Annotated in this window: 54 protein-coding genes and 1 CRISPR repeat array (2 of these 55 running past the window's edge); of the genes, 24 read left to right on the top strand and 30 right to left on the bottom strand. The window is 56.2% G+C overall.

All coding sequences use genetic code 11. The annotated features are described in order from the left end of the window. The 9 genes from ACT3TY_RS00830 to ACT3TY_RS00790 form a co-directional block, all read right to left on the bottom strand. Positions 1-346 carry the 5' portion of a YbaN family protein gene (locus ACT3TY_RS00830; protein WP_444627107.1) on the bottom strand. Its footprint begins 83 nt before the window's first position, so 346 of the gene's 429 nt are visible here — the first part of the coding sequence; its start codon is at positions 344-346; its stop codon lies beyond the left edge, outside the window. A gap of 142 nt (positions 347-488) precedes the next feature. Then, entirely contained in the window at positions 489-1,250 is a 762-nt protein-coding gene (locus ACT3TY_RS00825; RefSeq protein ID WP_444627106.1) for an ATP-binding cassette domain-containing protein, read from the bottom strand. After that, positions 1,244-2,278 (bottom strand): FecCD family ABC transporter permease, encoded by a 1,035-nt coding sequence (locus ACT3TY_RS00820; protein ID WP_444627105.1) that lies wholly within the window; start codon positions 2,276-2,278, stop codon positions 1,244-1,246. Before ACT3TY_RS00820 ends, ACT3TY_RS00825 begins: the two co-directional genes overlap by 7 nt. Continuing rightward, on the bottom strand, positions 2,278-3,147 hold the full coding sequence (locus ACT3TY_RS00815; RefSeq protein ID WP_444627104.1) for a heme/hemin ABC transporter substrate-binding protein: 870 nt from the start codon (positions 3,145-3,147) through the stop codon (positions 2,278-2,280). The genes ACT3TY_RS00820 and ACT3TY_RS00815 overlap by 1 nt, the downstream gene beginning before the upstream one ends. Next, positions 3,144-4,196, bottom strand: a complete 1,053-nt coding sequence (locus tag ACT3TY_RS00810) for a ChuX/HutX family heme-like substrate-binding protein (RefSeq protein ID WP_444627103.1) — start codon at positions 4,194-4,196, stop codon at positions 3,144-3,146. The genes ACT3TY_RS00815 and ACT3TY_RS00810 overlap by 4 nt, the downstream gene beginning before the upstream one ends. A gap of 32 nt (positions 4,197-4,228) precedes the next feature. Beyond that, on the bottom strand, positions 4,229-6,223 hold the full coding sequence (locus ACT3TY_RS00805) for a TonB-dependent receptor domain-containing protein (RefSeq protein ID WP_444627102.1): 1,995 nt from the start codon (positions 6,221-6,223) through the stop codon (positions 4,229-4,231). Between the two features lie 121 nt (positions 6,224-6,344). Beyond that, positions 6,345-6,500, bottom strand: a complete 156-nt coding sequence (gene hemP / locus ACT3TY_RS00800) for a hemin uptake protein HemP (protein WP_253927028.1) — start codon at positions 6,498-6,500, stop codon at positions 6,345-6,347. 304 nt (positions 6,501-6,804) lie between these two features. After that, entirely contained in the window at positions 6,805-7,296 is a 492-nt protein-coding gene (locus tag ACT3TY_RS00795; RefSeq protein WP_444627101.1) for a YciE/YciF ferroxidase family protein, read from the bottom strand. Between the two features lie 202 nt (positions 7,297-7,498). Then, positions 7,499-8,101 (bottom strand): LysE/ArgO family amino acid transporter, encoded by a 603-nt coding sequence (locus tag ACT3TY_RS00790; protein WP_441677344.1) that lies wholly within the window; start codon positions 8,099-8,101, stop codon positions 7,499-7,501. 118 nt (positions 8,102-8,219) lie between these two features. On the opposite strand from ACT3TY_RS00790, the gene ACT3TY_RS00785 reads away from it, so the two are divergent. The 4 genes from ACT3TY_RS00785 (at position 8,220) to ACT3TY_RS00770 (ending at position 12,983) form a co-directional block, all read left to right on the top strand. Next, positions 8,220-9,107: a LysR family transcriptional regulator ArgP gene (locus tag ACT3TY_RS00785; protein ID WP_441677345.1), complete on the top strand. Its 888-nt coding sequence runs from the start codon at positions 8,220-8,222 to the stop codon at positions 9,105-9,107. A 74-nt stretch (positions 9,108-9,181) separates the two neighbouring features. Continuing rightward, positions 9,182-10,273, top strand: a complete 1,092-nt coding sequence (locus ACT3TY_RS00780) for an ABC transporter ATP-binding protein (protein ID WP_444627100.1) — start codon at positions 9,182-9,184, stop codon at positions 10,271-10,273. Between the two features lie 29 nt (positions 10,274-10,302). Beyond that, positions 10,303-11,286 (top strand): ABC transporter substrate-binding protein, encoded by a 984-nt coding sequence (locus tag ACT3TY_RS00775; protein ID WP_444627099.1) that lies wholly within the window; start codon positions 10,303-10,305, stop codon positions 11,284-11,286. Continuing rightward, complete coding sequence (locus ACT3TY_RS00770) at positions 11,286-12,983, top strand: ABC transporter permease (RefSeq protein ID WP_444621586.1); 1,698 nt, start codon at positions 11,286-11,288, stop codon at positions 12,981-12,983. Before ACT3TY_RS00775 ends, ACT3TY_RS00770 begins: the two co-directional genes overlap by 1 nt. A gap of 8 nt (positions 12,984-12,991) precedes the next feature. Here ACT3TY_RS00770 and madM read toward each other — a convergent pair whose 3' ends face one another. The 10 genes from madM to ACT3TY_RS00720 all read right to left on the bottom strand — a co-directional run bounded on the left by madM (position 12,992) and on the right by ACT3TY_RS00720 (position 23,116). Then, a complete protein-coding gene (gene madM / locus ACT3TY_RS00765; RefSeq protein ID WP_172117866.1) occupies positions 12,992-13,753 on the bottom strand; it encodes a malonate transporter subunit MadM in 762 nt (253 codons plus the stop codon). Between the two features lie 15 nt (positions 13,754-13,768). Then, positions 13,769-14,239, bottom strand: coding sequence for a malonate transporter subunit MadL (gene madL, locus ACT3TY_RS00760; protein WP_087110906.1), 471 nt, complete (start codon positions 14,237-14,239; stop codon positions 13,769-13,771). Between the two features lie 88 nt (positions 14,240-14,327). Then, complete coding sequence (locus ACT3TY_RS00755) at positions 14,328-15,863, bottom strand: malonate--CoA ligase (RefSeq protein ID WP_444627098.1); 1,536 nt, start codon at positions 15,861-15,863, stop codon at positions 14,328-14,330. Between the two features lie 35 nt (positions 15,864-15,898). After that, positions 15,899-17,236, bottom strand: a complete 1,338-nt coding sequence (locus ACT3TY_RS00750) for a malonyl-CoA decarboxylase (protein ID WP_441677358.1) — start codon at positions 17,234-17,236, stop codon at positions 15,899-15,901. 317 nt (positions 17,237-17,553) lie between these two features. Next, positions 17,554-18,315, bottom strand: coding sequence for an SDR family NAD(P)-dependent oxidoreductase (locus ACT3TY_RS00745; protein ID WP_444627097.1), 762 nt, complete (start codon positions 18,313-18,315; stop codon positions 17,554-17,556). Between the two features lie 105 nt (positions 18,316-18,420). After that, positions 18,421-19,185: a M15 family metallopeptidase gene (locus tag ACT3TY_RS00740; RefSeq protein WP_441677362.1), complete on the bottom strand. Its 765-nt coding sequence runs from the start codon at positions 19,183-19,185 to the stop codon at positions 18,421-18,423. 4 nt (positions 19,186-19,189) lie between these two features. Beyond that, positions 19,190-20,467 (bottom strand): TRAP transporter large permease, encoded by a 1,278-nt coding sequence (locus ACT3TY_RS00735; RefSeq protein ID WP_441677364.1) that lies wholly within the window; start codon positions 20,465-20,467, stop codon positions 19,190-19,192. Further along, on the bottom strand, positions 20,464-20,955 hold the full coding sequence (locus ACT3TY_RS00730) for a TRAP transporter small permease (protein ID WP_444627096.1): 492 nt from the start codon (positions 20,953-20,955) through the stop codon (positions 20,464-20,466). The genes ACT3TY_RS00735 and ACT3TY_RS00730 overlap by 4 nt, the downstream gene beginning before the upstream one ends. 74 nt (positions 20,956-21,029) lie before the next feature. After that, on the bottom strand, positions 21,030-22,064 hold the full coding sequence (gene dctP, locus ACT3TY_RS00725; RefSeq protein WP_444627095.1) for a TRAP transporter substrate-binding protein DctP: 1,035 nt from the start codon (positions 22,062-22,064) through the stop codon (positions 21,030-21,032). 125 nt (positions 22,065-22,189) lie between these two features. Continuing rightward, complete coding sequence (locus ACT3TY_RS00720) at positions 22,190-23,116, bottom strand: LysR family transcriptional regulator (protein ID WP_444627094.1); 927 nt, start codon at positions 23,114-23,116, stop codon at positions 22,190-22,192. A 192-nt stretch (positions 23,117-23,308) separates the two neighbouring features. On the opposite strand from ACT3TY_RS00720, the gene ACT3TY_RS00715 reads away from it, so the two are divergent. Next, the gene (locus ACT3TY_RS00715; RefSeq protein WP_087110915.1) at positions 23,309-23,602 is read left to right on the top strand and encodes a hypothetical protein; all 294 of its coding nucleotides are present in this window, start codon (positions 23,309-23,311) and stop codon (positions 23,600-23,602) included. Positions 23,603-23,776: 174 nt separating this feature from the next. Continuing rightward, the gene (locus ACT3TY_RS00710; RefSeq protein ID WP_441677372.1) at positions 23,777-24,304 is read left to right on the top strand and encodes an HPP family protein; all 528 of its coding nucleotides are present in this window, start codon (positions 23,777-23,779) and stop codon (positions 24,302-24,304) included. 23 nt (positions 24,305-24,327) lie between these two features. On the opposite strand, the gene ACT3TY_RS00705 is transcribed toward ACT3TY_RS00710, so the two are convergent. Continuing rightward, a complete protein-coding gene (locus ACT3TY_RS00705; RefSeq protein WP_444627093.1) occupies positions 24,328-24,927 on the bottom strand; it encodes a gamma-glutamylcyclotransferase in 600 nt (199 codons plus the stop codon). Between the two features lie 64 nt (positions 24,928-24,991). Between ACT3TY_RS00705 and ACT3TY_RS00700 the strand changes: the two genes are divergently transcribed. Together ACT3TY_RS00700 and ACT3TY_RS00695 are read left to right on the top strand one after the other, a co-directional pair. Then, on the top strand, positions 24,992-25,855 hold the full coding sequence (locus tag ACT3TY_RS00700; protein ID WP_441677376.1) for a sirohydrochlorin chelatase: 864 nt from the start codon (positions 24,992-24,994) through the stop codon (positions 25,853-25,855). A gap of 83 nt (positions 25,856-25,938) precedes the next feature. Beyond that, entirely contained in the window at positions 25,939-27,528 is a 1,590-nt protein-coding gene (locus tag ACT3TY_RS00695; RefSeq protein WP_441677378.1) for an ABC-F family ATPase, read from the top strand. 44 nt (positions 27,529-27,572) lie between these two features. On the opposite strand, the gene ACT3TY_RS00690 is transcribed toward ACT3TY_RS00695, so the two are convergent. From ACT3TY_RS00690 to ACT3TY_RS00665, 6 genes are all read right to left on the bottom strand, one after another. Continuing rightward, a complete protein-coding gene (locus ACT3TY_RS00690; protein WP_441677380.1) occupies positions 27,573-28,178 on the bottom strand; it encodes a cell division protein ZipA C-terminal FtsZ-binding domain-containing protein in 606 nt (201 codons plus the stop codon). Positions 28,179-28,344: 166 nt separating this feature from the next. Next, the gene (locus ACT3TY_RS00685) at positions 28,345-29,463 is read right to left on the bottom strand and encodes an alkene reductase (RefSeq protein WP_444627092.1); all 1,119 of its coding nucleotides are present in this window, start codon (positions 29,461-29,463) and stop codon (positions 28,345-28,347) included. Between the two features lie 229 nt (positions 29,464-29,692). Next, the gene (locus ACT3TY_RS00680) at positions 29,693-30,064 is read right to left on the bottom strand and encodes a hypothetical protein (protein WP_172117878.1); all 372 of its coding nucleotides are present in this window, start codon (positions 30,062-30,064) and stop codon (positions 29,693-29,695) included. Between the two features lie 145 nt (positions 30,065-30,209). Then, positions 30,210-30,950, bottom strand: coding sequence for a TSUP family transporter (locus ACT3TY_RS00675; protein WP_444627091.1), 741 nt, complete (start codon positions 30,948-30,950; stop codon positions 30,210-30,212). A gap of 11 nt (positions 30,951-30,961) precedes the next feature. Continuing rightward, positions 30,962-31,642, bottom strand: coding sequence for a transglycosylase SLT domain-containing protein (locus tag ACT3TY_RS00670; protein WP_444627090.1), 681 nt, complete (start codon positions 31,640-31,642; stop codon positions 30,962-30,964). A 131-nt stretch (positions 31,643-31,773) separates the two neighbouring features. Then, positions 31,774-33,195 (bottom strand): aminotransferase-like domain-containing protein, encoded by a 1,422-nt coding sequence (locus ACT3TY_RS00665; RefSeq protein WP_441677388.1) that lies wholly within the window; start codon positions 33,193-33,195, stop codon positions 31,774-31,776. 236 nt (positions 33,196-33,431) lie between these two features. Between ACT3TY_RS00665 and ACT3TY_RS00660 the strand changes: the two genes are divergently transcribed. The 4 genes from ACT3TY_RS00660 (at position 33,432) to ACT3TY_RS00645 (ending at position 38,231) form a co-directional block, all read left to right on the top strand. Further along, on the top strand, positions 33,432-34,847 hold the full coding sequence (locus ACT3TY_RS00660; RefSeq protein WP_441677390.1) for an APC family permease: 1,416 nt from the start codon (positions 33,432-33,434) through the stop codon (positions 34,845-34,847). A 30-nt stretch (positions 34,848-34,877) separates the two neighbouring features. After that, positions 34,878-36,329, top strand: a complete 1,452-nt coding sequence (locus ACT3TY_RS00655; protein WP_444627089.1) for an NAD-dependent succinate-semialdehyde dehydrogenase — start codon at positions 34,878-34,880, stop codon at positions 36,327-36,329. A gap of 11 nt (positions 36,330-36,340) precedes the next feature. Continuing rightward, a complete protein-coding gene (gene gabT / locus ACT3TY_RS00650; RefSeq protein ID WP_444627088.1) occupies positions 36,341-37,612 on the top strand; it encodes a 4-aminobutyrate--2-oxoglutarate transaminase in 1,272 nt (423 codons plus the stop codon). A gap of 316 nt (positions 37,613-37,928) precedes the next feature. Beyond that, the gene (locus tag ACT3TY_RS00645) at positions 37,929-38,231 is read left to right on the top strand and encodes an antibiotic biosynthesis monooxygenase family protein (protein WP_172117880.1); all 303 of its coding nucleotides are present in this window, start codon (positions 37,929-37,931) and stop codon (positions 38,229-38,231) included. Positions 38,232-38,256: 25 nt separating this feature from the next. Here the strand turns inward: ACT3TY_RS00645 and ACT3TY_RS00640 are convergent, their stop codons facing one another. After that, entirely contained in the window at positions 38,257-39,183 is a 927-nt protein-coding gene (locus tag ACT3TY_RS00640; RefSeq protein WP_441677396.1) for a 1,4-dihydroxy-2-naphthoate polyprenyltransferase, read from the bottom strand. A 152-nt stretch (positions 39,184-39,335) separates the two neighbouring features. On the opposite strand from ACT3TY_RS00640, the gene ACT3TY_RS00635 reads away from it, so the two are divergent. From ACT3TY_RS00635 to menH, 4 genes are read left to right on the top strand one after another with little or no spacing between them, the layout of a single operon-like run. Then, positions 39,336-39,836 (top strand): DoxX family protein, encoded by a 501-nt coding sequence (locus tag ACT3TY_RS00635; RefSeq protein ID WP_172117882.1) that lies wholly within the window; start codon positions 39,336-39,338, stop codon positions 39,834-39,836. Between the two features lie 16 nt (positions 39,837-39,852). Then, complete coding sequence (locus ACT3TY_RS00630) at positions 39,853-41,247, top strand: isochorismate synthase (protein ID WP_444621569.1); 1,395 nt, start codon at positions 39,853-39,855, stop codon at positions 41,245-41,247. A 5-nt stretch (positions 41,248-41,252) separates the two neighbouring features. Further along, the gene (gene menD, locus ACT3TY_RS00625) at positions 41,253-42,995 is read left to right on the top strand and encodes a 2-succinyl-5-enolpyruvyl-6-hydroxy-3-cyclohexene-1-carboxylic-acid synthase (protein ID WP_444627087.1); all 1,743 of its coding nucleotides are present in this window, start codon (positions 41,253-41,255) and stop codon (positions 42,993-42,995) included. Next, positions 42,985-43,752 carry a 2-succinyl-6-hydroxy-2,4-cyclohexadiene-1-carboxylate synthase gene (menH, locus tag ACT3TY_RS00620; RefSeq protein ID WP_172117884.1) on the top strand — a complete coding sequence of 256 codons (768 nt, stop codon included), beginning with the start codon at positions 42,985-42,987 and terminating at the stop codon, positions 43,750-43,752. The genes menD and menH overlap by 11 nt, the downstream gene beginning before the upstream one ends. A 19-nt stretch (positions 43,753-43,771) precedes the next feature. Here the strand turns inward: menH and ACT3TY_RS00615 are convergent, their stop codons facing one another. Then, the gene (locus ACT3TY_RS00615) at positions 43,772-45,313 is read right to left on the bottom strand and encodes an anion permease (protein ID WP_444627086.1); all 1,542 of its coding nucleotides are present in this window, start codon (positions 45,311-45,313) and stop codon (positions 43,772-43,774) included. 276 nt (positions 45,314-45,589) lie between these two features. On the opposite strand from ACT3TY_RS00615, the gene frdA reads away from it, so the two are divergent. The 8 genes from frdA to ACT3TY_RS00575 all read left to right on the top strand — a co-directional run bounded on the left by frdA (position 45,590) and on the right by ACT3TY_RS00575 (position 53,548). Then, positions 45,590-47,377, top strand: a complete 1,788-nt coding sequence (gene frdA / locus ACT3TY_RS00610) for a fumarate reductase (quinol) flavoprotein subunit (protein WP_444627085.1) — start codon at positions 45,590-45,592, stop codon at positions 47,375-47,377. Next, positions 47,374-48,126, top strand: a complete 753-nt coding sequence (locus tag ACT3TY_RS00605; protein WP_193054216.1) for a succinate dehydrogenase/fumarate reductase iron-sulfur subunit — start codon at positions 47,374-47,376, stop codon at positions 48,124-48,126. Before frdA ends, ACT3TY_RS00605 begins: the two co-directional genes overlap by 4 nt. A 10-nt stretch (positions 48,127-48,136) precedes the next feature. After that, a complete protein-coding gene (locus tag ACT3TY_RS00600; RefSeq protein WP_441677410.1) occupies positions 48,137-48,538 on the top strand; it encodes a fumarate reductase subunit C in 402 nt (133 codons plus the stop codon). Further along, complete coding sequence (frdD, locus tag ACT3TY_RS00595; RefSeq protein WP_441677412.1) at positions 48,535-48,954, top strand: fumarate reductase subunit FrdD; 420 nt, start codon at positions 48,535-48,537, stop codon at positions 48,952-48,954. Before ACT3TY_RS00600 ends, frdD begins: the two co-directional genes overlap by 4 nt. A gap of 41 nt (positions 48,955-48,995) precedes the next feature. Further along, positions 48,996-49,856: a 1,4-dihydroxy-2-naphthoyl-CoA synthase gene (gene menB, locus ACT3TY_RS00590; RefSeq protein ID WP_444627084.1), complete on the top strand. Its 861-nt coding sequence runs from the start codon at positions 48,996-48,998 to the stop codon at positions 49,854-49,856. After that, the gene (menC, locus tag ACT3TY_RS00585; RefSeq protein WP_444627083.1) at positions 49,856-50,812 is read left to right on the top strand and encodes an o-succinylbenzoate synthase; all 957 of its coding nucleotides are present in this window, start codon (positions 49,856-49,858) and stop codon (positions 50,810-50,812) included. The genes menB and menC overlap by 1 nt, the downstream gene beginning before the upstream one ends. An 18-nt stretch (positions 50,813-50,830) precedes the next feature. Beyond that, the gene (gene menE, locus ACT3TY_RS00580) at positions 50,831-52,234 is read left to right on the top strand and encodes an o-succinylbenzoate--CoA ligase (RefSeq protein ID WP_444627142.1); all 1,404 of its coding nucleotides are present in this window, start codon (positions 50,831-50,833) and stop codon (positions 52,232-52,234) included. A gap of 93 nt (positions 52,235-52,327) precedes the next feature. After that, the gene (locus ACT3TY_RS00575; protein ID WP_444627082.1) at positions 52,328-53,548 is read left to right on the top strand and encodes an MFS transporter; all 1,221 of its coding nucleotides are present in this window, start codon (positions 52,328-52,330) and stop codon (positions 53,546-53,548) included. A 119-nt stretch (positions 53,549-53,667) separates the two neighbouring features. Here ACT3TY_RS00575 and ACT3TY_RS00570 read toward each other — a convergent pair whose 3' ends face one another. Next, positions 53,668-54,525: a PhzF family phenazine biosynthesis protein gene (locus ACT3TY_RS00570; protein WP_444627081.1), complete on the bottom strand. Its 858-nt coding sequence runs from the start codon at positions 54,523-54,525 to the stop codon at positions 53,668-53,670. A gap of 13 nt (positions 54,526-54,538) precedes the next feature. Beyond that, the gene (locus ACT3TY_RS00565; RefSeq protein WP_444621621.1) at positions 54,539-54,604 is read right to left on the bottom strand and encodes a hypothetical protein; all 66 of its coding nucleotides are present in this window, start codon (positions 54,602-54,604) and stop codon (positions 54,539-54,541) included. A 346-nt stretch (positions 54,605-54,950) separates the two neighbouring features. Next, a CRISPR array of direct repeats spans positions 54,951-56,303; the repeat unit is 29 nt; unit sequence CCGTTCCCCACAGGCGTGGGGATGAACCG; it runs 261 nt beyond the window's last position.

The raw sequence follows: 56,303 nt of genomic DNA, 5'->3' as shown, positions 1-56,303 counted from the left end.
AGCCACTGCCCAGGTGCAGCAAGATAAACAGGGCGCTGGCGCTGATCATGCCGACTGCAATGATTTTGGCGCGCCGCGGAATAGCGCGCTCGGTCTCCCAGTTTTTAATCAAAGGCCCAACATAACGCCGCGAACGGATCCACGCTTCAAAGCGTGGTGAGCCTTTGGAAGCGCAGTAAACGGCTCCCAGCATAAACTCGGTCGTGGGCAGCAAGGGCAGGAAGATACCGATAACACCAATCCCAAAACTCAGCGCAGCAAGGCCTACCCATAAGGCGCGTACTAGCGTTAGGGGTTCTTTTGATGGGCGCTTTGGCGGTGAGCTTACGGGTGGTTTCTCGTTCATTTATCCAGCTTCTCATGGATAACAGGGCTTGGCGATGCGCCAGGTCAGGCGATGACCCACTAATAGGCGGATACGCTAAGCATACTACGCCGTATTAAGAACGGGTTAACGCTCTTTAAGCGCGCATTAACGCATTAACACATTAACGCATTAGTGCCAGTAGCGGGGTAGAGGTCGTCTGGCTCGTGAGTGCCTGGAGTTCTGCCTCGTACACATCAGCAATGCTGGCGGGGACGAGAACGTCATGTGGTTTACCATGCGCTATACGCTGTCCCTTTTGCAGTAACCAAACGCAGTCGGCGTAAGTGCCGGCCAGGTTCAGGTCATGTAGGACGCATACGATGGCCATATGATGCCGTGTGGCCCAGGTGCGTAGTTGACGCATTAGCCGCTGCTGCTGGCCGATATCCAAAGCGCTGGTGGGTTCATCCAGCAGAAGCAGGCCGCCATCCTTGGCAGCGTCTGAGCGCCGCGAGAGCAGTTGGCAGGCGCCGCGGGCGATCATCACTCGCTGGCGCTCGCCGCCCGAAAGCGAGAGTACGCTGCGCTTGGCGAGCGGGACGAGGTCCAGGTCATCGAGCAGTTCGGCGATGAGTACCTTATCGGGGTTGCTCCCCAGAAACACCAATTCTTCCACTCGCCAATCGAACCCGACAGGCTCCTGCTGAGCGACAAGCGCACGTCGGCTGGCGAGCGCGGTGATCTCCCACTCATCAAGCAAGCGACCATCTAGCTGTACGGTGCCCTGTTCGCAGCGGCGATAGCCTGACAGCATGCTGAGCAGCGTGCTCTTGCCCGCACCATTAGGCCCTACAATCGCGAGCAGTTCGCCCGGGTGGATCCCGCCATCGATAGGCGCTAGTGCGGGAATCGAGGTGAACCCCGCTTGATGCAGAGTCAGCATGACGGGCTCCGGCGCATAAGCAGATACAGGAAGTAGGGCCCGCCCAAAAGGCTTGTTAGCAGCCCGACCGGGATCTCGGCAGGTGCACCTAGCGTACGTGCCAGGGTATCGGCGACCACTAACAGCAGCGCCCCGCCCAGCATTGAGGCAGGCAGGAGTAACCTGTGTCCGGGCCCTAGCCAAAGCCGTAGGCAGTGGGGAACCAGCAGGCCAAGAAAGCCAATGACACCGGTGAGCGCTACGCACAGCCCGACGCCAAGTGAGGTGGCCACGACAATGCGGCGTTTGAGGCGGTTGGCGTCCAGCCCCGCCGCATGGGCCGTGGTTTCGCCTAGCTGAAGCAGGTCAAGCTCGCTGGCACTGCGCATTAGCATCCACAGTGCCAGGCTAATCAGTACCAAGGCGATAGCGGTGGTTCGCCATAAGGCATGGGTTAGCGTGCCCATGCCCCACAGGCTCAGTTGGCGCAGCTGTTCATCGCTGGCGATAAACGCAAGGACGCCACCCGCAGCGCCGGCCAGAGTGTTAATCGCCAGGCCCGCTAGCAGCAGGGTCATAACGGCGGCACTCCCACCCTGACGTTTGGCCAAGCCAAACACGATGACACATACGCTCAGCGCGCCCAAAAAGCCAGCAGCAAACTGGCCGTAAAGGCTGTTGACGGCGCTATCCTGAAAAATAACGATCCATAGCGCCACAAATAGCCCGGCACCGCTGGCAAGGCCGAGCAGCGTTGGGTCGGCCAAGGGATTACGAAATAGCCCCTGCATGGCAGCGCCGCTGCCCGCAAGCATGGCGCCTACGACAGCCCCCAGCAGCAAGCGCGGTAAGCGCAGCTGCCACCAAACCTGTGTGCTGAGCGTATCGGCATTGCCGTTTAGCAGTGCCCATGGGGAGAGCCCTAATGCGCCCGACGCCGCGCCCCACGCCAAGGCAAGTAACAGCGCAAGCGTTAAGCCGATAAGGACTCGTGGAGCGCGCCCCATCGGTCGCATCGTACGCTGACGATAAGCCGTTAAGCTGACCATTACGGCGCAGCCAGTGCTGTGGGCGAGGCGTTGAGCAGCGCTTCAACATCCTGGCGTAAGGCTAACAGCAGGTCGGGCGCCCGTGGCCCAAAGCCCAGCAGTGCCTGATCATCGATAACGATTAACCGCTGCGCTTGGCCTGCCGGAGTAAGTGCCATACCGGGTAATTGCCACAAGGCTTCTGGGCCACCCATAGCCTCTAAACCGCGCGCTGACATAATGATCAGCTCAGGTGCCTCGCGCACCAACGCCTCGGCGCCAACGCTGTGGTAGCCCTCCATTGCTGTAAAGGCGTTTTCCAGCCCGACGGCTTCAAGCGCCGTATGCGCCGCGGTTTGGCTTCCGGCAGCGCGCGGCGTTAAGCCGCTATGCTGGAGAATAAACATCGCCCGGGTTGAAGGTAAGGGGGGCAAATCGGCCAGGTATTCAAGCTTGTCAGTCAAGGTTTGCGCTAAAGCGTTGGCTTGTTCACGCCGGTCAGTGTAGCTACCCACCGCGCGAACCTTTTCAGCAATGGCCGCTAGCGTAGCGGGTGCGCTAACCACATCCAGCGTAACGCCGACAGCGTTCAACTGTTCAAGCACTTCTTTAGGGCCGGCATGCTGATTGGCAAGGATGCGGTCAGGCTGAACCGACAGTACGCTTTCGGCCGAGAGCTGGCGCAAATAACCCACAGAGGGCAGCGCTGTCAGGGGCTCAGGATAAAGAACGGTATCGTCGCGGGCGACCAGATTGATGTCAGCCTTCAAGGCTGAAAGCGTTTCAGCAATATCGCCACCCAGCACAACCCAGCGTTCGCTGGCGCTCGTTTCCAGGCTGAAAAACAGCGCAAGCAAAACGCCGGAGAGCAGTCGAACAGGCTGCTTCATGCCACGGCCTCACGCTGATTAAGCTCATTCAATAGCTGCCGCCAGGCGCTGGATTCGGGATTGCCCTCTCGGCGCTCGGCGTATATTTGCAGGACTAATGCGCCTTGTGCGTCAAACGCTTCAATGCTGGTGACGCCTCCGTCACGATTGGGTTTAGACACTTGCCACACCTGATCAATGGCGGTGTCGTCCAAGTGCAGGGTAAAGCTATCGCCAAACAGATTCAGCCAACTCCGTGCGCGCTGGGGCGTGGGCAGCGTGCCCGTGCGGATTTGTACGCAGCCGGGGCTGGCGACAAACAGCATGAGCGGCAAGGCGTGTTGGCTTGCCTGATGAAACAGGTTTTCCAGTATGTTAGCCGGTAGCGCCCGGGTGTAGTGGCCCTCCATCAGCTGGTTGGCCTCAATACGCTCCAGGCGATGGCGCTGCAGCAGAGCGAAGAATTGATGCACGTCCTGCATCGCTCCCCATTCGCCCGCAAGGTCGGGGGCGTTGGGAAGCGGGCGTTTAAGGCGTGGTGCACTCTGAGTGAATGCCGGAGTGTCCTGGGTGCCGAGTGCTGCTAACGCGTCCCAGGCGCTGGGAAGCGGTGTTTCCAGCGCAAAGCATTTGTGCACGGCGCAGCCATGCTGGTTAAATATTTGCAGGCTCCAGCGCCACTCCTTTGAGCCATCTTGTGAAGGCATGGCATCGCGAATCAAGCACACCCAGTGCCAGTGGGAATACAGCAAGCGAAGATCCAAACCGCCGGGGTCGAGCAGTAGTCCCGTTTGGGCCCCGCCGCGCAATTCAGGATAGCCCCCGGTTTGTTCAAGGACGGCCAGGCGCGAGCGGGTCAGTGATTTTACGCGGCCAAGCGTGGGCAGATAGCTTGCGATCTCACTGGGTGGCAGGGGCAGTGTCCATACATCACGCCCCAGGCGAGCCGCCTGTAACTCGCCTTCGCTAATAGCCAGACGCTCGGCAATGTCGATGGCGGGCAGGCGCGGCTGGGCCGCCCGCGCAGCATCAAAGGCTTCCAGAATAGCGATCTGTTGGGATTGCGTCATGAGCTCACCTCCATCGGGTGCATGGTGTGGCATTACCACTGCCAGTTGAGGGTAGCGAACAGGCTGCGCCCATCGCCTAAGCTGCCATCGGGGCGGTACCACACTTTATCGCCCAAGTTGGCCAGGCGTAGCGAGGTATCAATGGCGGGGGTAAGGCGCCAGGCCAGGTGTACATCGTGTAGCCCGTAGCCTGGCAAGCGCTCGTCATCGCCCTGTTTGTCGAAATCACGGGCAAACCGACCTTGCCAGCCTAGGTGAACATTACCGTTGTACAGTGCAATATCACTGCCTAAGGTCGCTTCCAGCGGCGTTTGATTGCCCAGCGGCGCGCCGGTGTCGCGGTCTTTGCCGGAGACCTCGGAAAGGCCTGCAAAACTGGTAAGGAAAGAAAAAGCGCTGGGCTGCCAGAAAACGCGGGCATCATAGCCCCACAGCTGGGCGCGTTGAACGTTCACGGCTTGAGTGGTGCCTGCCATAATATCGACCTGAGTATCGATAAAGTCATTGGCACGGGTATCAAAGTAGCTGGCACGCACTTGCCAATCTCCCTGATGCCAAACCACGCCGCTCTCCCAGGTGTGGCTGGTTTCAGGGACAAGATCCGGGTTGGGTATCCAATAGTTGTCGGGCGTACAGAAGAACGGCCCGGCACAGAACCCCGCAAAGTGGCGTTCATTAACATATAGCTCAGAAAGGCTCGGGGCGCGGAAAGCCTCGGCGTATCCGGTAAATAGCATCAATGCGTCGTCGGGCCGCCAGGCAACGCGAAAACGTGGGGAAATCTGGTCATGTACGCTGTTGGCCTCGCCTTGGCCGGTGGCATCGTAACGGTCATAGCGGGCGCCTAATCCAATGTCGAATGCTCCCGCGCCGCCCTCCGTCAGGTAACGGCCGGCGGTGAGCGTTGTATCCAGGTAGGCTGCTTGCGTATCAATGTTGGCACGTGGGAAACCATTCGCATCGCCTTCAGGACGTTGGCGGGCCTGCTCCAGTTCAGCACCAAATACCAGCGTTTGAGAAAGCCAGCCATGCTCCATTCGGTGATAGCCGTCGCTTTGCAGCCCCGCACGCTCCAGAGTGCGGCTGGCCCTTGGCTCATCAATATCTTGCTGGCTAAAGGTGAGTCGTGAGGTGATCTCGGTAGCCGCACCTGGCTGCCAGCGGTGGCCGAGCTGCACATTGTTGCTCTGAACGTCGCGGTCGCGCAGTGGGTTGCTGGCATCTGTAGAACGCTGTTGCGGATTAGCGGGTTGGGTGGTGTGCTCGTCGTAATGTTGCCAGCTAACAAATACCCGCTGATCGTCATCTGGCTGCCAGCCACCTTTTAGCAACAGGCTGTTGAGCGAGGCATCTTCATCGGCCATCTCGCCACCGGCGCGACGAATATCACCGGACTTGCTACGGCCTATTGAGAGAAGACCATCGACGCGGCCATTTGACGTATCACGACGACCAAAAGCGGTAAGGCTGCCACGTAACTCGTCACTGGCGCTTGCGCCACCGACAGAAAGCCGTACACCGCTTTCCTCGTCGGGCGCAAGTAGGTCCTCGGCATCTACGCTGTTAAAACTAACCACACCGCCCATCGCGTTACTACCGTAAAGGCTAGAGAGCGCTCCGCGGGCAATCTGGACATGTTGAATCAAGGCGGGATCAAGGAAAAAGTTACCGATATGACCCGTGGAAATATCTTGCCGAACACCATCCAGGCGGACCAGTACGCCCTCGCGGCCAAAGCCACGCAGGCTCAGCGTTTGGCCGTTGCGGCGCCCTTGTCCTGCAACGTGTAGGCCAGGCTGACGGCTTAGTACGTCTTCCACTCGGCTCGCGGTGGCCAACACTGCATCATCACGCTCAATAATATCGATGATGAGTGGGGCACGGGAAAGATCCGTGGGCACTCGTGTACCGGTGACAGCGACAGGATCAAAGGAGTGAGGCTCAATCTCTGGTTGCGCCAAGGCAGGTGCTACCAATAGAGGGCAAAACGTAAGATAAAGCGGGCAAAGCGAGTAAGCGCGTTTCATGGGCCAGACCATTCCAACAATAAGAAGGTAATAGGTGCTGGCTGGGTGCGTCGGCTACCTGGCTGGCATTAAGCTTGGGACGTATTAATAGCAAATGCTAAGGGGTCGTAACGGTCAGTTGTTAAGCCGTTAAAATAAGTTTTCCGCTTTTGGTAAAACGTAGCAGATAGCGCCGGTTTTCGTGATGAATCACCAATTGACCTTCTGACCCCAGTAACTCTCGACTTTCCACTTCACGTGGTGGCGGTGTTTTCTCCCGCGAGGTACTTTTTTCCATGCCGCACATGAGATGAAATTCCCTATGCTAATGATAGTTATTATCGATAAGATATCAGCCTGTTTGCGTTAACTCAAGCATCGGATATCGGTTGGCTAAGGCCAAACCAGGGCAGGCAGAGATCAAAATGGGAATCGTGAGGAGAGAATGTGAGCGAGCCGTTACGACGTAATACGCCCACAATAGACGATCAATAGCATCAGGGCAGTTCCGTTAATAGCTGGCTCCCCCTGCTACGAATAATACCTGATAGTCGTAATAATGGGTGTGAGCCAGCTATTGAGACCCGTTTGCCAAGCAGTCGTTAACCCGCTTTTTTGTTAACGTTGGCTTCTGCCAGTTTGCTTAGCTTGTCATCTGTCGATTTCTCTTCTTTCAGCGTTTCGGCCAGGATGTTTTTAGCGTCTGTATAGCCTAATTGCTCGGCAAGGGCGCAAAGAGTGCCATACGTCGCAATCTCGTAATGCTCTACTTTTTGCGCTGCGCCAATTAAGCCTGCATCTCGTACAGGGCCTTTCTCGGTGGCTTCAATGAGTTCCTGGCCTTCTTCAATCAAGCCTTCCATCGCGTGGCACTTGATTCGCTTGATACGGATATCCGGCAGGCTATCCGCGACTTTCTCAAGCCGCTCCAACTGGCCTTGGGTTTCTTCAAGGTGGTGTTTGAAAGCGTCGGCTAATTGAGGGTCGTCAGCTGCGCGGGCCATCTTGGGCAGCGCCTTAGTTATCTGCTTTTCAGCACTGTTCGTATCGGAAAGCAGATGAATGAAGAGTTCCTTGGCATTTTTAATAACCATCAGTCGGCTCCTTCTCGGTTAATAAAGCATTATCCGTAATGAAAGACGGAAGCCATTTAAAGCTAGCAGGGATTTAGGAACTCAAGTGTTTATAAAAGTTAAGCTTTAAATTGAAAATTAGTTGGCGCGTGGTTAAATTTTTTATTTTAGAAAGTAGTATTAATCTACGTTAAAAGTTTAAAGCTCTCATACTATGGATGGGCTACAACCCTTCTGTCATCAGTTGGACAGCAATCGTCAACATCATCATCGCAACCCCAATATCGATTAGCCGCCAGGTAAAGGGGCGTGATAGCCAAGGCGCCAGCCAGGCAGCGCCTAGTGCCAAGGCAGTAAACCAGAGTGCTGAGCCACTGGCAGCCCCCATGGCATAGGCGCCGGGAATAGGTTGCTGAGCACCGAGTGAGCCGATCAGCAATACGGTATCAATATAAACATGCGGGTTGAGCAGCGTTACCGCGAGTGTCGCCAGTATGACCGCAGCAAGAGAGCGTGGGGGCGTACCGCCTGCCTCAAGTCCGTTAGGGCGCCAGGCACGGCGTAGTGCCTGACTTGCGTACCAAAGCAGAAACGCAGTGCCGCCCCAGCGAGCAATGGCCAATAAAAGGGGATTTTGAGCCAGCAGATTCGCCAAACCAAACACGCCTGCGGTCACCAGCACGGCATCGCAAACAATGCATAGTAGAGCGACCGGAATATGGTGTTCGCGGCGCAGGCTTTGCGAAAGCACAAACGCATTTTGAGCGCCAATCGCCATGATTAACCCCATCCCAACCAGCAGGCCATTGCTGTAACTCTGCCACATGCTCTCTTTCCTGTTATGAAGTGCGTTATGAATACTGCAGTGAATATCGCTGGTCAGTGTGCGGAGATTACCTGTATAAGAAAAACGAATAATGCTGATGTCTCATTAGGAAAAGTGATTGCTGGATTACAAATTATTGGCGGCGTTGGCCGCCGTCATAGAGCAGGGTGGTTTTGAGCGAGGCGCGCAGGTGCTGGGGTTATCGCAGTCAGCTATCTCCCAGCGGATCAAGCTGCTTGAAGCGCGTATTGGTCAGCCCGTTCTGGTGCGTGCCACACCGCCTGCGCCCACCGAGGTAGGACGCCAACTGCTTAACCATGTGCAGCAGGTGCGCTTACTTGAACGCGACTTAAAGGGTCAGGTGCCGGTATTAAGCGAGGCCGTACCGGAACGCCTGCGCCTGGCGATTAACGCCGATAGCCTGGCGACGTGGTGGGCATCAGCGGTAGGGGATTTCTGTACCAACCAGAACGTATTGCTGGAACTGGTAGTGGAGGACCAAGAGGTAGGACTAAAGCGCATGCGTGCTGGTGAAGTAGCAGGATGTGTCTGTGCTGCCGAACGCCCGGTTGCGGGTGCCAACAGCGTAGCGTTAGGTGCCATGCCTTATCTTGCCGTGGCAAGCCCGGCCTTTGTCCACCGCTACTTGGCAGAAGGCATCAATGCCCAGGTGTTGGCCCGTGCACCGGCAATCGTGTTTGGAACCGATGATCAGTTACAGCATCGGTTTTTGGCGGAACTTGGCGTAACGGGAGGGTTTGATTACCACCTATGCCCCTCTTCCGAAGGCTTTGTACGGCTAATGGAGAGCGGGCTTGGCTGGGGGATGGTGCCAGAGCTTCAAGTGCGAGATGAATTGATTAAAGGCACGCTGGTGGAACTGATGCCGGGGCGTGCTATTGATGTGCCTCTTTACTGGCACTATTGGCGCAGCGGAGGCCGCCTGCTAACTGAGTTAACGCAGCACCTTTGTCGTGAAGCAAAAGGGGCATTGGTGCTGCTTTAACGGTCATTGCCGCTGTCAAACGACTGTCATCATTTTTCGTTAGGGTACTTCCTTTTGATGACGGTGCTAACTCTATGCCCATTCCTGCGCTTGCTATTGAAGGTTTGCAGAAATCGTTTGGTGATAAAAAAGCGCTGGATGGTATCGACCTTCACCTATCGAGCGGCAAAGTGCTGGCCCTGCTAGGCCCCTCCGGCTGTGGTAAAACGACATTACTGCGCTGTATCGCTGGGCTAACCGGCATCGATAGCGGGCATATTTCCCTGAATGGGCAGCTTGTGGCTCAGCCTCAGCGTCATTTGAGCCCCAACGATCGAAAGCTCGGCATGGTCTTTCAGGATTATGCACTTTGGCCGCATATGAGCGTGGCGCAAAACGTAGCGTTTCCTCTGGAAATGCAAGGCGTTAACCCCAAAGCGCGCGAAGAACAGGTAGCCTGGGCGTTGTCGCTGGTCGGCCTTGGCGACTATGCCGACCGCCAGCCGGGGTCGCTCTCCGGCGGGCAGCAGCAGCGCGTTGCGCTGGCACGCGCCATCGTGGCCAAGCCCAGGCTTTTGCTAATGGATGAGCCGCTCTCCAATCTGGATAAAGGGCTTCGCGACAATCTGGCACTGGAAATCCGAGCCCTGATTGAAGAGCTCGCCCTGACGGCCGTTTTTGTCACCCACGATCAGCATGAAGCCTTTTCTCTGGCTGATGAGGTGGCAGTGTTGCAAGCGGGGCGTTTGCAACAGGTGGCCTCCCCGGAAGCGCTTTATCAAGCGCCCGCTACCCCCTCGATTGCCGCGTTTATCGATGCCGGTGCGGTGCTTGATGGACACTTCGATTCAGATGGATTTCATGTTGCTGGCCAAACGTTACGCGTCATGGCTCACCGTGATTACACCGGCCCGGCACGCCTTCTGCTACCTCGCCGGGCACTTACACTGACGTCGCTAACTCAGGCTGACGTGATTGCCAAGGTAAAAGGTCGGCTGTTTCAGGGCGACCACACCGCACTAACGCTGTCGCTTAATCAACATACCCATATAAAACTGCGCGTACATGGCACGCTGGTGCCACCGGAATCCGTCGGCCTGACGGTAGACGTCGCATCACTACGCGCCTGGCTACCCACTGGCGAGGCGCTTTCCTGTTCCCCTCTGCATGCTGCGGAGCTTTGCTAACACATTTATCCCACTATAAGGAATGTCGCATGCTTTCTCGATTGCTTTCCCGCTCTGCGCTGGTGTCGCTTACGGGCGCCGCAATTTTTAGTCTGGGTAGTCAAGCTCATGCTCAGGCGTTGACGGTCTACTCGGCAGGGCCGAACTCGCTGATTGAACGTCTAGCGGCCGATTTTACTGAGCAAACCAATATCGATGTGAATGTGTTTCAAAGTACGACAGGCCAGGTAATGGCCCGGTTGGAAGCCGAGCGTGCCAATCCGTTGGCGGATGTCGTCATTTCCGCCTCTTGGGATAGCGCCACGTCGCTTTCGGAAGATGGTCTCTTGCACGCTTATCGATCTTCTAATGCGGCCACTGTGCCTGATTTCCTGCAGGCGGATGACTACGTCGCCCAGGGCGTTTCGGCGCTGTCGCTGGTCTGGAACCAAAATAGTGATACGCCGCCACCCAGCGACTGGTCTGATCTGGCTGACCCGGTTTACGCCGACCAGGTAACTATGCCTGATCCCGCTCAGTCGGGGGCCGCTTTTGAGCTGGTGGCCGGCCTTTTGACAGCGACGGGAGAAGACGCAACGTGGTCGTTGCTGGAAGCACTGATGGACAACGGTATGGTGGTGCCCGGGCCTAATGCACGCGCGCTTAATCCCGTATTGCAGGGCGCCAAGTCTGTTGTGTTTGGCGCCGTCGACTATATTGCGCTTACCCAACAGGAAAGCGGTGAGGCGATTGAGGTCATTTTCCCCGAAAGTGGTACGGTTATCGCGCCGCGCCCGATGATGATTCTCGAGTCCAGCGCTATGCAACATGAGGCCGAGCAGTTCATCGATTTTGTGCTCTCTGATCAAGGCCAGCAGCGGGTTGCTGAAAGCTACCTGATGCCAGCGCGTAGCGATATCGAAGCACAGCGCCCGACGCTGAATGAGCTGACGCTGATTGATATCGATAGCGAAGTAATGAACGAGCAGCGTGACGTCATTCTGGAACGCTTTCGTGGGCTGACGGGCGGGTGATGAAATCGATCAAAGCCCTCAACCTGCCTCGTTTGGACGGGGCAGGTATCGTGCTGTTGCTCACGGTGCTGATACTGCTTTTATTAGTGGGCTTGCCGCTACTGTATATCGTTTTGCAGGCCATCTTTCCGCTATGGTCGCGCGGTGATCTCTCTGGTGCTTTTACACTGTTCGTGCCAACGCTTGTCGACCCTGCACTGCTTAAACTGCTGGGCAATACGCTGCGTCTGGGCCTTGCCGTGGTCTTGGTCTGTGCCGTGTTGGCCATACCGCTTGGCGCGCTGCGGGCGCTTACCCGTGTGCCGGGCGGCGCTATTTGGGATCTGATTTTTCTGATTCCGTTTATGATTCCGCCGTATATCGCAGCGCTTTCCTGGATGTTGACGCTTCAGCCGCGCGGCTATGCGCAGCAGTTAATGGGTATCGACGCGAGCCATTTTCTGTTCTCTTTCTACGGCATTGTGTTCGTGATGGTGCTGAACGTCTTTCCCGTGGTCTATTTTGCCGTTTCGCGCACCATGATGAGCGTGGGCGGGCGTTACGCGTCGGCTGCCCGCGTTTGTGGCGCGGGCAAATGGCAGGCGCTTTGGCGCGTCACTCTGCCACTCTCGACGCCCGGTATTGCGGCCAGCCTACTGCTGGTTTTTGCACTCACGATTGAGGAGTTCGGCACGCCAGCCACGCTGGGCGCTCAGGCGGGCTATCACGTTTTAGTGACCGGGATTCATCAGCGCTTTTCCGACTGGCCAATCGATATCCCCGGTGCCGCCGTGCTGTCACTGTTGCTTGTGATGCTGGCGATGGCCGCCTTCTACGTCCAGCACTGGCTGGTAACGCGGCGTTCGTTTATCAGCCAGACCGGCAAGCCAGCGACGGGGGAGCGCGCCGAGCTTGGAAAATGGAAGTGGCCGACCTTAGTGCTTTTTACAGCCGTGGCGTTTATCTCGGTTGCCGTTCCCCTGCTGGCCGTATTGGCGACAGCGCTGACGGGAACGCTGTCGGGCGGACTTACGCTGGATAACCTGTCGCTACGCCACTTCGAGGCGCTGTTTGCCAATCGTGGCGGTGCCATGCAGGCATTGGGGACAAGTTTGAGCCTGGCCGTTGGCGCCGCTTTGCTCACAGGCGTATTGGGAGCCCTGGTTGGCTATATGGTGGTGCGCGCTCAAGTACGTGGCAAAGGGCTGCTCGATTTACTGTCGTTGCTGCCCAACACCCTGCCTGGGGTCGTTGTCGCAGTAGGTTTGATTCTGGCGTGGAACCAGAGCCATTGGCCCATTCAGGTGTACAACACCGGGGCGATGCTGCTGCTGGCGTATGCGTGTCTGCTGCTTCCTTACCCTGTGCGCTATGCCAGTGCGACTTTCCGGCAGATGGGGGAGAGCCTGGAAGCGGCTGCCAGAGTGTGTGGTGCCGGGTTTGTCACGACGTTTCGGCGTATCTTGCTGCCGGCGCTGGCGCCGAGTCTTCTGGTATCCATGCTGCTGGTGTTTGCCATCGCTTCTAGAGAGCTGGTGGCATCACTGATGGTGGCGCCGGCAGGCATGAGCACCGTATCGACATTCGTATTTGGACAATTCGAGCAGGGCTCACCGGGAGTGGGAATGGCGATGAGCGCCGTGGCGATTTTTACCACCACGGCACTATTGGTCGGGCTAACGGCCTTCAGCCGCAAACGGTTGCCCATCGCCAGCTAGATACGCCTTTAAAAAACGGCGCGCACAGCAAGGTACAGCACTGAAGGGGCAAGCAGTGCGCCCAGCCCGGTATAGAAAGTGGCCGTCATGGCACCATAAGGCACCAGTTTCGGGTCGGTGGCAGCAAGGCCTGCCGCCACGCCACTAGTGGTGCCCATCAAGCCACCGAAGATCATCGCAGAGCGCGGGTTGTCCAGACCGATATGGCGGGCAGCGATGGGGGTCAGCACCATCACCAGAATCGATTTGAAAAGGCCTGCTGCAATCGAAAGCGCAATAATGTCGGAAGAGGCGCCAATGGAGGCGCCGGCAATGGGGCCAACAATGTAGGTGACGGTACCGGCACCAATGGTGGTGAGCGAGACCGGGTCCCGATAGCCAAATGCGTAAGCCACGGCCACACCCGCCACGAAGGACACAATGACGCCCAAAAACAGCGCGATGATACCGCTGATTCCCGCTGCACGAATTTCCTGAAAGCGCACCCCGTAAGCTGTGGCGATGATGGCCAGGTCGCGCAGCATCCCGCCACCCATTAGCCCAAGCCCTGCAAACAGGCTGATATCGGCAAGCCCACGGCTACCGCCGGTATGAACGCCGCCAAAATAAGCGAGCGCGAGGCCCACCATAATCGCAATGGCTGAGCCGTGAACGCGGCCCTTGGTCAGCTTGTCGCTGACCAGATAAGAGATATACATTGCACCGCCTACCAGCGCAAAGGCGGCGATTAGGTGCTGTTTTTCGAGCTGAGTGACGAACGATTCAATCATAACGATAGCCTCAGGTTAGCGGGCCGTGCGCGTGCGCGCAGACGCCGGAGAAGATGAAGAGGTTTTGACCCGAGACTTACTGGCCTTACTGGCGCTTGAAGCAGACGCAACCGCTGTCGTGGATGAGGATTTCGGATGACCGAGACGAGTGAGGAAGGGCACCAATGCAAAGCTTGCGGCAACGGCCACCAGGCTTGCCAGGAGCGCGATCATCCCACCATCAAAGGCAGCGGCAACATCTTGACTCGCCGCCATGGCCACCACAATGGGGATATACATGCCGTTCCAGAAGGTGATGCCGCTTTCGGTACCGCTGGGCATTTTTCCCTTGTCCATCAGGTAGCCGCCCAGAAAAATCAGCATCAGCATGGCAATGCCGACGCCGCCTACGTTGGAATTGACGCCCAGCAGCATGCCCAGCACATCACCTGCCCATAGGCCAACCAACATACACCCTGCGAGCAGGGCTACTCCGTAAATCACCATGGCACTCTTCCTGTTTTATCGTTGTTGTATGAAGCTTTCTTTAACCGCAGTCAGGGCCTGGCCCTTCCCCTGCGGCGCGGGTACAGCATCAGGCGTTAGCGGCGGTGTGCTCCTTTTTAAAGGTATCAACGTAGGTGGCGCGCAACTGATTCTTCTGCACTTTGCCCATAACGTTGCGTGGAAGCGCGTCGGCAAAGAAAACCCGCTTGGGCTGTTTGTAGCGTGCTACCTGGTCCTTCAGCGCGGCCAGTACCAGTGCTTCGCTAACGGCGTCTGAAGCACTGGGGACCACCACGGCGACGACCCCTTCGCCAAGGTCGCTATGCGGCACACCAATAACGGCCGACTCCATCACGCCGGGCAGGTCATCAATCAACTGCTCAATCTCTTTCGGGTAGACGTTGTAGCCGCCGGAGATCACCAGGTCCTTATCGCGGCCCACGATATTCAGGTAGCCCTGGTCATCCATCAGGCCTAAATCGCCGGTAATGAAAAAGCCGTCATCACGAAACTCCGCCTTGGTCTTTTCGGGCATGCGCCAATAGCCCTGAAAAATGTTAGGCCCGCGTAGCTCGACCATGCCGGTTTCCCCTTGGGCAAGTGCGGCGCCACTTTCGCGGTCGGCAATCCGTACTTCTACGCCTGGCAAGGGCTTGCCCACGGTGCCTGGCCGCCGCTTGCCATTGTAGGGGTTGGAGGTGTTCATGTTGGTTTCGGTCATGCCGTAACGCTCAAGAATGGCGTGGCCGGTACGTGCTGCAAACGCTTCATGGGTTTCCGCCAGCAGCGGCGCCGAGCCCGAAATAAACAGGCGCATATTGGCAACGATATCGCGGTTTAAACGCGGCGAAGCGAGCAGGCGGGTATAGAAAGTGGGTACGCCCATGAGCACGCTGGCATGGGGCATCAGGTCAAGCAGCTCATCCACGTCCAGCTTGGGTAGGAACGTCATTGACGCGCCGTTGATTAGCGTAATGTTGCACGCTACAAAAAGCCCATGGGTATGGAAAATCGGTAGGGCATGAATCAGGTGGTCGTGCTCGGAATAGTGCCACGCCTCGCTCAACGCTTGGCTATTGGAGGCCAGGTTCTGGTGGCTTAGCATGGCGCCCTTGGAGCGCCCGGTGGTCCCCGAGGTGTACAGGATGGCCGCCAGGTCGTCGGCCGATACCTCGCACACCTGCTCGGTTTCGGAGGCCTTGTCGACCTTCTCCATCAGGCTGCCGTCGGCGTTGGTGCCCAGGCTTTCTACATGGGCAACGCCGCTGGCGATAGCGCGGGCATGTTGCAGCACCTCTGGGCGGCAAACATAAACGTGTGGCTCGGCATCTTCCAGAAAATAAGCGATTTCGCTGTCGGTATAGGCGGTGTTCAGTGGCAAATACACCGCGCCGACCTGAAGGCAGGCAAGATACAGCATTACGATTTCAGGGCTTTTGTCGACCTGTACGGCCACTCGGTCGCCCGGTGAAACGCCCAGCTCAAGCAGGGTGCTGGCCATTCTTCGACTGGTAGCGAGAACATCGCTGTACCGGTAGCGCTTGCCGTTGAGCGTATCCATCAGCACCTTATTGGGCTGACGTTCAAAATGCGGATAGAACTTGAGATAAAGATTGTGGTTCATGAAAGGGTCCTTTTTATTATCCAAAGCGCTCGCCGTTAGGCGTTCGCTTCACTGTTGAAATACTGGCCTGCCTGATTGGCTAAACGGCGAATGTCATTGGCACATACCACGCTATGGTTGCGGGTATAGGCTTCGTGGTTTTGCTCAATACGCTCCAACTGATAGAGGTAGTTAACCATCAGGCCGTGGGCCTGTTGCAGCCCTTTGGATGAGGTGTCACCCAGCCAATTCAGCCGATGAAGGCTGGCACCATTGCCTAAATGAAAACGCGCGACCGGATTGAGCGGTTGGCCACTACGGTGCTTGGCCTCGGTTAAGTAATAGGCGGCCAAGCGCATGAACTCTTTATGCGCGGCGGCGGGCAGCTCGGTTGCTTCATGGTCCTGTAAAAAGGTGCTTAGCGTCTCTGACAGTACCAGTGACTGCGAGGCACGCTGCTCGGCGAGCCAGTCGGCGAAACCGGGTACCGGCGAAAGCGTGACAAAGTTCTTCAACTGCGGCAGCTCGCGGCTAAGCTCCTGTACGACTTGCTTGATCAAAAAGTTGCCGAACGACACCCCTTTAAGTCCTGCCTGACAGTTGCTGATGCTGTAGAACACCGCAGTGTCGGCTACCTCCAGCGGCACTTCTTCGCCATGTTCCAAAATACGCTGAACGTTGTCGGGGATACCTTTACAAAGCGCCACTTCCACAAAAATAAGCGGCTCGTCGCCGGTGGCCGGGTGGAAAAAGGCGTAACAGCGACGGTCATCTGGATCAAGGCGGCGGCGCAGGTCGCGCCAGTCGCTGATGGCATGCACCGCCTCGTATTGAATGAGCTTTTCCAACACGGCGGCGGGCGTATTCCAGTCGATGCTTTCCAGCACCAGAAACCCCCGGTTAAACCAGGAATTAAACAGATGCGAGAAGTCGCTGTTGAGCGCGGCAAGCTCTGGGGTATGACGCAATTGCTTGAGCAGGTCGGCACGCATCTTGACCAGCTCGAAGGTGCCGCCTGGGCAAAGGTTCAAACGGCGCAATAAATCCTGACGACGCGGTTCACAAGCGTTAAACAGTTGTTCCAGCGCGGCGTTATCCTCCGACGCACAGTACGCTTTATAGGCGCTATGGATGGCGCTAGGCTCAGCGGCATAGTCGCTGGCCAGTAGCGAAAAGAACGCCAGTCTCTCTTCAGGCGCCAACTGCTGATAATGAGTGAGCGCACGCTGGGCGGTCATTATCTGGGAGGCTTCACCTCCACGCTCCATCAGCGTTGCACAGGCTGATGAGAGAGCTTGCAGGTGCGCACCACTGCTTTGTGCGGTGTTAGACGCGTTACCCAAGAGACGTGTACGCGTACTGATATTGGAGAGTAGCCCTTGAAGAAACGTCATGTTCACATTCATGCACATCGACCTCTGGATGGGCGGTCCCTTGGCAGGGCACGCTTGACGGCGTAGAGAAATTTATTAGGCGCTTTGTTATATATAACAAATAGAGGTTTAAAATATTTAGGTCAAGCATGGCAGGGGTAGACATAAGGTGAAGGCTTGGAGAAAAGCGCGTGAGAATAGCGGGTTAGCCAGCAAAAAAGGACAGGCAGAGAAGCCTAATAAGAGGGCTGCTGTACGAGTGAACACTGGTGAAGGAGAAGCGTTGTATCACCCGTGCAGCAGCATAAAAAGCAGACGCGTGTTAGTGGATTGCGATGTTATACAGGGTCGCGGTCAACATTAAGTGGCGACCATGCCTGGCGCACGGGCATGATTTCCAGGCGATTAATATTAATATGTGCGGGCAGCGTGGCGAGATAGTAGAGCTGCTCGGCAATATCTTCGGCCTGAAGCGGCGCAGTACCGCGATACAGAGCATCGGAGGCTTCCTGATTGCCTTTCGTGCGCACCAGGGTGAATTCGGTTTCCGCCAGGCCCGGGGCAAGGTCGGTAACCCGTACGCCAGTGCCTAATAAATCGCAGCGCAGGTTGTAGCTAAACTGTTGAACAAACGCTTTGGAGGCGCCGTATACATGGCCGCCAGGGTAAGGCCACTGGCCTGCCACAGAACCAAGATTCAAGATGCTGGCACCTTTACCATGCGCCAGTAGCAGTGGCATCGCGGCGTGAGTGACGTTGACCAGCCCGGTGATGTTGGTATCAATCATGGTATGCCAGTCGTTGAGGTCGACCTGCTGCGCAGGCTCGGGCGCCAGTGCCAAGCCTGCATTATTGATCAGGCAGGTGAGCGGCAAAAAGTGCTCAGGTAAATTGCTGATAGCGTTGGTGACCGCGTCGCTATCGCGTACATCAAGTGTCAGGGTTAAGACCGGCACCTGCTGTGAAAGCTCGCTCTCAAGCGCTTTCAAGCGCTCTTCCCGGCGGCCTGTCACAATCAATGACCAGCCTGCTTTTGCAAAACGCATGGCGGCGGCCTTACCAAAGCCGGATGTTGCACCGGTAATTAAAACGCTGGGCATTGCGAAGACTCCTTTATTGGGCGGACACAATAGATTCAGCCCTAATGTAGCCTGTTTTGCTTGGCTTCTTGAAGGCTTAATGGCTATTTGCTTGATGCCAATAGATTAGCCCAACTGACGACGCCAGCGATTCTCGATGGTATCAAGCTCGGCCGGACCGTAGTGAGCGCTGCTTTGGCCTGAATAATGCCCCCAGAGCTGATCGCCTAAGTCGTAATGCCACCACTCACTAGGTAAGTTAGTAAACCCTTGGGCGGCCATAGTGTGGTAGAGCAAGCGCCTATGGCCCCGGGCTTGACGCTGCGATTCATTAAGGCTTCCCAGTTGTTCAAAATGATCCGTATGTGAAGCTGGCAGCGTCTCATCAAACAGTGTGCCCATATCTAACGGCACACCATCCAAGCCGCAGAGTGTGATGTCAACCGCCCCTCCTGTTAAGTGAGGGCTGGGAGCACTGCTATCCCGGCTAGGTATTGAGACAAACTCGCGGGTGCGGCATAAAAGCTCGCTATCGCTCAGCGTAGGTTCACGATGACGAATCGCCTCCTGTAGCGTTTCGAATAGATACTGTTGAACCCGCCAAGGGCGCCAGCCGTCTAGCACAATCAGCCCGATATCTTTGGGCAGGCTACGAGCAGCAGCTACCAGCGCGCGGTAGACACCTTCACGTACAAAGCATTCGTTCACGGCGCCGGGTATACCCAACCGGGCATAGGCGGGGAAGACGCGAACCGATGGCGAGGCCAGACTCATGGGAAGCAGGCGTTCTCCATTATCGGCAATTGGCAGGCGGCTCACCTGCTCCCAGTGAGGAGCAGGATGGCTTGGAATCGGCGACAAGGCCTTATCAGAGAGCAAATATGCAGACATTGTCTTATCCAAAAGAGGTGGGTAGCCACAGTGCTAGCGCAGGGAAAAAAATAATTAGCAACAGCACGGCGATAGCCGTTAGTACAAAGGGCCAGATTGTTCTGAATAATGAGACAATTTCCAGTCGGCTGACCGCGGCGGCTACGAAAACACAGGCACCCAAGGGCGGAGTGATTAAGGCGATTGTAATATTCAGTGTAATAATTACACCTAGGTGCACCGGGTCGATACCTGCCATCATGGCGACCGGTGCAAAGATAGGAGTTAGCAGCATCAGAGCTGATACCTCTTCCATGAACATGCCCGTCAGGAAGGTAATCACACTAAGCAGGAGTAATATCATGACAGCATTGTCGATATAGGGCGTAAGCAGAGAGACAAACTGCGCGGGCACCTGAGCGTAGGAAAGTAACCAACTGATGGTTGCTGAGGCGGCCATGATCAGAAAAATGGCGCTTGTAAGACGCGCAGTATCTGCTATTGCCTGCCAGCAGTGGCGCAGGTGTAAATTACCCAATACCACACCGCATAGCCCGACATAAAGCGCTGTAAGCGCTCCGGACTCGGTAGGCGTCACAAATCCTAGAACAATGCCTGCAACGATAATAAAAGGTGCCACTAGCGCTGGAAGGGCGACAATAAAGGCAATCAGCAGCTGATACAGTGACGGCAAATTGCCACTTTTAGGCAGTCTGTGACGCCAAGCGTACCAAGCATTCATGCTCATGAAGGCAATGCCTAGCAGAAGGCCCGGTATAATACCGGCTAGAAACAGATCCCCTACTGAGGTGTTGGTTAGCGATGCATACAGAATCATGAAGATGCTGGGTGGTATAATCGGACCGATTAACGAGCTGCCTGCTGTCAAACCGGCTGCAAACGCCCGTGAATAGCCTTCTTTCTCCATGGCCGGCACCAGCAACGAGCCGAGCGCAGAGGTGTCTGCCACGGCGGAGCCGTTAACGCCAGCGAAGAAAACGCTAGATACCACGTTGACATGCCCCATGCCTCCGCGCAGATGGCCGACCAATAGCCGCGCAAGGCCCATCAGGCGTTCTGTCAGGCCGCTAGCATTCATCAGATTACCTGCCAAGATGAATAGCGGAATCGCCATCAAGGAAAAAACGTTGATGCCACCAAAAAACTGCTGCGGCATCATACGTGGAATCATGGAGGGGTCGACAAACATAAAGCCAACCAGCGCTGTAACCAGCAGCGAAATAAATAGTGGTAAACCGAGTAGCACATGGACTAAAAAAACGCCCAGCATGGTAATAATCATGCCCTGTCCTCCACGGTTTTAAGCGGGGCGGGACCATAGAGCAGGATATGCCAAGCCAGCAGGGCAAATCCCAATGGCAAGGAAAGCAGGGGTACTGAGCGGCTGATACCGAGACCCGATGTAGTAAACATATTAACCGATAGTGCGTAGCGGTAGCTGACCCAAGTGCCACCGACGGCTAGAAATAGTGTAAGCAGCCATTGGTACAGGTTTAAAAGACGTGCCAATGGCGCCGGCAAGAGCCGTTCCAGCAGACCAACCCGCATATGTCCACCTTCAGACCATACGGCGCCAGCGGCGATCATTACGGTAGCAATAATCAAAAAGCGTGACAGCTCGTCGGTCCAGATGGGAGCACCGCCTGCGATATAGCGGGTAAAGACGCCGTATAGAATGGCGAGCACATTCACTGATAGTAGCAACCCAGCTAGGGTAAGCGTGACCGGGCGGCTAATGGCCAGTATATAGTGGCGAAGCGTGGTCAACATGATGATATTCCCGACAACACGAAAGGGAAGGGCCGACATTAATCGGCCCCGATAATTACGCGTCAAGCAGCTGGTTAATCGTTGAACTCACCCATGTCGGCATCTTCAAGCGCCATATCTATCCAGTTTTGACCAATGCCACGCTCCGCCAGCCACGCCAGATAGGCGGGCTGACCCACGGTACGAAATGCTTCCAGATCCTCTTCTGAGGGGCGAATCACCTCCATGCCCTGCTCCTCAAGGTAGGCGATACGCGAGTCTACCTGGGACTCATTGGCTTCACGGGCATTCTGGTTGGCTTCGTTCACCGCTTCCATAAACGCCGAGCGTAACTCATCGTCCCAGCCAGCGATCATCGCGCTATTGCCCACCAGGAATTGGTCGGAGTATTGAATATTGGCAAGCGTCAGGTAGTCCTGCACTTCATAGAGACTAGCAAGCGCGATATACATCGGCGGATTCATCTGGCCGTTGGCAACACCAGTGCGCAGCGCCATGTAAGTTTCTGTCCAAGGGATGGGCGTGCCCGATGCGCCAAAGGACTCATAGAGGGCGACTTGGCTTGGGTCCATTGCTCTGAAGCGTAGGCCTTTGAAATCATCCGGATGGCTGATTGGCCGTTCGCTGTTGGTAAATGCCAGGAATCCGCCCTCTTCTACAACGGCGAGCATGTCTATACCCGCTCGGTCTTGAAGAGTGTCGCTTAAGGCTAACCAGTAATCACCTTCATCGAAAAATGTACGGGCCGCATCGAAATCTTCAAACAGAAACGGAATGGCGCTCACAAATATCTCATCGGCCAGAGGGGAGACGCCCGCAAACGATGCGATATTGAGCATGGGCGTATTCATTGTCTGCTCCATGCGTTCCTCTTCTCCGCCCAGCATGCTGTTTGGGAAAAGTTGCAGTTTGATCGCGTCGTTGGTTTTCTCTTCGACAAGCTCTTTTAGGTTGGTGGCAAATACGTGAACTGCATTTTTCTCAGGATCCGGAGCACCGTTATAGCTCAAGTTAATGCTCGTGGCGGCACACGCGTTTCCGATCAGCAGTACAGAACCAAGCATACATGCGCCCGTAAGTAATTTGGGCATAAAGTGAGACGTTAACATTAAGATCTCCTTGTTTATAATATAAACGGCAGTTATCAGGATGTATCTTGCTAGAGTGTTTTTATGATTGACGTAAGAAGACTAAGCATTGATGTGTTGACTATTCAATACTTAAAGTGTTGTCTTTAATGCAACAGGCGGGGCGCATTACTGGAAAAAAAACGCATGCCTTTATTAAGGTGTTTCACGCAGGCATGCCCGGCAACAGTGAGTTCTTGGCCTAGGAGGCTGACAATCTGTGCACGCGCATCATTCATCAATGAATATTTCATGGGCAGACTAGTAATTTCGTTACGCTCAATCTCATCAATAATAGTGAGTTCGGGCATGAAGGTGACACCAATGCCTGAGCGTACAAAGTTCTTGAGTACGGCTACCGAATTTGTATGGAGGCGCGCCTCAAGGTGAACGCGCTCATGGTGGGCCACCATGTTGACCATTTGGCGCATCCCAAAAGGGTTATCCATAAGGCCTAGCGGCCAAGGGAGTAAATCGTTCAAGTTGATAGGGCGGTGCAACGTGCAAAGTGGATGGCCAGGAGGCACAATTAGATCCAGCGGCTGACAGGTTTCCACATGACAATAGAGTGCTGGGTCAACCGGGGGGGCGTAGAGTAGCGCAAGTTCTACTTCGCGATCCTTAAGCAGTGATATTGCCTCATTGACTCCGGCCATCCGGATCTCGACATTAATGCCATTAAACGTCGACATAAAGTCACCCAGAGGCTTGGCGATCAAGTCAGCGATAAATCCCTCACCTACGGCGATACGTACATCTCCGCGCGTCAACCCTTGCAGTTCCATTAACTGTGATAAAACAGCCTCTTCCTGAGCCCGCTGGGTATGAAAATGGTGTACCAATAGTTGTCCGGCTTGGGTGGTGCGCATGCCGCCGCCGTGGCGCTCGCACAGCTTGACGCCCAGCTCCTCTTCCAACGCCTTTATTTGCCGGCTAAGCGCCGACGCATCGACATCCAAGTAAGCTGCTGCACGGCGCAGCGAACCTCTGCGAATTACCTCATTAAGATAGTTCAGAGCGCGCTGGTTGAGCATTGAGAGTAGCCGTTAGAAAAAGTGGATGATGAATTAGCAGCTTATCAGAGACTACAGTGGATAAAATGGAAACAGGGCAGCTTTCCCCTTTAGGAGCAATACTCTCCTTGTAAATGAGCGCATTATTTTGCCCGTTGCAGGGTTTTAGCTGACAATGCCAACCAACACGATGGTTACGTTTGGGGATATTGCATGCAGGCAAACGGTTTTTTTGACAGGGTGGGGGAAACCATCGGCGATGTAATTCGTACAGTGGTTGAGTTCCTATTGGCTATTTTTACCAACTTCTTCGGTGCCCTTGAAGAGTTTGTCGATGGGCTCAGTCGTTCGCTGGGGATCAACGCGTCATTTTTTAGCCTTCTGGTGTTAATCATCGGGCTTTATCTATTGTGGGGTGGTGTGCGAGCGCTGCTGCGCGGGTCACTGTTTGGCGCCATTGTACGGATTTTGTTGGCGCTATTTATTCTTTCTTGGCTCATTATGTAATCAGTCTCAGTATTAAGATGCTTAAGTAAGCTTGCTAAGTATCTGTATTAATGGCGTTAATCGTTTCTCTCGTTAATGTTTTGAAACGTATTCATAACGCTATGACCATTTATCATTTGCCTATTTGGTGCAATTTGCCATCATTTCGCACTTCTTTAGTGCAATGAGAGCGAGATGAAAACGTATCTTGGCAAAATGCGGGGCGAACGTATTCAGCGCAATCGGGTAGGTTGGCAGGATGCTGTATGGTCATGGTTGGGCGCATTTACCGGTATGGCGGTGATTTGCTGGTTAAGCTCGGCATGGCTTTCCCAGCAGTTGCTGATTGTGGGTTCGTTTGGGGCAACGTCGGTACTGATCTATGCCGCACCGGAAAGTCCGTTTGCGCAGCCCAGCCATGTGCTGTTTGGCAGTGTCCTGTCAGCGTGTATTGGGGTGGGCTGTTACCAGCTTTTGGGGGCAACGCCTCTTTCCATGGCGCTTTCGGTGTCGCTTTCCATTCTGATTATGCAATTAACCCATACGGTGCATCCGCCCGGTGCTGCTGCGGCGCTTATTGCGGTAGGTGGCGGTGCCAGTGTGCATAATCTGGGCTGGTGGTACCCGCTGCTGCCCATCGGCATGGGCTGTGTGGTGATGCTGGCGATCGCAATTTTGGTTAATAACCTGGCACGCCATCGCCGCTATCCGCGCTATTGGTAGTGTCCGTACGATTGATAGTGCAACTAAAGGCGGTTTAACTGCTGCTCCAGCGCGAAAATATGCGCATCATCGACGTTTAAATACCGCAGTGCCTGGGCCAGGTTAACCAGGTAGTCACGGTTGGGGCCGCTAGGGCCAGACGCGTGAGCAATCTGGCGGGCCATATCATCAAGCGGCGCTGGGCCCAGAAAGGCGGGATTATCGTCGGTTGCCAGATACACCAGCCCTTGCGTTTGCGCTTGATCACCCTCGTTAGTGCTTGAGTCACTGTCCGTAAAATTGTCCGTAAAAAACAGGGGCGTTAACTCGCGCAAGTAGCCATTTTTCTCGCGATGATCCAATGGCGCTAACGTCTCGTGAGTAATGCGGTAGGCCATGCCGTGGCAAATAGCCCCTGGGACAGGCGTGAGAGTGACTACGCGACCAGGCGCTTCCAGCGTGCCACGATGATCATGGGAACCTTGCCAGAAGCGGCGTTCCCAACCGGTAATATAAGCACTGCGTTTTTCCAGGAAGGGAAAACCCGCTTTCCAGATCAGCGATCCGTACCCGAAAATCCAGATTTCCGCATCTGCATCGAAGCAGTGGCGCTGCTGGTTGATGGCAGTAGTATCGATCAACATGGGCCCCGTCACGTGGTTTAAAATGCCATGGTAACATGACCAGGCACTCTCCCCTGGAGCACTCATGCGCGCTATTTTTCTGGTCGATAATGGCTCATTACGCCCGGCCGCCACCCGCAATTTACGCCGTATAGCGGCCTTGCTCAGCCAACAAACAGGCGAGACGGTGTGCGCCGCGTCACTGCTCCACTCCCATAAAATCCCGGCTGATGAACTAGAGGGCACTCCCGCACTTACCCTTGGGCCTGCCGCCGAGCGCAGCGCGGAGCAAGGGGCTACCGAGATCATCGTTTTGCCGTTCTTTTTTGGGCCAAGTAAGGCCTTGACCGACTATCTACCCGAACGTATGGCGACCCTACAAGCGCGCTTTCCTCACGTGAGTGTGCGAGTCGCTCAGCCGTTGGTGGACGAACGGGGGGATAACGATCTGCGGCTGGCCAGGCTGTTGGCTGACAACGTACGCGAGCATCTTAACGATACGCGCCCCCGGGTTGCGCTTGTCGACCATGGCAGCCCTATTCCTGAAGTTACGGCCGTGCGCAATCGGCTGGCCGGGCAGTTGAGCGTGCTGTTAGCGGATGAGGTTGCTTGCGTGGCCGCAGCGTCCATGGAACGGCGTGAAGGTGAGGCGTATCGCTTTAACGAGCCGCTGTTGCAAAATCTGCTGGATAACCCTGATTTTCACGATGGGCCGGTCGTTCTGGCGATGCTGTTTCTCTCACCGGGCAGGCATGCAGGGGAAGAGGGTGATATTGCCGAGATTTGCCAGGACGCTCAACAGCGTCACCCTACGCTTAATGTTGTGACCACAAGGCTGGTCGGTGAACATTCCGGTATTGTCGATATTTTGCACTCTCGGCTATGCCAAGCGCTTGATGGGCAACGCTTTCTGCTGGAACTGCCCGCGCCCGATAGCACACTGCGTTAGGCGAAGGGTGTAACGTTGCCCAAGAGCGCGTAGAATCGCGAGCCTTTGTACGCGCAATTACTCCGCTAACCAGGGTCACCATCTTGATCGCAACCGCCAATATCACCATGCAGTTCGGGGCCAAGCCTCTGTTCGAGAACGTCTCCGTCAAATTCAACAACGGCAATCGCTACGGTCTGATTGGCGCTAACGGTTGCGGCAAGTCGACCTTTATGAAGATTCTGGGTGGCGAGCTTGAACCAACCTCTGGCCAGGTCATGCTGGATAACAGCACGCGGCTGGGCAAGCTGCGCCAGGACCAGTTCGCCTATGAGAATGAGCGGGTCATCGACACTGTGATCATGGGCAATACCGAGCTTTGGAAGGTTGCAGCGGAACGCGAACGCATCTACAGCCTGCCGGAAATGAGCGAAGAAGACGGTATGGCCGTGGCCGACCTGGAAGTGCGCTTCGCTGAGCTGGATGGCTACACTGCCGAATCCCGCGCCGGTGAACTGCTTCTGGGCCTGGGAATTCCCATTGAGCAGCATACCGGCCCAATGAGTGAAGTGGCTCCCGGTTGGAAGCTGCGCGTGCTGCTTGCCCAGGCACTGTTTTCTGACCCTGATGTACTGCTGCTCGACGAGCCTACCAACCACCTGGATATCAACACGATCCGGTGGCTGGAAGATATTCTGACGGCGCGTAACAGCACCATGATTATCATCTCTCACGACCGCCACTTCCTGAACAGCGTATGTACGCATATGGCGGACCTGGATTATGGTGAGATCACTCTGTTCCCGGGTAACTATGACGACTACATGACGGCAGCAACCGCTGCGCGTGAGCGTCAACATTCGGATAACGCCAAGAAAAAAGCCCAAATTGCCGAGCTTCAGCAGTTTGTTAGCCGCTTTTCGGCGAACGCCTCGAAAGCCAAGCAGGCCACCTCGCGGGCGCGCCAGATCGATAAAATCAAGCTCGAAGACATCAAGCCTTCCAGCCGGGTAAGTCCGTTTATCCGCTTTGACCAGAACAAGAAGATTCACCGTAATGCGGTCAACGTGGATGCGATCACCAAAGGCTACGATGACGGTGCGCCGCTGTTTGAGCGCTTCTCCATGTCCGTCGAAGCGGGTGAGCGTATTGCGATCATCGGCCCCAACGGTATCGGCAAAACGACCCTGCTGAAAACCTTGGCGGGCGATTTGCGCCCCGATAAAGGCGAAGTGAAGTGGACTGATGCGGCCGAAGTCGGCGTCTTTGCCCAGGATCATGCCGATGACTTTGCCGTCGATATGACGCTCTTCGAGTGGATGGGACAGTGGACCCAGGGGGGCGAGCAAGTCGTACGCGGTGCGCTGGGGCGCATGCTGTTCTCAAGCGACGATATTGGAAAGTCCATCAAGGTCATTTCCGGCGGTGAACAGGGGCGCATGCTGTTTGGCAAGTTAACCCTGACTAATCCTAACGTTCTGCTGATGGATGAGCCGACCAACCACCTGGATATGGAATCCATTGAGGCGCTAAACCTCGCGCTGGAAAACTATCCCGGTACGCTGATGTTTGTCAGCCACGACCGTGAGTTCGTGTCGTCGCTCGCCACACGTATTATCGATATGCAGCCCGATGGCATTGTCGACTTCAGCGGCAGCTATGACGATTACCTGCGTAGCCAGGGCGTGGTGTAAACAGCGCGCGATCATCAACGGCTAAGGCATTGAGCGTGAACTCATCAGCCGATAATGGAGGCATAGGTCGCTTCCGTTACCGGCTGGTGGTGGATATCCAATACATCCGCGTTTAAAAGGCTGCCTACTTCTTTGGCCAGCTCCACATACACGTACATCTGCTGATTGCGGCGTTTGTGCAGCGGTGGTTTAACGATCAAGCTGATACCCCGCACCGCTTCCGTGCCTTGCTCATCCCGGTACAAGTCGGGCAGCTCACCAGGCAAAAAAGCATTCGTGACGGTGATGGGGTTGGCAGGCTGTTGGCCGCTAATCAAGAACACATGCTTGAGCGAATCGTACTGGGCATTATGGCTTTTCAGCCACTCGGCCAAACGCTGGTCAGTACTCTCTCCCGGCTGATTAAAAAGAATAAACAGCGAATGCTGTTTAAACGTTTGGGCGGGCTTGGCCGCTGCTTCTGGCTCAACGGCAGGTTCAGGCGTTGGCGGGGTTGCGGCGGCTTTAGCCGCTATTTTGCGTGCAATAGCGCGGGCGCGCCGACGCTTATGCCAAGGCACCACAATGTAGATAAAAATAGCGGTAGCAATGCCAGCCAGTAGCAATGAGGCCACAGAAAGTAGTAATACAGTGGTGTTATTATTATCCATCGGCATTCAATCCAGTTTAAAAAGCAGCGGCAGTTATAGCGTTTAAAAGACGTGACCTGGTAATCAGAGCTTTTATAGTAACAGCGTTCTAACATGAATATATATGCAAAAAGCACCACACAAGTGGTGCTTTTTGCTGTTATGAACACGCATTTACGTCGGCGTATTAACCAATACGATCATAACCGTTATCCATAAACGGGTAATCGGTATAGCCTTTCTCGTCGCCACCGTAGAAGGTGGCGTGATCAGGCTCGTTCAATGGTGCGTTCTGATAAAAGCGCTCTGCCAGGTCGGGGTTGGCGATATACGGACGGCCAAAGGCGGCGGCCTCAGCGTTGCCTGAACCGAGCAGGGCCTCGGCACGTTCGGCGTTATAGTTACCGCAGTAGATCAGGCTGCCGCTAAAGCGCTCACGCACCTGCTCGCGAAAACCGTCAGGGAACTGAATGTCGCCACCGGCCCAGTTGGGCTCGTTAAGATGCAAATAGGCAAGGCCACGCTTGGAAAGCTGATCCGCCATATAGAACGCCATCGCTTCAGGCTCATCGTCGGTTAATCCAAACAGCTCGATAAACGGCGTCATGCGAATGCCAACCCGGTCAGCGCCAAATACGTCAACAACGGCATCGACCACTTCCAGCGGGAAGCGCGCACGGTTTTCCAGCGAGCCACCGTATTGGTCGGTACGCTGGTTCGTGCCGGTGGCCAGGAACTGGTTCAACAAATAGGCGTTGGCCGCGTGCACTTCAACCATGTCGAAACCCGCACGCTTGGCACGCACCGCCGCCTGGCGGTAGTCATCCACAATGCCGGGGATCTCGTCGGTTTCCAGCGCGCGCGGTGTGCTGGTGGGGTACTGGCCTGCGCTACCGTCTTCAAACTCAACAAAACACTGGGCGCCTTCACCTTTAAGCGCACTGGGCGCGACCGGCTGTTCGCCATTGGGTTGCACCATCTCGTGGGAAACACGCCCAACGTGCCAAAGTTGCAGCGCAATTCGACCGCCTTTGGCATGCACCGTATTGACGACCTCCTTCCAGCCCGCTTCCTGCTCATCGGTCCAAATGCCTGGGGTGTAGACGTAACCACGGGCAGTGGGAGAGATATTGGTTGCTTCACTAATAATCAGGCCTGAACCAGCCCGTTGCCCATAGTAGGCTTGCTGCCGTTTGCCTGGCACGCTATCCGGTGTGCGTGCGCGTGTGAGCGGTGCCATGATGACGCGGTTAGGAATCGACAGACTACCAAGTTGAGTCGGGGTAAAAAGTGCTTCAAATGCCATTCAGCTAACTCCTGTTACGTGCACTGCTTTAAAGTGATGATACAATAGACCAGTTTACTAGTGAGCGCCAACCACTCTTCCTTGTGGTTTGTTATGAGGTCGCCAGGCATAAAACAAAACCCTACCTTGATAAAGATGGGGGTTGGATGACTCATTGATGGCGCCGTTGATTAACAGCGTACCGGGCTAGTGACGTGCCTAAGTAACGATGTACCTGAGCGCGATGAACTCAATCTCGCTGCCAAGGCCAGCGCCGTTTAGGAGGTATGACGATTAGCTGAAGGGCATTGTTGAGCGGCAGCATAATCGCGGCTAACTGCCGGTGGCAGATAGCGCTATTGAGTACACCAGGGCACTGTTTTAGCAGTAGCTCGCACTGTTGAGCGGCGAGAAAAATTTGCTCAACTACTTGAGGGGCAAACAGCGGTTTGGCCTCTTTGCAGCAGCGGTTAAGTTCTCCGGCCAGCATCGAAAGCATTCCAGTATCCAGCCAGCAGGGCAGCGGGTCGTCCAGCCGTCCTGCAATTGAGTGCTGAATCGCCTCGAACGAGGTTCGTAAGAACCCAAGGGTTTGGCGAAGCTGTCGCTGCTCACTGGTCATGTCATTTGCCTGCACTTCGTCAACAAGTCGTCGATAAGAGAAAGAGAGTGTTTCTCATTTTCATCTATCGAGACGATAGCGCCAGTTAATGAAGGTGTCAATAAATGGTATGTGCCTTATCGTACCCGCCTAGAAACGACCGCGTTTACAGGCTTAACAAGTACACCCCTTGGGCAAAATAGAAAATGCCAATACCGGTCACAATCCAGCGTGTCCATGTACGGAAGTTGGCATCGGTAAGGCGATGTAACACATGTGTCCCTACTTGAGTGCCCAGGATAGCCAACGGCGCAGCCAGCAATACCATGCCCCAATCCCCAGCGCCCAGTGCCAACGCAGCGCTCAGGTAAAAGAGAATTTTAATACTATGCGCGACCACCTGAATCATTGCTTTAGTGGCCACCACTTCACGACGGTCCATTCGAGAGCGTACAAAGAAGATATCGATCAGTGGTCCGGACACCCCAGCGGCAATGGTTAACCCACCCGATGCCATGCCGCAAAGCAGTGCGTGGCTCGTTCGGTTGGCGTTGAGATGGAACCAACGTTTGGGCATCCACACCAGAATGGGCATCAAGCCAATTAACAGTGACACCGTGGCGGCATTAGCACTATAGCCGAGCAGCATCAGTAGCCCGGCGGCGCTTACTACGCCTAGCGTCATAAACGCGACCGTTCGCCAGACAATAAACCGCCGCGATAACCATGCCCGCGACCCGTTAGCGGTCAGTTGAATGGCCCCATGCACGGCCATGGCACTGGCCGCCGGGAACGCGAGCAGCAGAAACCACATCAGTACCAGCCCGCCCGCCATGCCGAAGATACCCGATAACATCGAGGTAAAAAAAACTACAAAAACAAAGAACGAACCGATTAGTAGGGACATAGTAAAACTTCTTAGCTACGGCAAAAGGGCCAGACTTGATAAAAGCGGCGGCATTGAAACTCGGCTTCACAGGCATTGAGCTGGGATTGATAACGGTTTGTGCGAGTGACGATTTGCCGTGCTGCGTTGATTACCTGAGGCTTATTTCGGTACGTGCCACGTCGATACCCGCCTGCGCCTTCGTGGTAGGCGTAATAGAGATGCTCAGGATTGGTTAATGAAATGCCTGCTTGCTGCTGAGATCGGCGGTTGTACCAGCCGATGAAGTCGGTGGCGTGCTTCATGCTGGTACGCCGCGCAAACAAGCTACCTGCCTGCTCCCGGTACTCTCCCCATACCGGGTCCTGCGCTTGGGCATAACCTTTTGCCGAAGAGGGGCGGGGGCCGGGGATAAAGCCCAGGTAATACTTGCGGTCAGGACGAATGTGGCTTTTAAAGGAAGACTCCTGCTGAATAAACGCCATTTGCGTCGCAATGGGCGTTCCCCACTTCTCCTGAGAATCGCGTGCGTAGTCGTACCAGGTGGGCTGTTCGCGGAAAATTTCGCAAATATTACTCTGGTCTTGAGGTGGGTTGGGGGCAAAGGTCGCACAGCCAGAGAGCAACAACACACACGCTAATCCTCCCCAGTTGCGCAGTGATAGCAGTGAAGATGAAAGCGCAGCGTTAAAATTATCAACAGGGCGGAGCATGCAGAATTCCTTGTGGATAACAGCGTCATTGATAACAGGGCTATTGATAATCGTGTTATTGATAGCCGCCAACACTAATACTGTTTAAGGGCTAGAGTTTATACGTACTAAAATCAGATTGTTATTGGTCGTTAGCGTAACAGGATTTCCAAACAGCGGCGCAGCCGCTGAGCCTCCCGTGCCAGCGTTTCGCCTGACAACATACCCACGCCCATTACCAGGCCCGTACGAAGATCATGCCTGGCACACACAGGGCTTAGCGGGCGCACAATTAAATGCTCCTTAAGTAACGCCTGAGCAAGCTGCACGTCGTTGATAAAGGACTCAAACTCTATGCACAGACTAATTGCACTGCTGGGTGGCGAAATACGCCGTACAAAGGGGAGCGTGCGTAGCTGGTCGTGCACCACCTGCTGTCGGCCAAGATAATCGCGCTGAATACGGCGGCACCAAGCATCCAGGTCACCATCGAAAATAAATTGGGCAAGCACGGCTTGATCCAGCATGCGTCCCTCACGAAACAGCTCGCTGCGCAGGCGATTCATGGGCCCTGATAACTGGCGGGGGACCACCAAATAGCCCAGCCGTAGTCCCGGGAACATCATTTTGGAAAAAGAGCCAACCAGAAAGTGACGCTCAGACTGTGGATCAAACAGCAGATTGGTATGGTCGTCGCGGCTGAACTCGTAATCATCTTCAATGATGTACGCAGGCGCTAACGCATCACATAGGCGCTGCTTGTCGTGGGCACTGGTAGGCACACTGAGCGGATAGTGGTGGGAGCCGGTGAGATAAGTAAGCTGCACAGGGCCAGACGTTGCGGGCAGGCTATGGCCTTGGCCGGGCTGCCACGGCAACATTTCAATATTTAACCCTGCAGCGGTAAATACGTTGCGAGCTCCCCAGTAGCAGGGCGATTCCATTATCACGGTATCTCCCACATCCGCCAAGGCCACGGCGCACAGTTCAATGCCGTTGTGCGTTCCGTCGGTAATAATAATCTGATCAATGTCGCAGCGAATATTGCGCCAGCGCTCCAAAAAATCGCGTATCGCACGCTTTAACGGCCCGTAGCCGCCGGTCGAGTAGGAGAGCAGCAAGGCGTTTTGCGGCACGGTCACACTGGCATACAGCTGGCGCCACTTACGCATGGGGAACTGGGCGATATCCGGGATGCCGGGCACAAAAGCCCCGCTTTGGATAAGGCTGGCGCCTGGGCTGTGGAGCACTTTCTGCGCACGTTGGGAAAGCGGGCGTTCCTGATGAATAAGTACAGCAGGTTTCGTCGTTGGTTTTCGGGTCCAGGTGCCTTGGCCATGAGCCGTTTTAAGCAACGCTTCGTTGAGTAGCGTATTGATCGCTAATGCCAGCGTCTGACGGGCGACACCCAAGCCTTCCGCTAACTTGCGGTGAGCCGGCAAGCGCATCCCCGAAGGCCACTCCTGGGTAATCGCATAGCGCAGTGCCTGTTCGATACGCACCTGCTTGCTCAGCCGTTCAGGTTGAAGTGCATAAAGATGCACAAGTTGGTGCACGACCTGTTCACGCTCCATTAAAAGCCCCTTTGCCGCCTTCAAAAGCCCTAATAGTGCCGGCTTTCAAACGATTAACGCGAGTCGATTGCGCACCAATCTGGTGCAAGCTAAAAGTGGTCTAGTTAAACACAAAAGTGGTGTATACGCGTTCTGCGTCCAGCCTGCTAGCGTGTTTAGATACCGTTTAAACGGTATCAGGATACTGCGCCATAGAGCGCCAACGACAACATCCAATAACCTGCAGGACTCTTGCCATGAACACTCCCTCTTCTGAACAGGATAAGCTCGTCCGGGTACTCGCCCGTGGTGATGTATTGGCACTCGCCTTTGGCGCCATGATTGGCTGGGGCTGGATCGTTCTTACCGGCACGGCAATTCAATCGGCTGGCAGCCTGGGTGCTATTTTAGCCTTTATCGTGGGCGGTTTAGCCATTGTACTCGTGGGTCTGACCTACGCCGAACTTGCCTCCGCCATGCCCAAAGTGGGCGGTGAGCACGTTTACAGCTATCGTGCCCTGGGCCATTTGCCCTCCTTTTTATGCACCTGGGCGATCATTCTTGGCTACTTAAGCGTGGTGGCGTTGGAAGCCGTCGCACTGCCCTCGGTTATCGAACACCTAGCGCCTAATTACGCCGTTGGGCACCTGTGGACGATTGCCGGCTGGGAAGTAAAAGCCACCTGGGTGGCCGTAGGTGTAGGCGGCTCACTCGCCATGATGCTGATCAACTACTTTGGCGTTACGACCGCCTCGCTGGTACAGAAGGTGGTTACCGGCATGATTCTCCTGGCGGGCGTGATGTTTGTGACTGGTGCCTTGTTTGAAGGTGAAACCATCAACATGCTGCCGCTTTTTGCCCATGGCGATAACGGCACCGTAGCTGGAATCATTGCGGTGCTGGTCATGGTGCCCTTCCTGTTTGTGGGTTTTGACGTGATTCCCCAGGCCGCAGAAGAGATCAATCTTCCTTATAAGGCCATCGGCAAGGTGCTGATGCTCTCGGTCATTCTGGCGGTCGTGTGGTATGCGCTGATCATTCTGGCGACCAGCCTTGCGCTTGACAGTTCTGAGCTTGCCGCAAGCTCCTTAAGTGTACCGGACGCCATGGGCGCGCTATTTAACGCTCCCTGGGCCAGCAATCTGATGGTCATGGCCGGTATCGCGGGCATCATTACCAGTTGGAACGCGTTCTACATTGGCGGCTCGCGGGCCATCTATGCGCTGGCTAAAGCCGGCATGCTGCCGGCCCCCTTTGGCAAGCTGCATCCACGCTATAAAACGCCTACCAACGCTATCTTTCTGATGGGCTTTCTTTCCTGCATCGCGCCATTCTTCGGCCGCCCGGCGCTAGTGTGGATCGTTAACGCCGGAGGTCTAGGCATCGTGATCGCGTACCTCTTTGTAGCCATCTCCTTTATGGTGCTGCGCGTTCGCGAGCCGGATATGCCGCGACCGTTCCGTATCCGTCACGGCAAGCTTTGCGGCACCCTGGCCATCATTCTGTCCTTCGGCATGGCCTGTCTCTACCTGCCGGGCAGCCCGGCCGCGTTGAGTGGTGCAGAGTGGAGCATCTTCGCTGGCTGGTCGGTACTGGGCATCGCGCTGTATATCCATGCGCTCTTCACCTATGGCCGCGCCTATAGCGACCGACACATGATGGCGGATCTGTAAGCCGTCCTACGACATTCACAGGAGCATTGCATGAGCTTTATCGAACAGTGGTTGCACGAAGCCGTCCCCGCCCTAGTAGGCGGCGAGTGGCGCAAGGGCACAGAGACCTTTGCCGTGGATAATCCTGCCACCGGCGAAACCATCGCCCGTGTGGCAGAGCTTGGCGCGGAAGATACCCGTGATGCGGTCGCCGCTGCTTATGAAGCAGGTAGCGCTTGGCGCGCCACCCCGGTCAAGCAGCGCTCAGCCCTGCTGCGTCGCTGGTTCGAACTGATCATCGAGCACGCCGATGATCTCGCCCGCTTGATGACGCTTGAGCAGGGCAAGCCGCTGGTAGAGGCCAAGGGTGAAGTCACCTACGGCGCCTCGTTTATCGAGTTTTTCGCTGAAGAAGCCAAGCGCATGGCCGGGGAAACCCTGCCTAGCCACGGCGCCGACAAGCGCTTGTTAGTACTGCGTGAGCCGGTCGGCGTTGTTGCTGCGATCACGCCGTGGAACTTCCCGCTGGCAATGATTACCCGCAAGTGCGCCCCGGCTCTTGCCGCCGGCTGCACCGTGGTGATTAAGCCCGCTGAAGCGACGCCCTTAACCGCACTGGCGGCGGCTTATCTGGCGCTGGAAGCGGGCCTGCCCGCGGGCACCATCAACGTGGTGACCGCCTCCAAACCCGCAGAAGTCGGCGAAGTGCTGACCACCGACCCACGCGTGCGTAAGGTGTCGTTTACCGGCTCCACGCCGGTGGGCAAGCGTCTGCTGGCCCAGTGCGCCAGCACCGTGAAGAAGACCGCCATGGAGCTGGGCGGCAACGCGCCGTTTATCGTGTTTGACGATGCCGACGTGGACGCTGCGGTGGACGGTGCTATCGCTTCCAAGTTCCGCAATGCCGGGCAAACCTGCGTGTGCACCAACCGTTTTCTGGTCCAGGACGGCATTTACGATGCGTTTATCAGTAAGCTCACCGAGCGCGTGAAAGCGTTGAAAGTAGGCGATGGCCTGGCAGACGGCAGCGTGATTGGTCCGCTGATCAATCAGGCCGCGGTCGATAAAGTGCAGCACCACGTGGACGACGCCATGCAGAATGGCGCCCGCCTTATGTGCGGCGGCGAGCCTCATGCAGCCGGCGAGCGCTTCTTTACGCCTACGGTACTTGCCGATGTGACGACCGCCATGGCCGTGGCCGATGAAGAAACGTTTGGCCCCGTCGCGCCCGTGTTCCGGTTTACGCGCGATGAAGAGGCCATCCAGATGGCCAACGATACGCCGTTCGGCTTGGCAGCCTACTTTTACGCCACCGACTATCGCCGTATCTGGCGCACCATGGAAGCGCTTGAGTACGGTATGGTTGGCGTTAATGAAGGCTTGATCTCGACCGAGCTGGCGCCGTTTGGCGGCGTGAAGGAGTCTGGCCTTGGCCGTGAAGGCTCCCATCACGGTCTCGATGAATTTACTGAATTGAAATACGTCTGCGTCGGCGGCTTATAAGGGGAATGAACATGACTAATCACGAACTGAACGAACTCAAAAACCGCTATGTGGCCAACGGCGCAGCGACCCCGAATACGGCCTTTGCCGAGCGTGCTGAAAACGCCGAGCTTTGGGATGCCGACGGTAACCGCTGGATAGACTTCGCGGGCGGCATCGGCGTGCTCAACCTGGGTCATCGCCATCCGAAAATCGTTGCCGCGGTTGAAGCGCAGTTGCACAAGGTCATGCACACCAGCGCTGCGGTCATCTCCTACGCGCCTTATGTGCAGTTGTGTCAGAAGTTGTGTGAACTGACCCCGGTACGTGGCCCCGAGCGTAAAGCCATGCTGGTCAACACCGGTGCCGAAGCGCTGGAAAACGCCGTGAAGATTGCCCGCGCCGCCACTGGCCGCACCGGCATCATCACTTTCGATGGTGCCTTCCACGGCCGCACCATGATGACGCTGGCCATGACCGGCAAGGTGCTGCCCTACAAGAACGACTTTGGCCCGATGCCGGGCGACGTATTCCGCGCCCCGTTCCCGAATCCGCTGCACGGCATCAGTGAAGAGGCGTCACTCGATGGCATTCGCACGCTGTTCAAGACCGATATCGCCCCGCACCGCACGGCGGCCATCGTGATCGAGCCGGTACAGGGCGAAGGCGGTTTCTATATTGCTTCACCCGAGTACCTACAGGCGCTGCGCGCGCTGTGCGACGAGCACGGCATTCTGTTGATTGCCGATGAAGTGCAGTCTGGCTTTGCGCGCACTGGCAAGCTGTTTGCGCTGGAACATAGCGGCATCGAGGCGGATATTCTGACGACCGCCAAGAGCCTGGCCAACGGCATGCCGCTGTCTGCTGTCGTGGGGTCGGCCGCGGTCATGGATGCTTCGGGCCCCAACTCACTGGGCGGCACCTACAGTGGCAACCCGCTCTCCTGTGCTGCGGCGCTGGCGGTTATCGAAGTGATCGAGGAAGAGAATATCCTTGAGCGCAGCGCGCAGATGGGTCGCCTGTTGGCTGAACGTTTTGGCGTATGGGAAGAGCGCTTTCCCGCCGTGGCGCACGGCCGCCAGCTGGGCGCCATGGCGGCATTCGAGCTTTTGGATAGTAACGGAAAGCCCGACACCGACTTGACCGGCGCACTCTGCGCCAAGGCGCGCAAGAATGGCCTGATTCTGCTTTCCTGCGGCTTCTACGGCAACAGCATCCGTATTCTGGTACCGTTGACTGTGTCAAGTGAGGTGCTGGAAGAGGGCTTGAGCATCATCGAGCAGTCGCTGGAAGCGCTTGGCTAATACGCCGCGTTAGGCATGCATCTATAGCCCGCCCCCGCCAACAGCATTCGCTTGCTGGGGGGGGCGGGCTAGGGCATCAACAGACGACAGCCAATCCGCTGGCTGCCACCTGCCGACCAGGCAACGAGAAGGTTAATCCAGAACTTCAGGCTTGTTGGCATCTGCTGGTGTTGGCAGATAATAGAGCGTGGGCACTATCAGCAGCGCAAGCAGTTTTCTTCACAAGCCTAAGCTGTTCGTTACTTGATGGTGACGTTACCATCAAGTTGTCGCCGCGTAACTAACTTGGCAGGACCAACCCAGCAGGAGAGTTGTCATGTATATCGCAATGAACCGTTTTCAGATTGCCCCAGGCCGCGAAGAGGATTTTTTGGAGGTGTGGCGTAAGCGTGATTCGCACTTGAGCGACGTGCCCGGTTTCAAGCAGTTCAACATGTTGCAGGGCGCAAGCCAGGAAGAGCACACCGTGTTTATTTCCCACAGCGTATGGGAGTCGGAAGCGGCTTTCCGCGCCTGGACCCAGTCAGAGGCGTTTCGTAAGGCTCACGCGGGTGCCAAGTCACCGGAAGGTATCTACCTGGGGCCGCCCAAATTTGAAGGGTATGAGGTCGTGCTTTAAGCACGGGGCAAGCGGCTTGGCCTCTTTAATAGAGCGCTAGGCCGAGTGAGAGCAGTACACTGTAAATCAGCGTCGATAGCGCGGTTTTTTTCAGCATGCCGGTAAGCGTTTCACCGTCGGTAGTGTGGTGTAGCGTTCTGGCAGCGTCTGCTAACGGTTTGGCAACCAGCAGGCAGCTCCAGCTAAGCCAGGGGGCGGGCAGTGCGACCAGATAAATCACGGTGAGCAGTAGCGCCATTGCCAGCAATATCCAGTGGTAGGTAATGGCGTTAGCGCGGCCCAAGCGCACCGCCAGGGTGATCTTGCCGTTGCGCGTGTCGCTTTCGATATCGCGCACGTTATTCACGTTCAATACAGCGGTTGCCAGTAACCCGCAAGCGGCCGCGGGCAGTAGTGTAAGCCCGTCCAGTTGTTGTGCATGCAGGTAGTACGTGCCGAGTACCCCTAACAAGCCGAAGAAGATAAAGACCGCAATATCTCCCAGCCCCCGGTAGCCATACGGCGTGCCACCCAGCCCTACGGTATACGTGACCGCGGCCAGCAGCGCGGCAGCACCCAGAAGAATAAAGATGAGAATGGACGCCCACTGATTGCCAAAAGCCGTCAGCAGTAGCAACAGTCCACACAGGGCGGCAACGACCGCCATCACCACCATTCCACCGCGCATGGCGCGTGGGCTTAGTAGACCTGAAGAGACAGCGCGAACCGGGCCTATGCGCTGGTGATCATCCGCCCCCGTCGCCGCATCGCCGTAATCATTGGCCAGGTTTGAAAGCACTTGCAGGGCAATCGCCGTTAGCAGGGCAAGGAGTAGCACGCTCGGATTAAACCCTTGTGCGTGCGCCGCAAGGCCTGAGCCAAGCAGGATAGAGGCACATGCCAAAGGCAGCGTACGAGGCCGGGCCGCTAATAACCAAACCTGGAACGGGCGGTGCTTGTCGGGTTGATCCATTGCTTTGGTGTCCTGGTCGTGATGACGTTAAATGACTAAAAGGGCGTGCGTAGCTATGTATTATTAAGTGCTAAAAAGTAGACCTGCGTCAAAAGAAGCAGCGGTGTCTTATCGCAAACTATTGTTAATCCCTCTTAACAGGAGTTAATTCGATGATCGGCGACTTATTTAGACAAAGCAAATATGCAGCGCTTGTTTGGCTAGCCTTCCGGCTTTATCTTGGGATTACCTGGCTCAGTTTGGGAATCGGCAAACTGACGGGCGGTTTTGATGCGCAAGGGTTCCTGAGTAACGCGGTGGCGAACCCTGTGATGCGGGAAGGGAGCATGGTGTATCCCAACTACGTTGCTTTTTTGGAGCATTTTGCGCTGCCCTATGCGGGTATGTTTAATGTGGTGATCCCGCTGGGGGAGATACTCGTGGGGTTGGGCTTGATCGTGGGGGTGCTGACCTCTTTTGCAGGCTTCTTCGCTATTGTGATGAATATGTCGTTTCTAATGGCGGGTACGGTCTCCACCAACCCGTGGATGATTGCGTTAACCTTTTTCTTACTGGTAGCGGGCGCGAACGCTGGCCATTTTGGGGGAGACCGTTGGGTCTTACCCTATATCAAACAGAGGCTGGGCATTACGCGCCGCACTCGGTTTATCTGAGACGCGGGGCCACTGATTGTCTGAACACATGCGCTGGGTAACAGGCAGCAGCGTCGCTTACGGGTTGGCGCATATGAACAGCCAGAGCGCTGTCGCTGAGCTTATGGACCGGCTTGATGCATTGCCTGTGCCGTCCCTTCAGGGGGTTATACGCCTGAGCGTGCCTTGCCGCGTTGATAGCCTGATGGGATGGTTGGACGCGCAAACGGTTTTTCCGCGCGGCTACTGGAAAGCGCGAGACGCTGGCGCACCGGAGTACGCGACGCTAGGCATGGTGAGCGTCACCGATTCGCTTGAGACACTACAGGCCGACCTTGCCAAACTCGCAACCTTGCCTGGTGAGCAGCCGGACTATTTCGGCGGCATGGCGTTTGATGCTACGTCGCCCGGCTGGGAAAATTTCAAAAATTGCTGTTTTATATTGCCGCGTGTTGAACTTAAGCGCTCACAACAGGGGGCGCTACTGACGCTCAATTTGCGCTTTGACGACCGTTGTGGCGACCTTGAAATAGCCGAAGCACGCGTCTTTTTAGCCAGTCTCCAGCAAGAACAACCGCTGCCCCCTCTGCGTCCGCATGCCTATTTACGTTATGACGCCCCTGCCCAGCAGGCGTGGTCAGCGTGGGTGTCCCAAGTGACCCACGCTGATCAGCTGTGCCATACGCCCAAAGTGGTGTTATCGCGAGAGACGCGTTTGGTTATCGCGGATGACGCATCGAAAACGCCATCGCCCTGGGCGCTGCTGGGCTGCTGGCAGGCAGAGGCGGCGGCGTGCTTTCAACTGGGCATTCAGTGGGATTCAGAGACCGCCTTTATCGGTTGCCCACCGGAGCGCCTTTATCAGCGAGAAGGTACGCAGCTGGTAACCGAGGCGCTAGCGGGTACCACCCATCGTGGCGCTGATGCACGAAAGGACCAATACCTTGCCGAGGCACTGTTGGTAGATACCAAAAACAGCCTGGAGAACCAGTGCGTTTATGAGGATATTCTTACCCGGCTTGAGCCCTTGTCTCGCGATGTTCAAGCCGGGGAGGCCCATGTTCTTAAGCTGCGCTCTGTGCAGCATATCCGCCGCCTTATTCATGCCGAATTGCATCACACGGTGACGGACCAGGCGCTGCTTGCCAGTTTGCCGCCTACTCCAGCGGTAGGCGGTGTTCCTCGTGCATCGGCGCTGGCGTTTATCCGGCAGCACGAACATCACCAGCGGGGTTGGTATGCGGGTGTATTTGGCCGGGTGAGCCTGGCCAGTACGGAGCTTGCGGTGGCGATCCGATGCGCTCATATCGGCGCTAATGAGATTCGCCTTTATGCCGGTGCGGGCATTGTCGCGGGCTCTCAGCCTGATGCAGAGTGGCGTGAGCTGGACAACAAAATTGCCGACATTATGTCGCTGCTCAACATGGGGTAATACCAATGACCGCGAACGCCATGCCGCGCGGCTTTCCGCTTCAGCACGCTACCTTTAACCATGTGTGGGCCGCACTGCTGCTTGAGGAGCTTTACCGCTTGGGCATGCGCGACGTTGTGCTGGCGCCGGGCTCACGCTCGTCGCCGCTCACCATGGCGGCCAGCGAGCATGCCGGGCTTCGCTGCCACTGCCATTTTGACGAGCGTGGCCTGGCCTTTATGGCACTGGGTCTTGCGCGCAGAAGCGGCCGCCCGGTAGCGGTTATCACCACCTCGGGCACGGCGGTTGCCAATCTATATCCTGCCGTCGTAGAAGCCAAGCTAATGGGGGTGCCGCTGGTAGTGCTCTCAGCCGACCGCCCTATTGAACTACTGGATAACGGCAGTAACCAGGCCATCGACCAGCGCGACATCTTTGCTCGTCATACCGTGGTGCATCACGACCTTCCGCCCCCTGGCCCTGAACTGAGCGCCGCGTTTCTACTCAGCACTGTTGATCAAACTATTGATCAACAGCAGCGTACGCCAGGCCCTGTGCATTTTAACTGCCGCTACCGCGAGCCTCTTTACCCCGGCCACCAGAGAGAGGATGCCACGGATTATCTGGCGCCTCTTGGCAGCTGGCTGACCTCTTCAGTGCCGTGGAGCCAGTGGGTACCCAGTACGCAAGCGCCCGTGTTTTCTACCGAGTGGGCAGATTTTTCGTGTCAGAGAGGCGTTATCGTGGCGGGATGTATAGATGACCCGCACCAGGCGCAGCAGGTGGTGACGTTATCCCGTCGATTAGGCTGGCCACTGTTGGCGGATCTACAAAGCCAGGTACGTTTTGACCGCCAAAACGTGATCTATTTTGACCTGGCGCTGCACGATCCTCATTTTGTCGAGGAGTTGGAGCGGGCCGATGTGTTGCTGCAATTTGGCGGGCGTCTTATCTCCAAGCGCCTGACGCAGTTTATTGCTCGTCATTCCTGGCAGGATGTTTGGCTGGTGGACTCGCGCCCCCAGCGGCTCGACCCTGATTACAGCGTTAAGCGCCGCTTCATTTGCCCGCCCGAGGCCGTGGTGGCCGCGCTTGAACGTGAGACCGAGCGCACCCCTTGGCACCGGCTTAACCAGTGCCAACAGCGCATCAGCGATATCGTGAATCTACGCTGTAATACCTTTTCAGAGCTGGGCATTTGTCATCGGTTGTTGCAGCAGGCAACCGGGCAGCTGTTTGTGGGTAACAGTATGCCCGCAAGGCTGATGAACATGCTGGGCGCGTACCGCACAGCGCCTTTGCGGGTATTCACCAACCGCGGAGCTTCCGGTATCGATGGGCTGATCGCCACGGCCTACGGCGCCAGCGCTACCAGCGACCAGCCCACCACGCTGATCGTGGGCGATACCAGCGCGCTGCATGACCTTAATAGCCTGGCGCTGCTGAAGCAGGCCGTTCAGCCGCTGGTGGTGATTATCCTCAATAATGATGGCGGCAGCATCTTTCATATGCTGCCAGTGCCCAAGGAAGGTGCGCTACTTGAGCGTTATTTCCGTCAGCCACATGGTTTGAGTTTTGAGTACGCGGCGCAAATGTTTGGGCTTGCCTATGCCGCACCTGGCTCGCTGGAGAGCTTCGATGCGGCCTATGCCCGTGCCTTGGAAGGAGGCGTTACACTGATAGAGCTTAACGTGCCACATCAGCAGGTTGCAGACGATCTTGTGGCGCTGGCAGCAACGCTAGGTAGGCGCGATAACCATGAAGGCTGAATATGAAGCGCACGCCCAGCCACGCCCAACGCTGGTTATGCTGCACGGCTTGTTAGGTGATCGCCACGATTGGGCGGAGGTCATCGCTGCGTTGAAAGATGTGCCGTGCCTGGCGTTGGATTTACCGGGCCACGGCCAAAATGACCAAGTGGCGGTCGACTCTTTCTCCGCTTTTCACCACTGGCTAACCGATACGTTGGCCGCGCAGGATATTCACCGCTACTGCTTGCTGGGCTACTCGCTGGGAGGGCGTTTGGCGCTTGATCACGCCCGCCGCCAACCTGCGGGGCTTGAGGCGCTTTGGCTGGAGAGCGCTCATCCAGGCTTGCCCGAAAGCGAGCGCGATGAGCGTATGGCCCATGATGCACGCTGGGCACAACGCTTTGCGCTGGAACCTCTTGAACGCGTGCTTACCGACTGGTATCGGCAACCCGTCTTTGCTGATCTTACATATACGCAGCGAGCGCGGCAGATTGAACGGCGGTTGGCCAATCATGGCCCGTCCGTGGCGACAATGCTGCGAAGCACGTCGCTCGGCAGGCAGTCCTCTCAGTGGCCGTGGCTGGCTGAAACGTCACTTCCCATTGGTTACTTTTCAGGTCGGCAGGATACTAAATTTCACACACTTGCCGCCCGCTTGGCTAACATAGCCCCTCGCGTGCACCCTATCGCGCTGGAAGGCGGGCACAACCTGCATACAGAGCAAGCAAAAAGCATCGCCGAACCGATTAGCCGATGGTATCAACGCCTCGGCTAAACGGCTCGCTCACCTGGGGTCAGTTAATCAACAGCAGCCACGGCAAACCGATAGCCAGCCAGGCCACTAAGAACAGCAGACCAAAAATAGCCCCGAGCCGCCAATAAAGGGCGCTTGGCAGATAGCCGCTGCCATAGTAAACCGGGCTTGGGCCGGTGCCGTAGGGGGTGATAATGCCCATAAAGCCCAGCGTGGGGAGCAGCAGCAGGATAAACATCTGCATATCCAGCCCTGCAATACCGGAAGCCGCCGCCAGCATCACCGGCAACAGGGCGGTAACGTGGGCCGTGACGCTGGCAAACAGGTAGTGCAGAAGATAGAAAATCACCGTGAGCGCCACCATCGCCATGACGGGATTAAAGTGGCTGATTTGTTCACCCACCACGCCACCAAACCAGTTGACGAATCCGACCTGGCTTAGCCCGCCTGCCAGCGCCACCAGCGTTGCAAACCATACAAAGGTATTCCAGGCAGCTCGATTGTCGAGGATATCGTTCCAGCTCACGATACCGGTCAGCAGCATGCAGCAAATCACCACCAGGCCTACCAAGGAGGCGGACACAACATCGCCCGCAAAAATCCACAGCAGTAGCGCAGAGACGACCATGACGACCAGCAGTATCTCGTTGCGAGTAAGCGCCCCCAGTTTGTTCAGCTCATCCCGCGCCCAGTTGGACACTTCTTCACCGGCTTTCACTTCTGGCGCGCAGAGCCAGTAACAGAGCAGTGGGACCAGCAACAGCAGCAGAATGCCAGCGGGCGCTACGGCGATAAACCACTGCCCCCAGTTAATATGAATACCGGTAGCGCTTTCTGTCAGAGCAATGGCCAACAGGTTGGGGGCAAGCGCGGTTAGAAACAGCGAGCTGGTCACACAGGTCGAGGTGATCGCTGTCCACATCAGAAAACTGCCCATGCGCTTCATGCTGGGGTCATTGGGCTGGGAGTCGTAAAGCGGCGGCAGATTGCGAATGACCGGATAAATGGTGCCCCCGCTACGCGCCGTGTTGGAAGGTGTAAAAGGCGCCAGCACCGCATCGGCGATCATTACCGCGTAGCCCAACGTTAATGTGCGCTTGCCCATGGCCTTGACCAGCCAAAGTGATATGCGCCTGCCTAGCCCGGTTTTTTCATACCCCAGCGCGAACATAAACGCGCCAAAAATCAGCCACACTGTCGAGTTGGTGAAGCCCGAAACGGCCCATGAAAAGGCCTGGTTGGCAGCATTAAAGCCTTCGGTCGCTAGCTGTTCGGGTGAAAACAGCACCCAGCGGGAGAGTAGCGCCACCAGAATCACGCCGATTAACCCAATGACCGCGCCTGGCAAGGGTTCAAAAATCAGCCCCACCACACAGCCCAGAAAAATAGCGAAGAAGTACCAGGCGTGAGGAGCAACCCCCTCAGGCGTGGGTATCAACGCAACGATAATGGCCACTACAAGCGGCGCTAACAACTTCCAATCAAATGCTGATTGCACGCTACTGTTCATATCAAGCTGCCCCCCTCTTATTGGCTGCGAAAGCAGCCGAGTCTCTTCACTGCTAACGCTGTTGATTTTCATCTGCTTGCGGTTGCATACGTTGCAGAGAATGGCGATAGCGACTAATAGTTAAAATTGTAGTTGGAATTCTTTATTAAAATTAATAAATGAGAAATTAAACTTAACTACTCTTGTTAAAGCATCGCCTGTCTTAAAGATGCATTTCTTGATATGCGTCAATAGAGCTTGGCATGAGGGGATAGCACGTACCTGGAGTGTGATAAGTTCAACCAAAAGACACCGCATCGAAGCGTGTCGCCACTACCGCCTTTGACTTGGCTACAGTAAGGGAATGTCATGCAGCATCGAGATTTCGATATCGTGATTGTGGGTGGAGGCGGCGCAGGCTTACGTGCCGCTATCGCCGCAGCAGAAAGCGCCAAGGCACAGGGCATTTCTCAAAGTATCGCCCTAATTTCCAAGGTCTATCCTATGCGCTCGCATACCGTTGCCGCTGAGGGCGGTGCGGCGGCGGTAACCAGCGAGGAGGATACGTATCAGGCGCATTTTGATGACACTGTGTCGGGCGGCGACTGGCTGGTTGAGCAAGGCGTGGTGGACTATTTTGTGCATCATGCCTACCAGGAACTGGTGCAGATGGAGCGCTGGGGCTGCCCCTGGAGCCGCAAGGAGGATGGTAATGTGCAGGTACGCCGTTTTGGCGGCATGAAAACCGCACGTACCTGGTTTGCCGCCGATAAAACCGGCTTTCACATGCTGCATACCCTGTTTCAAACCTCGCTCAAATATTCCCAAATTGAGCGCTTCGATGAGTATTTCGTCCTTGATCTTGCCGTGCACGAAGGGGCCGTTATTGGCGTCATTGCCCTTCAAGTGGCCACCGGCGAGCTTATTTTGTTGCGTGCCAAAGCCGTGATATTGGCAACAGGAGGTGCCGGGCGCCTGTTTCGCTTTAATACCAACGCAGGGATCGTGACTGGCGACGGGATGGCAATGGCCTATCGCCACGGTGTGGCGCTTAGGGACATGGAGTTTGTTCAGTATCACCCCACGGGCCTTCCCGGCTCCGGCATTTTAATTACCGAAGCGTGTCGTGGAGAAGGCGGTATTTTGCTCAATAAGGATGGCTACCGCTACCTTCAGGATTACGGGCTGGGCCCGGAAACCCCACTGGGCAAGCCGGAAAACAAGTACATGGAGCTGGGCCCTCGCGATAAGCTCTCACAGGCCTTTTGGCAGGAGCAGCAGGCGGGCCGCACTGGCACCTTTGGCGATAGCGATGTGGTCTATCTTGACCTGCGCCACTTGGGCGAAGCCTACCTTCTTGAGCGCCTGCCCTTTATCTGCGAGCTGGCTAAATCCTACATTAACGTTGACCCGGTCAAAGAGCCGATCCCTATCCGCCCGGCGGTGCACTACACCATGGGCGGTATCGAAACCAATCCTCACTGTGAAACGTCGGTTGCCGGGCTTTATGCGGCGGGTGAATGCGCCTCTGTTGGGCTGCATGGTGCTAATCGCTTAGGCTCCAACTCGCTCACTGAGCTACTGGTGTTTGGTCGTTTAGCGGGGGAGCAGGCAAGCCAGCGCGCGGCGCAAACCGAGTGGGCAGACATGCACCTTCTGGAAACCCAAGCTACCCGTCAGCAGGCAAAACTAGCGCATCTTTGTGATGGTGAGGGCAGCGGCGAGACGTGGGTTACGCTTAAGCATGCCATGGTGCAGGCCATGGAGAGTGGCTGCGGTATTTATCGTACCGAAGAGGGTATGCGGCAGTCGTTGGAGACGATTCGTGAACTGCGGGCGCGCTATCAGAAGATTCGTGTCAACGACACCAGCAAAATATTCAACACAGAGTTGCTTGAGTGCATTGAGCTTGGCTACGGGCTGGATATTGCCGAGGCATCTTGCCTTGGTGCACTGGAGCGGCGTGAGTCCCGTGGCGCTCACCAGCGCTTGGATGACGGTATGCAAACGCGCGATGACGTTAACTACCTCAAGCACAGCCAGGTGTTTTATCAAGGCGATGCACACGCTCGGTTGGCATGGCAGGAGGTAGACGTGCGTTTTTCCGCGCCCGCAGAACGTACCTATGGGGATGCGTCCAAGGGAGGCAAGGCATGAGTACTCAGCAGGTATCCACCCGGCGCATCAGCGTCAAACGCTATTTACCCGACAATTCTACCGAGCCCTATTGGCAGGAGTATGAGCTGCCAGTCGACGACAGCACCTCATTGTTGGATGCGTTGAATCACATCAAAGAGCAGCTCGACAGCACTCTGAGCTACCGCTGGTCGTGTCGCATGGCGATCTGTGGCTCCTGTGGCGTTATGGTGAATGGCGTCCCCAAGCTTGGCTGTAAGACCTTCCTGCGCGACTTCGACGATGAGATCCGCATTGAACCGTTGGCGCACTTCCCCATACAGCGCGACCTGGTGGTTGATATGGAGATATTCCTCGATCACCTGGCCGCCGTTAAGCCCTACCTGATAGACGACAACCCGGTAAAGCCCTTTGACCCGAAGGCGCCAGAAACCTATCGCCAGTCGCCCCGGCAGCTTGCCCGTTACAAGCAGTTCGCTAACTGTATCAACTGTGGGCTTTGTTACTCCGCTTGCCCGCAGTTTGGGCTTAATCCTGAGTTTATTGGCCCAGGAGCCATTGCGCTGGGGCATCGCTATAACCTGGATAGCCGTGACCACGGTAGCACGCAGCGAATGGACGAATTGAACCGCCATGAAGGCGTGTGGAGTTGCACCTTTGTGGGCTTTTGCTCAAAGGTGTGTCCCAAACACGTTGACCCAGCGGCGGCTATCAATCAGAGCAAAGTGGCGTCCGCTAAGCACACGCTAATTGCGCTGTTTAAGGGCTAGGAGAAAGGGTATGGATAAGTCGACATCGCAACGCTTTGTGCCGTTAAAACGTAACTGGTGGCTGAAACTCCGCTTTTTTAAACTCTATATGCTGCGTGAAGCGACGGTGTTACCGCTGGTTTTTTTCCTACTCTGCCTACTGGCGGGCATGGTCGCGCTGCTCCAGGGCCCAGATAGCTGGCAACGATGGATCGCCTTTATGGGATCTCCCATCGTTTTGCTGCTCAACCTTTTGGCGCTAGCCGCCAGCCTGTTTCACGCGGTGACCTTTTTTGTGCTGTTTCCTCGCGTTATGCCGCTGCGCATCGGTAACTACCAACTACCGGATAAGGCGATTGTGGCGGGACAGTGGGCGGGCGTTCTGGCCGTACTGCTGTTGTTCATCTGGCTGTTTGGGAGGGCGTCTGTATGACTAAACCAACCATGAATGCGTCAGGCGCGGGCAGTCAGCGCACGAATCAGCTTCCCCACCACCAGGCCTACGATGAGTCGCTATGGTGGGGACTATTCAGTGCAGGCGGCGTCTGTTTTGCCGTGTTACTGCCCTCTGCCATCCTGTTTTTTGCCGTGCTGCTTCCCTTGGGCTGGCTACCTGCCGACGCGCTCAGCCATGAGCGGGCATCGCGACTGCTATTCAGCGTGCCAGGCTTTCTGTTTGTTGGCGCGGCGGTCTGTTTGCCGCTTTTTCATGCCGCCCATCGCCTGCGCCACGGAATGTTTGACCTTATTTTGGGCCGCGACACCACCAATAAAAAGCTGATGTATGGCGCTGCGGCGCTGTTAAGCCTTCTGGCACTAGGGCTGGCCGTGGCAGGTATGTTGCGCTAAGCCCGAAAGACGCCAATACCTAATGAATCAGGGAACTTTGAATGATCCACGGACTTACAGAAGCGGAACTCTATCAACCGGTTGAGTGGCAGGACCACTCCGGCGACTACCAGGATATTCGGTATCATATCTCCAAAGAGGGCATTGCACGCATTACCATCAACCGCCCAGAGGTGCGTAACGCCTTTCGCCCCTTAACGGTTAGCGAAATGATTCAGGCGCTTGGTCGCGCACGTCACGATAGTCGCGTCGGCGCGATTTTGCTCACCGGCGCAGGCGATAAAGCGTTCTGCTCCGGCGGTGATCAGCGCATTCGCGGTGACTATGGCGGCTACCAGGATGAGCAGGGTGCTCATCACCTGAACGTGCTGGATTTTCAGCGTGATATTCGTACCTGCCCCAAGCCGGTTGTCGCCATGGTGGCAGGCTACGCGATTGGTGGTGGGCATGTGTTGCATCTTATGTGTGACCTGACCATTGCGGCGGATAACGCGGTTTTTGGCCAGACCGGACCCAAAGTAGGCTCTTTCGACGGCGGCTACGGTGCCTCGTATATGGCGCGCATTGTGGGTCAGAAAAAAGCCCGCGAAATCTGGTTTTTGTGCCGCCAGTACAGCGCTGCGCAAGCGCTGGAGATGGGCCTGGTCAACCACGTGGTGCCGCTGGATGAGCTTGAAAAAGAGAGCGTGCGCTGGTGCCGGGAGATGCTGCAGCACAGCCCAATGGCGCTACGCTGTTTGAAAGCGGCACTGAATGCCGACTGCGATGGCCAGGCCGGGCTGCAGGAACTAGCGGGTAACGCCACTATGCTCTATTACATGACCGATGAAGGCCAGGAGGGGCGTAACGCGTTTAATGAGAAGCGGCCCCCGGATTTCTCTCGCTATCCGCGCAACCCGTAATGCCATTAGCGCTTTACCGCTACGCGCTGCCACTGCGCCAGTCGCTGCTGTTTAACGGCCAGCGGATCACGCAGCGTGAAGGACTGTTGGTGTCGATTAACGGGCAGTGGGGTGACATTGCGCCACTGCCTGGTTTTTCAGTAGAAACCTTAACCGATGCCGAGACCGAAAGCAGGGCCTGCCTAACCGCCTTGAAGCGCGGTGAAGAAGCAGTGCCCACGCTCCCCTCGGTACAGTTCGGGTTCGACTGTGCACAGCACGTTTGGCCCCCACATTGTCCCGCCGCGTTAGCGCCTTACCCACTATTACAAGGCGAGCCCGTATCGCTGATCGCGATGCTGGATAGCGCGTTAGACAACATACGCAAGGGCGGGCAGCCGCCACCTTCGCGCCTCAAACTCAAGGTAGCGCGTTACGCAATGAGCGACGAGCTAGCGCTGGTCGCTAGGCTGTCTGAAAAGCTGCCCGCTACCCAACTGATTCTGGATGCCAACGGCGGCTGGACAAGGGAAGAGGCCACGCGGTTTTGTCGACAGCTACCGCGTGAACAGATCGACTATCTGGAAGAGCCCTGCCCCACCTTTGCTGACACCATTGCCGTGGCCGATGCAGCGGGTGTGAAGATTGCGCTGGATGAAACGTTGTCACGTAACGCGCCCTGGTATTCCCATCCTCATATTGCTGCCCTGGTCATTAAGCCTACGTTGATAGGCGCGCTAAGCGCCTGCGAGGCACTTGTACAGCGGGCACGGGCAGATAATCTGCGGGTGGTTATTTCCTCAAGTTTTGAGTCTGATCTTGGCCTGGGCCTGCTGGCTCGGCTGGCCCGTCAATGGGCGCCCACAGAACCACCGGGGCTGGATACCGGAAACTGGCTGGCTGAACGGGTAACCACCACGGCAGGCGATGTCGTTGTTGGGCGCTTGACGTGCCTCTATCAAGATATGCAGGAATAACCAGGAGCGTGCCGCGTGATGCAACCTTGCCCCATTAACTATTGGGCCACCGAAACTCCGCAGCATATTGCGCTACACAGTGGCTCAGTGACGCTTACTTATCGAATGCTTGATAGGCGTATCGCCGCGTTGGCGCGACAGCTGGCGCAAAAGGGGTTTCAGCCTGGGGACAAATTAATGGCCCCGGCCAAAGGCGCATTGGCCTCGTTATTATTGGCCTGGGCTTGTCTGCGTGTCGGGGTGGTTTTCTGCCCGCTTAACCCGGCCTTTCCAGATACCCATCAGCACGCGCTTGCCCAGCGCCTACAGGCCAGTCGCATTTGTTATACGGAAGGCGAGCAGGGTGACGCGCAGGTAACGTCATCGGCTCCAGTGCCAATCACCCTCGATTTTTCCGAAGAGTTAATGACCGAACAAGCGGTGCAACTGAATGCCGATCAGCGCTGTAACACGATTTTTACCTCGGGTTCCAGCGGCATGCCTAAGGCGGTACTGCACCGGCTGGGGAATCATTTGGCCTCGGCCAGAGGCTCGGCGACCTTAATTCCGGTTGATCAACAAAGCGGCTGGCTGTTGTCGCTACCGCTGTTTCATATTGGCGGCTACGCGATTCCCTTTCGCGTATTTCTCGCAGGTGGCCGGGTCATTCTGGATGATGGCGCTGCGCCGCTGGCTGCACGCCTGGAACAACAGCCTATTACACATCTTTCACTGGTACCCACTCAGCTCTGGCGCTTGTTACAAGCAGGTTTTGACCCCGCCAGGACACAGCTGCGCGAGCTGCTGCTGGGCGGAGCGGCGATCCCCGCTCCCTTGGTTGAGCACATGACCTCGCTGGGGCTGACGCCAAAAGTTAGTTATGGGCTATCTGAAATGGCAAGCCAGGTCTGTACCGGTACTCCCTCGGCACCAGGTGTCGTTGGCAAGCCACTTCCGGGGCGCGATGTTCGGATCATCGATAATGAAATACAGGTGCGGGGCGATACCCTGTTTAGCGGCTATTTAAGTAACGGTGCGCTGGACCCAGCCCTAAATGACGAGGGCTGGTTTGCCACCCGGGACAAGGGGTATTTTAATTCTGCGGGGGAACTGGTGGTTGAAGGGCGGCTGGATAATGGCTTTATCTCCGGCGGTGAGAACATTCAGCCGGAAAGCATCGAACAGCGGTTGGTGGATCACCCTAGCGTCGCCCAAGCGCTGGTGGTTGCTGTGCCACACCCCGAGTGGGGTGAGCGCCCCGTTGCCTTTATTGATTGGCAGGCGCAAAGCGGCGAAGATCAGGCCCTGGCCCGCTGGGTGCGCGAGGCGCTGCCGGGCTTTATGGTGCCCGATGCATGGTTGGCGTGGCCCTCGGTGAAAGGGCTAAAGCCCTCACGCACGCACTTTGCCAAACTGGCCCAAGAGCAGTTGGCGGTGATATAAAACGCATCCATTAACGTTCATTGGCTATGTGAGTTTCCATTCTCGACTCGCCTTCTGAGAAGGTGGATCTCTTTATTTTCGATAAGGACATTTATGAGCTCTTCTCAAGCGTCGGATACGCGGCGCGCAGGCGTATTTTTAGGGGCGGCGCTTGCTTTCATGATCACCATGGTGGGCACCACGCTGCCCACGCCACTTTATCCGATCTATCAGCATGAATTTGGTTTTTCGGATCTGATGATTACTGTCATCTTTGCGGCGTATGCGGTGGGGGTCATTTCAGCGTTATTGATTACCGGGCAATGGTCTGATCAGCTAGGGCGTAAGCCGCTGCTGCTTGCCGGGCTTTTCCTGTCAGCGGTAAGCGATATCGTATTTTGGCAAGCCGATGGGGTAGGCATGTTGCTTACCGGCCGCGTACTTTCGGGGCTTTCAGCGGGTATCTTTACGGGTACTGCCACGGTGGCTGTCATGGAGCTGGCACCCCGTTCCTGGGGACGCTCCAGCACGTTGGTTGCTACCGCCGCCAATATGGTCGGGTTAGGTGTCGGACCGATACTTGCGGGGGCGCTGGCCGTACTGTTTGCGGCACCGTTGGTGTTGCCGTTTGCTATTCACTTCGCGTTAGCGCTGGTAGCGGTGGTGTGTATCTGGCGAGCGCCTGAAACGGTTACGCGCCCAGCGAATATCAAACTTCGCGTTCAAACACCTAAAATCCCTCCCGAGGTGCGCAGCGTTTTTATACCCGCGGCTATCGCAGCGTTTGCTGGTTTTATGGTGTTCGGTTTTTATACAGCGGCAACCCCCGCCTTCCTGGGCCAGCAAATGGGCTACACCAATCATGCGTTGATAGGATGTGTGGCAGGGCTGCCGTTTATCGCCTCGACCGTTGGGCAAATGGGTCAGGGGCGGCTGCCGGAGCCTGGAAGATTGCCGATTGGGTGCGCTGTGCTGCTTGTCGGTGTGCTCATCATTGCGTGGGGGATTGCTTACGAGCAACTGCTTGGATTCATACTGGGCGCCATCGTTGCGGGCATTGGTCAGGGCATTACCTTCCGGGCGGGCATGGGTGCGATATCGGCGGCCAGTTCCCCTCAGCACAAGGCAGCAACGGTATCGTCTTTTTTCGTTGTTGCGTATGTGGCGATCTCGCTGCCCGTCGTCGGTATCGGCCTGCTAGGGATAGTCGCCGGCCAACAAATCACTGCGCTAACGTTTGATCTCATCGTAGCGCTGCTGTGCTGCGTGGCGTTGGTGCTGCTATTGAAGCCACACCGTCCTGGCCGCTGTGCTACTCGCGACGCTGGCCGCTGAGCGGTACTGATGTGTCAAACTTATGCCGCACGCTGTTATGGCCCGTTGGCCGAAAAGCGGCTGGGCAGGATGATGATGCCTGGATCAATCGCACGATTAGTTGGCTTTCAAGCCGCTTGTTAATCTCTCAAGTAAAGCTCCCCCTTGCCCACCAGCACAGCACTGCCGCCTACTTGAACCAGGCCGTTATGCAGGGTGGTTTCAATAACGCTGGCGCGGCCCATTTCAACGCCTTGATGAATGGTCCAGTGCGTCGTTTCGTTCAGGGTTGCCAAATACCCGGTTAATGCCGCTGCGGCACTGCCGGTTGCGGGGTCTTCGCAAAGGCCATGTTCCCTGGAGAACATGCGACTACGAAGCGTGGCTTTTGAGCGGTCAGCCGTTTCTGTTGCGTAAAGATATATTTGCTCCGCACCGCTCGGGGCAACGGCCTCTGCCCATATGGTTGCTGAAATGTGTATGTTTTTTAGGGCTGCGGGGGCGCTTAGCTCAACAAGATGAAAAGCCAGCCCGCAGGATGAGATAACCGGCGTGCCGATGACCTGATGGGGCTGTAAGCCGAGCAGTGCCGCTGCCGATTGCTGGTCCAGTGTACTTGGCGTCATGCTGGCGGGCCTTGCGGCCGTAAACACGGCTTTCTCACCTGAGTAGCGAATGGGTAACTCGCCTACAGGCGGGTGAAGCACCAGCGTTTGCGTGCGGTTTACCAAGCCAAGCTCGGCTAGAAGCTGCGCGGTGCCGACGGTTGGGTGGCCGGCAAACGGTAGTTCCTGGGTGGGCGTAAAGATCCGCATCGGGTAGTGGTTTGGCTCAATAGGCGCACTTAAGAACACCGTTTCGGCAAGATTAAGCTCATTGGCGATTGCCTGCATGGTGGCTGTTGTCAGCCCGTCGGTGTTTAAAAAGACGGCTAGCTGATTGCCCGAAAAAGGCTGATCGGTAAATACGTCCAGCAGATAATATTCAGCGGTTTTCATATCGTTCTCCTTCTCATAATGTGTGCTTCCAAAAGGATTTACGACCCTCCTTTTGTGCCTGGGCACGGGTGATACCAATATCTCTTAGCAGCCGGTCAGCAACTGGCGGCGGCGGCTACGTTCGCGGTGGGCGCATATTTGAGAACGTAGCTGAGCCAATGAATCATCCAATACGCACTACTAACGAGCGCCCTTCACGAGTAACCCGCCGTTGGCGAATGTATATGCCATAAGAGAGGTCGCTCTTCATAAAAACGATGCATACTTATACCTTTGACCGAGGCTTGGTGCGATTTTTATAGATTCCTGCAACGTTCTGATTTTACTGTTCTTTAAGAATATCTTTCTGATCAAAAATTGACCTAAATCGCTGATGGATTTTCTACTGCCTATTTTTATCTTGCAGAACAGTCATCTACAATTAGACGTTCCCCACAGGCGTGGGGATGAATCTCCATGCGGCAATGCGACGTGGATTGTGAAGACCGTTCCCCACAGGCGTGGGGATGAATCGCGGTATGCCGTTCTCATCGACCAAAATACTGCCGTTCCCCACAGGCGTGGGGATGAATCGTCCTGCATGGTCATCTGACCGGCTTTGATCTGCCGTTCCCCACAGGCGTGGGGATGAATCGTTTCAGGCCACGACCTGCGAGCCATTCATGCACCGTTCCCCACAGGCGTGGGGATGAATCGGCGCTAAACATCGCCCCACCGGGCCATGAAAACCGTTCCCCACAGGCGTGGGGATGAACCGGATGACCGAGCACGGAACGCTCGATGATCTCACCGTTCCCCACAGGCGTGGGGATGAACCGTGCCTGTAGGCTGTCTTGAGTCCTACCCCAGCCCGTTCCCCACAGGCGTGGGGATGAACCGGGACTTTGTTATATTGCGTCCCTTTATACCGCCCGTTCCCCACAGGCGTGGGGATGAACCGAGACTAAAAGGGAAAAGGGAAAAGGTACAGAACCGTTCCCCACAGGCGTGGGGATGAACCGACCTTTGACCCGCTGCGCGACTACTGGAACCACCGTTCCCCACAGGCGTGGGGATGAACCGTAGTCTTCCGGCACTTCGCCGCTAGTGCATAGCCGTTCCCCACAGGCGTGGGGATGAACCGCACTGGGTGTTGAGATTCGCCGCGTGAAGGCGCCGTTCCCCACAGGCGTGGGGATGAACCGCTGGGAAGTTGGCCTGCGCCTCTCGATAGACACCGTTCCCCACAGGCGTGGGGATGAACCGCACGGTTTTGAAAGATTCGGTGCAGTCGATATCCGTTCCCCACAGGCGTGGGGATGAACCGCGTTGGGGCTGATGTTGGCCTTTGCGGTGGGCCCGTTCCCCACAGGCGTGGGGATGAACCGAATTGCGCGTGCGGATAACGCATGTGGCACAACCGTTCCCCACAGGCGTGGGGATGAACCGCTGGTGGTGGTGGCCAAGGCCGCTTCTGAAAGCCGTTCCCCACAGGCGTGGGGATGAACCGTCAGGCAGCTTCAATTGATCGCGGTAGTGTGGCCGTTCCCCACAGGCGTGGGGATGAACCGTGCACGAGTCGAAAGCGGCGGGCGTTGTGGGGCCCGTTCCCCACAGGCGTGGGGATGAACCGCTACTCCAAAAAGAGAAGCAGGCAGTCAAAACCCGTTCCCCACAGGCGTGGGGATGAATCGCACCCCGCGCCGCCCACGCCGCTCGCCCGGCGCCGTTCCCCACAGGCGTGGGGATGAACCGGCGATATTTGCACCGGCCACGGCTCATGCTCTCCGTTCCCCACA

The organism is Halomonas sp. AOP22-C1-8, from assembly GCF_052378905.1.
GTDB lineage: Bacteria > Pseudomonadota > Gammaproteobacteria > Pseudomonadales > Halomonadaceae > Vreelandella > Vreelandella citrativorans.
Note: the sequence above shows the minus strand (reverse complement) of the source record. Positions and strands in the feature narration are given on the sequence as shown.

Bases quoted from the DNA above. Each gene is read 5' to 3' on its own strand.
- ACT3TY_RS00825 (WP_444627106.1), bottom strand. From the start codon at position 1,250: ATGCTGACTCTGCATCAAGCGGGGTTCACCTCGATTCCCGCACTAGCG.
- ACT3TY_RS00820 (WP_444627105.1), bottom strand. From the start codon at position 2,278: ATGGTCAGCTTAACGGCTTATCGTCAGCGTACGATGCGACCGATGGGG.
- ACT3TY_RS00815 (WP_444627104.1), bottom strand. From the start codon at position 3,147: ATGAAGCAGCCTGTTCGACTGCTCTCCGGCGTTTTGCTTGCGCTGTTT.
- ACT3TY_RS00810 (WP_444627103.1), bottom strand. From the start codon at position 4,196: ATGACGCAATCCCAACAGATCGCTATTCTGGAAGCCTTTGATGCTGCG.
- ACT3TY_RS00805 (WP_444627102.1), bottom strand. From the start codon at position 6,223: ATGAAACGCGCTTACTCGCTTTGCCCGCTTTATCTTACGTTTTGCCCT.
- hemP (WP_253927028.1), bottom strand. From the start codon at position 6,500: ATGGAAAAAAGTACCTCGCGGGAGAAAACACCGCCACCACGTGAAGTG.
- ACT3TY_RS00795 (WP_444627101.1), bottom strand. From the start codon at position 7,296: ATGGTTATTAAAAATGCCAAGGAACTCTTCATTCATCTGCTTTCCGAT.
- ACT3TY_RS00790 (WP_441677344.1), bottom strand. From the start codon at position 8,101: ATGTGGCAGAGTTACAGCAATGGCCTGCTGGTTGGGATGGGGTTAATC.
- ACT3TY_RS00780 (WP_444627100.1), top strand. From the start codon at position 9,182: ATGCCCATTCCTGCGCTTGCTATTGAAGGTTTGCAGAAATCGTTTGGT.
- ACT3TY_RS00775 (WP_444627099.1), top strand. From the start codon at position 10,303: ATGCTTTCTCGATTGCTTTCCCGCTCTGCGCTGGTGTCGCTTACGGGC.
- ACT3TY_RS00770 (WP_444621586.1), top strand. From the start codon at position 11,286: ATGAAATCGATCAAAGCCCTCAACCTGCCTCGTTTGGACGGGGCAGGT.
- madM (WP_172117866.1), bottom strand. From the start codon at position 13,753: ATGATTGAATCGTTCGTCACTCAGCTCGAAAAACAGCACCTAATCGCC.
- madL (WP_087110906.1), bottom strand. From the start codon at position 14,239: ATGGTGATTTACGGAGTAGCCCTGCTCGCAGGGTGTATGTTGGTTGGC.
- ACT3TY_RS00755 (WP_444627098.1), bottom strand. From the start codon at position 15,863: ATGAACCACAATCTTTATCTCAAGTTCTATCCGCATTTTGAACGTCAG.
- ACT3TY_RS00750 (WP_441677358.1), bottom strand. From the start codon at position 17,236: ATGACGTTTCTTCAAGGGCTACTCTCCAATATCAGTACGCGTACACGT.
- ACT3TY_RS00745 (WP_444627097.1), bottom strand. From the start codon at position 18,315: ATGCCCAGCGTTTTAATTACCGGTGCAACATCCGGCTTTGGTAAGGCC.
- ACT3TY_RS00740 (WP_441677362.1), bottom strand. From the start codon at position 19,185: ATGTCTGCATATTTGCTCTCTGATAAGGCCTTGTCGCCGATTCCAAGC.
- ACT3TY_RS00735 (WP_441677364.1), bottom strand. From the start codon at position 20,467: ATGATTATTACCATGCTGGGCGTTTTTTTAGTCCATGTGCTACTCGGT.
- ACT3TY_RS00730 (WP_444627096.1), bottom strand. From the start codon at position 20,955: ATGTTGACCACGCTTCGCCACTATATACTGGCCATTAGCCGCCCGGTC.
- dctP (WP_444627095.1), bottom strand. From the start codon at position 22,064: ATGTTAACGTCTCACTTTATGCCCAAATTACTTACGGGCGCATGTATG.
- ACT3TY_RS00720 (WP_444627094.1), bottom strand. From the start codon at position 23,116: ATGCTCAACCAGCGCGCTCTGAACTATCTTAATGAGGTAATTCGCAGA.
- ACT3TY_RS00715 (WP_087110915.1), top strand. From the start codon at position 23,309: ATGCAGGCAAACGGTTTTTTTGACAGGGTGGGGGAAACCATCGGCGAT.
- ACT3TY_RS00710 (WP_441677372.1), top strand. From the start codon at position 23,777: ATGAAAACGTATCTTGGCAAAATGCGGGGCGAACGTATTCAGCGCAAT.
- ACT3TY_RS00705 (WP_444627093.1), bottom strand. From the start codon at position 24,927: ATGTTGATCGATACTACTGCCATCAACCAGCAGCGCCACTGCTTCGAT.
- ACT3TY_RS00700 (WP_441677376.1), top strand. From the start codon at position 24,992: ATGCGCGCTATTTTTCTGGTCGATAATGGCTCATTACGCCCGGCCGCC.
- ACT3TY_RS00690 (WP_441677380.1), bottom strand. From the start codon at position 28,178: ATGGATAATAATAACACCACTGTATTACTACTTTCTGTGGCCTCATTG.
- ACT3TY_RS00685 (WP_444627092.1), bottom strand. From the start codon at position 29,463: ATGGCATTTGAAGCACTTTTTACCCCGACTCAACTTGGTAGTCTGTCG.
- ACT3TY_RS00680 (WP_172117878.1), bottom strand. From the start codon at position 30,064: ATGACCAGTGAGCAGCGACAGCTTCGCCAAACCCTTGGGTTCTTACGA.
- ACT3TY_RS00675 (WP_444627091.1), bottom strand. From the start codon at position 30,950: ATGTCCCTACTAATCGGTTCGTTCTTTGTTTTTGTAGTTTTTTTTACC.
- ACT3TY_RS00670 (WP_444627090.1), bottom strand. From the start codon at position 31,642: ATGCTCCGCCCTGTTGATAATTTTAACGCTGCGCTTTCATCTTCACTG.
- ACT3TY_RS00665 (WP_441677388.1), bottom strand. From the start codon at position 33,195: ATGGAGCGTGAACAGGTCGTGCACCAACTTGTGCATCTTTATGCACTT.
- ACT3TY_RS00660 (WP_441677390.1), top strand. From the start codon at position 33,432: ATGAACACTCCCTCTTCTGAACAGGATAAGCTCGTCCGGGTACTCGCC.
- ACT3TY_RS00655 (WP_444627089.1), top strand. From the start codon at position 34,878: ATGAGCTTTATCGAACAGTGGTTGCACGAAGCCGTCCCCGCCCTAGTA.
- gabT (WP_444627088.1), top strand. From the start codon at position 36,341: ATGACTAATCACGAACTGAACGAACTCAAAAACCGCTATGTGGCCAAC.
- ACT3TY_RS00645 (WP_172117880.1), top strand. From the start codon at position 37,929: ATGTATATCGCAATGAACCGTTTTCAGATTGCCCCAGGCCGCGAAGAG.
- ACT3TY_RS00640 (WP_441677396.1), bottom strand. From the start codon at position 39,183: ATGGATCAACCCGACAAGCACCGCCCGTTCCAGGTTTGGTTATTAGCG.
- ACT3TY_RS00635 (WP_172117882.1), top strand. From the start codon at position 39,336: ATGATCGGCGACTTATTTAGACAAAGCAAATATGCAGCGCTTGTTTGG.
- menD (WP_444627087.1), top strand. From the start codon at position 41,253: ATGACCGCGAACGCCATGCCGCGCGGCTTTCCGCTTCAGCACGCTACC.
- menH (WP_172117884.1), top strand. From the start codon at position 42,985: ATGAAGGCTGAATATGAAGCGCACGCCCAGCCACGCCCAACGCTGGTT.
- ACT3TY_RS00615 (WP_444627086.1), bottom strand. From the start codon at position 45,313: ATGAAAATCAACAGCGTTAGCAGTGAAGAGACTCGGCTGCTTTCGCAG.
- frdA (WP_444627085.1), top strand. From the start codon at position 45,590: ATGCAGCATCGAGATTTCGATATCGTGATTGTGGGTGGAGGCGGCGCA.
- ACT3TY_RS00605 (WP_193054216.1), top strand. From the start codon at position 47,374: ATGAGTACTCAGCAGGTATCCACCCGGCGCATCAGCGTCAAACGCTAT.
- ACT3TY_RS00600 (WP_441677410.1), top strand. From the start codon at position 48,137: ATGGATAAGTCGACATCGCAACGCTTTGTGCCGTTAAAACGTAACTGG.
- frdD (WP_441677412.1), top strand. From the start codon at position 48,535: ATGACTAAACCAACCATGAATGCGTCAGGCGCGGGCAGTCAGCGCACG.
- menB (WP_444627084.1), top strand. From the start codon at position 48,996: ATGATCCACGGACTTACAGAAGCGGAACTCTATCAACCGGTTGAGTGG.
- menC (WP_444627083.1), top strand. From the start codon at position 49,856: ATGCCATTAGCGCTTTACCGCTACGCGCTGCCACTGCGCCAGTCGCTG.
- menE (WP_444627142.1), top strand. From the start codon at position 50,831: ATGCAACCTTGCCCCATTAACTATTGGGCCACCGAAACTCCGCAGCAT.
- ACT3TY_RS00575 (WP_444627082.1), top strand. From the start codon at position 52,328: ATGAGCTCTTCTCAAGCGTCGGATACGCGGCGCGCAGGCGTATTTTTA.
- ACT3TY_RS00570 (WP_444627081.1), bottom strand. From the start codon at position 54,525: ATGAAAACCGCTGAATATTATCTGCTGGACGTATTTACCGATCAGCCT.